Source organism: Xanthomonas arboricola pv. juglandis, assembly GCF_905367715.1.
Lineage (GTDB): Bacteria > Pseudomonadota > Gammaproteobacteria > Xanthomonadales > Xanthomonadaceae > Xanthomonas > Xanthomonas arboricola.
Genome location: NZ_HG999362.1, coordinates 2173073 through 2230743, shown reverse-complemented (window position 1 = coordinate 2230743; position 57671 = coordinate 2173073). Strand labels below are relative to the sequence as shown.

Sequence of the window (57671 nt, the reverse complement as noted above, 5' to 3'; positions counted from 1 at the left end):
GCACCGTGTCGCCACTGAGCGTGGTGGTGACCGCCACGTTGTCGTGCCACTCGTCGTGCGTGGTCGTGGTCTTGCTGGAGAACGTGCCCTTCTTCTTCTTGGTCATGTCCTGCACGGCGTCGTGCTGCTCGCTGGCGGCGAGCAGGTTGACGTCGTTGCCGGCAGCCAGGGTGATGCCGCCTTCCTTGGTAGCGGCAGATGCGGCGGTGAGGGTGATGTCATTGCCGGCCTGCATCGCCAGGTTGCCGCCAGCGTTGAACTCGGTGCCGTGGACGGTCTCGTCGCTGGTCGCGGTGGTCTGCTTGAAGCGCTTGCGCGTTTCCAGCGTGTTGCTGGTGTCCACCGTGGTCAGCGTGCTGGCATTGATGTCGTTGCCGGCGCTGATGCCCAGACCCTTTCCGGCGTCCAGCTTGGCGGCGACCAAATTGACGTCGTTCCCGGCGCTGAGGATTAGGTTGCCGCCCGCAGTGAGCGCCTGCTGGTCAATGCTCTGGGTGGTTGTGGCGGTGGTGACGCGGGTCTTGCCGTTGCGTGTCTTGTAGCTATTGGTCTCGCTCTCGTTGAGGACGGATTCGACGTTGAGGTTGTTGCCTGCTGCGGCAATCAGATCGCCGCCGGCCTTGACGTCGGCCTGGCGGATGGTCAGATCGTTGCCGGCGGTCAATTGCAGGCTGTCGCCGGTGCTGATGTTGGTGCGCGTGGCGACCTTGCCGTCGAGACCAGTGGTCGGGGTCAGTGAAAGGTTGTTGCCTGCCTGCAGTGCGGCACTGCCGCCGGCTTTGATGGTCACGCCATGCAGTTGCAGGTCGTTGCCTGCAGACATCACCAGATCCTTGCCGGTGGTCACCGACACCGCATCGCCACCGCGCAGCAGGCCGTTGTCGTCGCGCAAGGCGCTGGGCGTGAGGCTGAGGTTGTTGCCTGCGATCAACGCCGCACTGCCATCGGCCTGCACGCGGGTACCGGTCAATGTCATGTCATTGCCGGCGAATAGTTGCAGGGTGTTGCTGGCGCTGATGCCGGACAGAATGCCGACGCCGTTGATGGCCTTGGATGCTTCGCTGACCAGATTGTTGCCGGCCACCAGTGCCACGTCGCGACCCTGGATCTGGCCCTGATTGAGCAGGTCGTTGCGCGCTTCCAGGTCAACGCTGCCAGTGCCGCTGATGCGGCCCTGGTTGAGCAGGTTGCCTGCGGTGATGCTGACGTCGGCGCCGGCAATGACGCCCTGGTTGCTCATGGAATTGGTGGCGTTGAGCTCGACGTTGCTGCCTGCAATCAATGCGCCGTTGCCGCGCAACTGCAGCGAGTTGGAGGCCAGATACACAACCGGCACCAGCACCTTCTGGCCCTGGTAGTCCTGTTCGACCATCCACACGATGTCTTGCGTCAGCGCGGCCGCTTGTGCGGCGGTCAAGCCAACGCCCATGCTCAGCTGCAGCTGACCTGCCGCCGCCACGCCAGATTCCAGCAAGGCGCGGTACTGCGCCACGCCATCGGCGTAGTTTCCCAGATAGCGGCGGCCGGTGAGCTGGGTGATCTGATCAAGTACCAAACGCTGCTCGTAGAAACCATCGCCCAGGCGGGTCTGGGTCCACTCCGGGTCCACGCCCAGCTTGTCGAGCAGGAAGTCGCTGCTGATGAAGTTGTCGTAGTTGACGAAGCGCGGATCGGTCTCGATCAGGTAACGACGGCCGGGGCCGTTGCTGCGCCAGGCGTTGATGCCGCCAAGGCCATTGGCGGCGCGGCCCATCGCGGTGCGATCGGTGCCGGTGCCGCTGGACAGGCGATACAGCCCGCCAATAGGAAGATCGATCTGCGTGAGCGAGGTTTGCGCGCCGCCAACGATATTGGTCACAGGAATGGTGGCCGGATCGACACGGTTGCGGCTTTCATTCGCACCTGCAACAACGCCTGTGCCAGCGGCGGTGGTCTGCACGTTGGCCTGATCGACGGTGCTTCGTACAAGCCCACTGTCGTTGGACATCACCGGTGCAATCGACATCTTCTCGATGCCGCCCGATGTGGCCAGCGTTGCGTCCTGCGCGTTGGCGCCCACCTGGGCGCCGGTGCTACCGGCAGTACCGGTGGCCACGCTGATGCTCGACGCGCCGCCATTGGCACGGCCGACCACTGCTTGCCCGCCCACTCCACCGGCGCTTTGGGTGGCGCGACCGGTCAAGCCGCCTTGTGCGCCGACACCGTTCAGCGACGCGCCGCTGATGCCACGACCGTCGCTGCCGACGGCGCCATTGCTGATGTTGGCGCCGTTGATGCTGACGCCTTGCGCCCCGCTCATGCTGGCGCCCAGGGCGATGTAGCTGCTACTGGTCGTCGAAGAACTCAATCGTTGATCTTCTTCCTCGTAGTAGCAAACGACCTTCTGTCCAACCGGCTGCATGCAGTCGTTGGTGATCGCGGTGACGATGTGTTCCACATCGCTTTGTCGGACCACCTGATTCAGTGCGAGCGCTTGGTTGAGTAGCTGCTCACCACCATTGATCATCGCGTCCGAGAGCCCCCCAAGACCTCGCTGATTGGCAGCAAACAGACCGGCTGCAGCGATGGTCGACGCATTATTTGTGACACTGCCCGACAGCAAGATGTTTCCACCCGCTGCAATCTTCCCCTCCGCGCTTGCGGATGACAGCTGCTCCTGCTGGATCACCTGATAGTTGCGATAAATACCAGGTGCGAGTCCTTTGTAGGGATATGGCGCCCGCGCGCCCTGCAGATTCCGGATCGCCTTGCCTTCGATGAGCTCGCCGCCGGAGTAAATATTGTCGCTACCAGGATCGGTCGACACGTTGGTCGTATTGATCACCCGCCGCCGATTATTCAGCTGATTGGCCGCAATCAAGATGCTCCCATCAGCCTCGATACTGCCCGACAGGTTATTGACCACACCCGTACGCGATACCAAGGTACCGCCGCCATCCTGCGCGCCGCCGATGGCGATATTGCCCAGGCTGAAGATGCGCGCGTCACGATTGAGCAGTTGATCGCGCACGATCAGGTTCATGTTGCCGGTGGAACCAAGCAAGGCCGAGCCATAGGCTGCGTTGTCGGTCGCGCCGCCAAGGTCGGCACCATTGACGAGCGTGCCGGTATTCACCGAGACATTGCCGCCGACGATGCTGCCGGTGTTGTTGATGCTGTTTGCCACCAGCGACAGCGCGTTGTTACCGGAAATGCTGCCGGCGTTGTCGATGATGCTGCCACCGTTGAGACGCGTGTCGTTGGACAGGATATTGGCACCGGCGCGGTTGGTGATGCTGCCTGCCGTAATGTCCAGGGTGCGCGCAGCCTTGAGCGTGGACTCGTTGACCAGGCTCCCGCCTACGCGCAGGTTGAAATTCCCGTTGCTGGTGAGGTCAGCACCTGCGCGATGCGTGTAGTCGCTACGCAAGGTCAGATCCAGCAGATTCTGCGCAAGAATACTGCCGCCGCCGTCGAAACCGACGGTATCGATCACCACATCGCCAGCACCACCGATCGCGCTGCCGGCACCGATCTGGCCACCGGCATTGCTCAGGTTCTGCAGATTCAGGCGGACAGCCTGCTCGGCCTTGATCCTGCCGTTCTGGTTGTCCAGCGTGGCGCCTGCGCGCTGCAACAGAAAGCTCGCGCCGGCATAGACATTGCCGCCCTGGTTGTTCAAGCCATTGGTATTGGCAATCAGATCGCCGCCAGCAACCAACTGGCCGCCGTTGTTGGCGATGTTGGCAGCGTCGATGACCACGCTGCCGCGCCCACCGAGATTGCCGCTGGTGTTGGTCAGGGCCCCGCCCGTGGTAATGCGCGTCAGTCCGCCGCCGTTGTTGACGATGCTGCCCTGGGTATTGTCGATGAGGCCGCCCGATGCGGTCAGCGTGTTGCCGGCATCGAGCTGGCCGACGCTATTGAGCAGCGCACCGGTGACGGCAACGTTGAGATCGCGCCCCGCACTGAGCTTGCCACCTTGGTGATTGTCCAACTGGCCGCGTGCGGTGACGCTGAGGTCGCGTGCGGCTTGCAGACTGCCGCCGCTGCTGCTGATGTTTTCTGCAGTGATCACTGCATCGGTGCCGGCACCGATGGTGCCGTTGCCGTTGTCCAGGCCGCGATTGAGCTCTACGCGCAGACCACCGCCTGCTCCGCCGCTGGCGACTGCCTGCACGGTGCCGCCGGCATTACTGAGGCTGTCGACGCGCAAGGTCAACGCACCACCACTGGCCTGCAGCAGGCCGTTGCGGTTGTCGGTGGTGCCGCCCGTTTGCACGTTCAACCCACGTGCGGAGACCGAACCATTGACGTTGTTAAGGCTGGCAGCGGTCAGCACCGCATCGCCAGCTGCGGCAATCGCGCCGCCCTGGTTGTTTAACCCGCCACTGGCACCCAGCGTCAGTTGACCCTGCGTCAGGATACGCCCACCGCTATTGCCCAACGCGCCACGACTGGTGACCGACAAGGCGCCGGTGCCGGCGTGTTCGATCCGCCCCTGCGCATTCTCCAGGCTGGCCGCGGTAATGGTCAGATCCTGCGCATTGCTGGCCAGCGTGCCGCCGGTGTTGTCGATCGCGCCGCCGATGCTGACACGGGTCAGCCCGTTGCCACTTTGCACCAACCGCCCGCCGACATTACTCAAGCTGCCGCCGTCGATACTCAGCTGGTTGGCCTGCATTTGACCTGCGACGTTGTTGAGACGCCCGTTGTCGATGTTGCCGCCTGCCTGCACGGTGAGCGTTCCACCAGCGAGCAAGTCGCCACCGCGATGATCGAGGCTGCCGCCGGTGGTCAGTGCAACGTTGCCGGTTGCGCGCGTACTGGCACCCGCCAGTTGCAGCTGGCTGCCCTGCGCGGTGAGGTTGCCGCCGGCCAGCAATTTGCCGGAGGCGCTGAGCTGACGATCAGCGATCAGGCTCAGCGTGCGTCCGCTGCCCAGGCTGCCGTCTGCGTTGATACCGGCACCAACCGTGCCGGCGACACTGATCTCGCCAGCACGCAAACTCAAGTTACCCGAGGCGGTAGTCTGCCCGGCATTCTCGATACGCGCGCCTTGCAGGCCCACCGTCGTACCGCTGACGGTACCCTGCTGACGCAACACGGCATCGCTGGTCAGGGTGACCTGCTGAGCACCGACCTGGCCGGCCACACTTAGGTCGCCCTTCGAGCGCAATTCCAGCGTGCTGCCTGCACTCAAGGTACCGCTTTGTGCCAGCGTGCCATCGGCCTGCGCCGAGAAGGTACCAGCCGATGCAAGGCTACCCCCGAGCTGCAGGTTGCCGCGGCTGATCAATGCAACATCGCCGCGCTCGCTACCCAACTGGCCGCTGCTGCTGACTTGCGCCGCTTCCACGCGCAAGCCATTGCCGCCAATCAGGTCACCGCGATTGTCCACCGCTCCAGTGGCGATAACACCCAGGCGTTGCAAGCCGTAGGCCTGGCCAGTCTGGCGCAGCGACCCGACGCCCAAGGCGAGTTGATTGCCGGCGCGCACGGCGCCAGCATTGTCGAGCAAGCCGCCGATGGCGAAGGTGGCGTCGCCCTGCGCGAGCAGCACGCCGCTGGCGGCATTGCTTGCGCTGGCTGCGGTGACGTTCAAGCTCTGACCAGCGACGACTTGCGCCGCATTGGTCAACGCGCCAACTGCGCTCAGCACCACATTACGGTCGGCTTGTGCGACACCGGCAACCGCCAGGTCGCCGGTGCTGCGTAGGTTCAAGTTAGTGGCTGCATCGAGTGCGCCACGGCTGTCGATCGCGGCACCATCCAGGCTAATCGCGCCACCGCTTTGCAGTACGGCAGCCTGACCGGTACCGATCCGCGCGCCGCGCAGGGTTGCATCGCCACTCGCCACCGCCTGTCCGTTCATTGTCAGTGCGCGCTGCGCCTGCAGATCCAGTTGCGTTGCCGACTGCAGCGTGCCTGCGGCGGTGAGATCGCGACCGGCCTGTAGCGCGATCGATTGCGCCTTGAGCGAGCCGGCCTGCTGCAGATCGCCAACTGCAGTGGCCTGCAGTGTGGTCGCTGCGGCGACAACGCCTTGCAGCGTCATGTCGCCTTGGCTGATCAAGCTGACGTTGGCAGTTTCGCTACCGAGCTGGCCGCTGCTGCGTAAGCTGCCTGCCTCCACCTGCAGCGTGTCTTTGGCAATGAGGTTGCCGCGGTTGTCCAGCGTGCCAGTGACCTTCGCGGTCAGGGCCTTGCCTGCAATCGCAGTACCGCCCTGATCCATGCTGGCGGCGGTGATGCGCAGATCGCCGCCGCTCTGCAGGCTGCCGCCGTTCTGCAACGCGCCAGTGGTCAGCGTGACGCTGCCATCGGCCGCCAACACGCCGGCCGCCACGTTGTTGATGTTGCCTCCCTGCACCGACAGATCACGGCCGGCAATCACCTGGCTCGCATTACTTAAGGTGTCGGTTGCGCTCAACACGACATCGCGATTGGCTTGCGCCACGCCTGCGAGCGCAAGTGCTCCCGTGCTGCGCAGGCGCAGATCCGTGCCGGCGTCGAGCGTTCCACGGCTGTCGATTGCCGCACCATCCAGGCTGATCGCGCCGACGCTTTTCAGCACGGCGTCGCGGCCGGTGGCGATGCTGTTGCCGCGCAGGTTGGCGTCACTGCCCGCCTGCGCCTGACCGTTCAACGTCAGGCTGCGCTGCGCCTGCAGATCCAACGCAGACGCGGACTGCAGGGTTCCACCGGCAGTCAGATCGCGGCCAGCCTGCAAGGTGACGGCCTGCGCGTTGAGCGAGCCGGCCTGCAGCAGATCGGTGCCAGCGGTGGCTTGCAGCGTGGTCGCCGCAGCCACAACACCGTGCAGATCGATCGCGTTCTGGCTGGTCAGCGTCAGTGCGCCGTTGACCGAGCCGAGTTGCCCGCTGCTGACGATGCTGTCGGCAGCGATGGTCAGGTCCTTGCCGGATACCAACTGGCCCACGTTCTCGAATGCGCCTGTCGACGAGATCGATACCGCATCCCCGCTGTAGACACGGCCGCGCTGCAGCAGCGTGCCGGTGTTCAGTGCAAGGCCACGCTCGCCATGCAGGCTGCCATTGTTTTCCAACACCCCGGCGACATCGACGCGCAGGTCGCGTAGTGCGCCCAGCGTTGCCGTTGCGGCGTTGTTGGCACTGGCAGCCTGCAGGTGCAGATCGCGGGCTGCGACGACTTGAGCGCCATTGTTCAACGCGCCCGCAGCGGTCAGCGCAACATCGCGCCCGCCCTGGACCACGCCAGCCAGTGCAAGATTACCGGCGCTACGCACGTTCAAATCGGTCGCCGCATCGAGCGAACCGCGGCTATCGATGGAGCCGCCATCCAGGGTGATGCCGGCACCGCTCTGCAGCACTGCTGCAGCGCCTGTCAGAACCGTTGCGCCGGTGACGGTTGCCTCACCCGTACTCGATGCTTGTCCATTCAGGGCGAGCGTGCGCTGCGCCTGCAGGTCCAACGTGGATGCCGATTGCAGAGTGCCATTTGCAGTGAGGTCGCGCCCCGCCTGCAATGCGATCGACTGCGCCTTGAGCGAACCGGCCTGCTGCAAATCGCCGCCAGCAGTTGCACGCAATGCAGTGGCCGCTGCAACCACACCCTCGAGTTGCAGCGTGTCTCGGCTGTTCAACGTGACATCGGCCCGCTCGCTACCCAACTGCCCACTGCTACGCAGCGTGGCCGCATCGACCTGCAACGCATCCTTGGCGATCAGATTGCCGCGATTGGCCAGCGTGCCTGCGATGGCGGCGCGCAACGCCCTGCCTGCAGACGCGCTGCCGCCCTGGTCCATATTTGCTGCGCTGACCTGCAGATCGCCACCGGCCTGCACGCGGCCAGCGTTGTTCAGCAGTGCCGTAGTGGTCAGGGCGATGTTGCCCTCGCCCGCCAACACACCGCTCGTGGTGTTGTCGAGGCTACCTGCCTGCAACGACAGATCGCGGCCTGCAAACACCTGCGCTGCGTTGCTGAGCGCGCCGGTGGCATTCAAAACAACGTCGCGCCCGCCTTGTGCCACACCCGCCAGCGCCAGATCGCCCTGGCTGCGTATGTGCAGATCGCTCCCTGCATCCAGCTTGCCGCGGCTGTCGATGGCCGCGCTGTCCAGCGCAATCGCTCCCGTGCTCTGCACCATCGCATCCTGGCTGGTTGTCAGTGTGGTGGCGCGCATCGAGGCATCACCGCCAGCCTGGCCCTGGGCAGCAAATGTCAGAGCACGTTGTGCCTGCAGATCCAGCGTGGACGCTGATTGCAGGTTGCCAGCAGCGGTGAGATCACGCCCGGCACTCAATGCCAGCGACTGCGCTCTTAGCGACCCTGCCTGCTGCAGATCGCCAGCGGCGCTGGCCTGCAGCGTGGTCGCAGCGGCAACCACGCCTTGCAGCGCGATATCGCCCTGGCTGCCCAGACGAACACCTGCCGCTTCGCTGCCGAGTTGACCGCTGCTGCGCACGCTGCCGGCATCGATCTGTAGCGCGTTCCTGGCAATCACATTGCCAGCGTTGTCGAATGACCCGCTCACAGCTGCCGAAAGCGTGTTGCCCGAGCTGGCGCTGCCGCTTTGCGTGAACGCGCCTGCGGTCAGCTGCAGATCGCTCGCCGCATACAGGCTGCCGGCATTTTCCAATGTGCCAGCCGTGCGCACGCGCGCGCCGGCATCCGACGAAAACGCGCCACTTTGCGCGTTGCGCAACGAGGCTGCCTCTACATCCAGCGCGCCAGCTGCGATCACCTTCGCACGGTTCTGCAGTGCTGCGCCCGCCTGCAATGTGGCTGAGCCAGCGCTCTGCACGGTGCCGTCCAACGCGAGCTCGGCAGCACTGGTGATGCGCAGGTCGCCACCTGCATCGATGACACCGTTGTGCTCGACCGCTGCGCCACGCAATTGCACCGCGCCGTCGCCGCGGAGCTGACCACGCTGACGCAGCGCGCCGTTCGCCTGCAAATCGATCGTGCCTGTCGAACCCACCACGGCATCGCTGACGAGCTCACCGCCTGCGGCGATCACCAACCCACCGTCGGTGGTCTGCAGGGTGCCGGAGAGTGCGGTATCCCCGCCGCTACGAAGATTTACGCGACCGGCGTTGACGATGCCCGAGACTTGCGCATCCGCTGCGGCATCCAGGCCCAGGGCAGTACCTGCCACGGTGTTGCCGCTGAGCGCCAGACCGCCGCGGCTGCGCAGCAGCGTCTCCCCACGCTGGCTGCCGATATCGCCACGACTGTCCAGCTGCGCCGCGTCGATGGTCAGCGCATTGCCAGCAACGAACGTGCCGCTATTGACCAGACCACCCGCAACCGCCGCCTGCGCATCGCGTGCGGCCGCCAGACTGCCTGTCGTTGTGACAGTTGCTGCCTGGAGACGCAGATCGCGGCCGGCGTAGCCGCTACCGGCATTGTTCAACGCACCTGCACTGCGCAACTCCAGATCGCCACCCGCAGACACTGCACCGCGCTGTGCGATGTCGATACTCGCCGCATTGAGCGCCACTGCATCCGCTGCAATCAGCTGACCCTGCAGTTCCAGCCGACCGCCGGCTTGCACATCAGCACCCTGCCCGGCCTGCGCCAATCCACCCAGGCGCGCGTCGCCGCTGCTGTTCACGCGCAAGGCGGTGGCCGCGTCCAGGGTGCCCAGTGCATCAATCGCGTTTGCATTCAGCCCGATCGCGCCGCCGCTCTGCAGCGTGCCGGTCAGGCCAATCTGGCCCGCGCGCAGGTTTGCAGCGGTTGCCGCATAGGCCACACCGTTGCTGCGCAACACACCATCGGCGCCCAGATCCAGCGTACCAGTCGTATGCAGGCTGCCATCGGCATTCAATTCCGAACCGAACAGACGGATGGCACCGGCGCTGCTGCGGCCGCTGTGGCTCAACGTGCCACTGGCTTGTGCATCCAGGATACCGGCGGCGACCAGATCGCCTGCCAGGGTCATGCGCGCGCCGCGCAGACGCACATCGCCTTGCTGCGAGCCGAGCACGCCGCGCTGGTCGAGGTCACCGGCTGCACGCACACCCATTCCATCGCGCGCCACCGTGGTCCCGCTCAGGCTCACCTGGCCGGCGCTGTCGATCTGCAGATCGCCACTCTGCGCCGCCAGGGTGCCGCGACTCACCACGCCAACACCGGCTTCGGTCGCAATCAGGCGAATACGGTCGGCATACATGCCGCCCAGCTGCGCCACGTCGATGCCGATCGACGGTGCCGCGCCATCGGTGCCCGGCACCACCTCCAGCAGCATGCCGTCATAATTGACCCGCCCTGCACCCGCGGCAGCGACCAGTTCCCTGGTCCAGATCGAGCCCTCCACGCTGAGCTGACGCGAGAGCAGGTCCAGGCGATCCACATTGAACGCATCCAGACCGTTACTGCCGATACTCAGCGCACCGCCGGTGATGCTGAAGCCGTTCAACGCGCCATCGCTGCCCAGGTTGGGCGTGCCGGTGGTCAAGGTCACGCGCGAGGTATTGAGAAACCCGCAGCCATCGCAGGAAATGCCGTTGGGGTTGGCGATCACCAGCTGCGCCTTGGCACCGGCGATTTCGGTGTATCCCTGCAAGCGGCTGCTGGCCGAGGTGACCTCGTTGAGGATCAGCGAGGCGGCACCGCTGCGTTGCAGATTGTTGTTGCCGGCGACATAGCCGCCCAGCTCGGTCTTGGAGATCTGCGCGCTGTTGTTGAGGATCAACCCGTTCGGGCCGACGTTGAAATTGCTGTAGCGGTTATGCGAGATGCCGCGCGCATTGGGCGCGACGATGTCCACCACCGGCACGCCATTGGCGGCGACCTGTTGACCGGGTGTCTGCCCGCCGGGATTTGGCGTTGGCGCCACCTGTGCCCACGCCGGAAACGATGTCCAGGTAACCGTGCAGCACAGTAGCAACGCAAGCGCGCGCTTGCTTTGTTCGGCCAGGTAAGCACGTACGCTCATCGCTTCGGTGTCCATCGTTTCTCTCTCGCCACTGGTGGGCGTCATCAATCAACAGCGCGCTGCCGGCTGGCGGCGCGATCCATGTCAGAACTGGTAGATCACACGCGCGCCATACGCCGGCTGCGCACTTCCAAACCCATCCGGGCGATGGATCGCCCAGCCTGCAAACGCATCGATGCTGGCACCGAACCAGCCGCCGCGCAGACCCACCGCGCCGCCCACCAGACTGCGGCCGCGCAGGCCGCTGGCACTGGTGCCATCGATGCGACCGGCATCCAGGCCCAGGTACGGTGTCAGCCCGATCTGCTGGATCGGAAAACTCAAGGTGTTGCGCCAATACGCGCCTTTTTCCGCGCCCAAGGTCGCTTCGCCATCGAAGCCACGCACGCTGTAGCGGCCCCCGATGGTGACGAACTCCGAGCCAAGCAACAGCTCGCCTGCGGTTTGCGCACGCAGGCTGCTTTCCCACGCCATCGGCACCGGTCCCAGCTTGAACGGCATGGCGGTGCTCACGTCCAGCGTGGTCACGCCATAACGGAATGTCGGGAACCCGATCTGCGGGTCGTAACCGGTCCACTGGCTGTTGAACCACGGCGTGCCACGCCGATGCGCGATACGCACGTCCAACTGCATCGTCCCCAGATAACGGCGATGGGTGAAGTAGAACTCCGCGCTGCTGGTATGGCGACGCTGGATGCCGATCTCCACGCCATCCAGATAGCTGCGCGCACGCCGCCGGCCAACCGTGACACCGGCAGAGGTCTTGCTGGTGCCGTTGCGATGCAATACGCGCTGGATATCCAGCTGCGCGTTGCTGGATTCGCCGCTGGACTGGAAGGTCTGCAAAAATCCGTCCACGCGCTGGTGATAGCGGTATGACGAGGCCGACAACGCAAACGTCCACCAGCCCCACGGCAGGTTGTAACTGAGACTGTTGCCGCGCGTGCCGCGCTCTTCGTCGCGCGTGGCCAGGTCATGGCTGTAGCCGACACTGAGCAGATCGTTGAGGCCCAGCAGGTTGTCCAGCGAAAAATCCAGCCCGCTCTGCACGCGCCCGGTGGCTTCCACGCCAGAGTCGTCGGCATTGGCCACGCCGCGCCAGCGCCGACCATGCTGCAAGGTGATGACCAGATCCGATTCGCCCGGTGCCTCGCCCGGCGCGATGTCGATCTTGGCGTCCTGCGAAGGCAGTCGCTTGAACTGCTCCACCGCCTGCTCGATCGCACGCAGGTCCAGCAGGTCGCCGTGCCGTAGCGGCAGCGCGCTCTTCCAATGTTCGCCGCCGGTGTCGGAAACCACGCGCACCGCACGCAAGCGGCCGGGCATCAGTTCGAAACGCAGTTCGCCGCGCGAAAGATCCTGTTCGGGCACGCCGATGCGGGTGGTGACCAGGCCGCGCGCGACCAGTTGGTCCAGGGCGCGACGGCGAATGATGTCGATACCCGCGCGACCGATGCAGCGGCCCTCATAACGACGCAGCGAGGTCCACAACCACGCAAAGCGTGCACCGTCGTTCCCTGCACCGGACAGGCGCACGCGGGCGATCGGGAAACACAGTTCCTCCTTGGGCAGCACGGTGCTGCGCGCATCCACGCGCTCGGCATCCTCGCGCGGGCCGGCGAAGGGTGCTTGTCGCTCCTGTTCCTGACGCCGCTGAATCTCCTCGGCCTGGCGCAATTGCTCCTGCCGATCCAGCGTTGTCGGTGCCGTTTGTTGTGCAGCCGCCAGCCCGGCGACAGCCCATAGGCAAGCCGCCAGCGCCATTGGCGCCGAACGCGTCCACATCTGTCCTGCCCCCTGTGCGGCGGGCCGCGCCTTGGCGCGCCGTCGCTCACACCGCTATGCCTGGCCACCAAGACGGCGACCCAACCCTTCAACACAGCGAGTGCGGCGCAACTGTGATGGAACGTTAAGAACTGGTCAACGCGCCATGTAGGGGCCACCCTGTAAGAAAAACCCGACCCTTTCACTTTTGTGACGTAAATCACTTAAAAAGCGGGCGAAAATATCTCGGCCCACGCGCTCACTACCAAATTACGTTGCTCCCAAACCTGAAACATCCGGCAACGTGCGGCTATCGTAGACAACAGAGTAATTACCTTTACTGCATATCTAACTGCGACCAGCGTGGCAAATCAGCGGCGTAGTTGAGTGATGCCGGTCTGGTCAATATTCAGGCCCCGTGGCGCCGCTTGAAGGCAATTAATTGGGGCGCGAAGATTGCCTCAAGGCATTTTTCGTGACTCATGTCACATTTGAAGCAGACTGATCCGATGAAGATCGCGTTAAATTCGTGATGACGTAGGCTTTACATGGGCATACGCAGTATCGCCAGTCGTCATACGCCTGGACCGCTAATGCACTGCCTTTTCCCCCAGCTTTTGCAACCACGTGCGTCGCGGTTGTCTTGACCGCACGGGCGCACTCACTCCTCTGCTCAGCCTCGCCTTGATTGCCGCATGTGTGCCCCAGGCGCACGGTGGTGAAGTGCGGCCGAACGGGGTGACTGACGCCTCCACCGCCCTCACTCCCATGCAGCAGGCTGAGCAATTGCGCGGCCAGCAACGCCATGCGGATGCCTTGGCCATCTATGAGCGCGTACTACGTGCGAACCCGCGGGACCGTGGCGCCTATGCCATGCGTGCGATCACGCTGAGCGACCTCGGCAGCGCACAGCTCGCGGCAGAGGCCATGTGGCGGCATCCGGACTGGTTCTCGCAGCAGGAGCGCGAACGCATCGAAAACGATCGCGTCGCCCGCATGATCGGCTGGGCCAGCGCCGAGCCCATCGATGCGGCGCACCGCTATGCCGAGACCGATCAGGCCCTGGTCAATGTCGCCCGCATCGAACGCGAATCACCGCCGACGCTGACGTGGGAAGCCACGCGGCTGCGCGTCGACAGCCTGGTCGCGCTCAACCACCGTCAGCGCCATCGCGACGTCGTGGCCAACTATCAGGCGTTGAAGGCGGAAGGTATCGAGGTTCCCGCCTATGTGCTGCCGACGGTCGGCGATTCGCTGATGGGCCTGCGTCGCCCGGCCGAGGCCGAAGCCGTGCTCCGGCAGGCCCTGCAGCACAATCCCGACGACTTCAATACGCAGCTGCTGCTGGGCTATGCCTTGCTCGAGCAGGAACGCTTCGACCTGGCGATGCCGCTGTTTGAAAAACTCGCGGCCACGCAGGCGCCGTGGCCGCGCCGCAACGGTGCCAGCAGCGGCTACGAAAACTGGGATCGCTTCAGCGCAGACATCGCCCTGGCCACCGCACGTTCGGCGGCCAACCACAATCGCGACGCAGACGCCCTGTTGCGCGAACGTGTGGCCATCGGCCCCGACAATGCGGAGCTGCAGGCGGCACTGGCCTCGATCGAATTCCGTCGCGGGCACCCGAGCGCAGCGCTGCAACGCAACGCGATGGCATTGACGCTGGATCCGCACCAGAAACAGGCGCGCAGTGGCGTGGTCGAAGCGCAGCGCGATCTGGATCGCCTGGATCTGGCCGCAGCGACCTTTGCGCCTCTGCGCAAGGAATATCCGGATGACGCCGGCCTGCAGCGGCTTGGCGCCTCGCTGGAACGCCAACGCGGCTGGCAGGTACATCTCAGCCATGCGCGCGGCCGCAGCGACAACGACACCCTGACCAACAGCACCTCGCCGCTCGGCAACGACTTCGGCAGCACGCTGCTGGAAGCCGAATCGCCGCTGCTCGGCGAGCGCTGGCGCGTGGGATTGCGTGCACGCGACGATTGGGCCGATTTCCAGGACACGCGCGTGCGCTATCGCAGCTTCTGGCTGGGCACGCACTACCGCTACGACCGCCTGGATGTCAGCGCCTACGGCGGACGCGCGCTCGATGAATTCGATCGCGATGGCACCGCCTGGGCGCTGGATGCCGGCTGGCGGTTTTCCGATGCCTGGTACGGCAGCTTGGCCTGGCGCACACGCGATCCGGACGCCTCACTGCAGGCACGCCGCTTCGGCATCACCGGCGACAGCATCGGCGCCGCTCTGCGCTGGACACCCAACGACGAAAGCCGTTGGGAACTGCAGGCACGCCAGCTGCGCTACAGCGACGGCAATCGGCGCGATCAGCTGGATCTGTCCGGCAGCCAGCGCCTGTGGGCCAGACCGCACGTGCTGCTCGATGGCCTGTTCGCCGCTTCGGCCGGACGTGCCGAAGACGACCGCGCCGTCAATTACTTCAATCCGCGCCGCAACTCTGCGGTGGCCGCCGGCGTGCGCATCGATCAGATCGGCTGGCGTCGCTACGACTACGCCTTCCGGCAGCGGCTGGAGGTCACCGTCGGGCCGACCTATCAGTCCGGCTTCGGCAGCCAGTGGGTGCCCAGCGCAGCGTATCGGCACCTGTGGTCGCTGGGCGACGGCAGTGCGCTGAGCTACGGCGTGAGCTGGTCGCGCCCGGTCTACGACGGCCAGCGCGAACAACAACTTGGATTCGACCTGGATTTCCGATGGGGAGGTACGCCTTGATCCGCCTGCCGCTGTTGCTGGTCGCCTTGCTGCTGATGACGTTCGCGTCGTCGGCGCAGGCGGGCCTGCTGGTGCTCAGCTACCACGATATTCGCGACGACGTCGCCGCCAAGGGCGATCCCGATCGTTATGCGGTGTCCACCAGCAACTTCGCCGCGCATCTGGACTGGCTGCGTTCGCATGCCTACCACCCGGTGAGCGTGCAGCAGGTCCTGGATGCACGTGCCGGCAGGCGCGCCCTGCCCTCCAGGCCGGTGTTGCTGACCTTCGACGACGGCTTGCGCAGCGTCTACACGCGTGTGTTCCCGCTATTGCAGGCCTATGGTTATCCCGCGCTGGTTGCCCCCGTCACCAGCTGGGTTGAATTACCGGCCGGCCAGGTAGTGCCCTACGGCCATCGCGATTTCACCCACGATGATTTCGTCACCTGGGCGCAACTGCGCGAGATGCAGGACAGCGGCCTGATCGAAATCGGCTCGCACAGCGATGATCTACACAAAGGTATCCCCGGCAATCCATTTGGCAATCAGACCCCGGCCGCGGTCACCCGTCGTTGGGAGGCGGGCAAGGGCTATGAGAGCGAAGCGGATTATCGCCAGCGCATCCAGACCGATCTGCGCCATAGCCGCGACGCCATCGTGGCGCATCTGGGCAAACCCCCGCGCGCCATGGTGTGGCCGTATGCCGCCTACAACCGCGCCAGCAACGCCATTGCCGCGCAACTGGGCATGACGCTCAGCTTCGACCTGGAAGGCCGTTCGCACGAAGCCGATATCGGCCAGCAGGGCCGCGACCGCGTGGACGGGCAATCGCTGGCCAGCCTCGGCCGCCTATTGCTGTTCAACAATCCCGATGTGCGCGACCTGGCCGGCGAACTGCGACGCGACCTGTCGCGCGACGGCCTGCGTGCGATCCAGATCGATCTGGATTACGTCTACGACCCGGACCCAGCGCAGCTGGCACGCAACCTCGACATCCTGGTCCAGCGCATCAAGGACATCGGCCCCAGCCATGTGTTCCTGCAGGCCTTCGCCGACCCGGATGGCGATGGCGCAGCCGATGCGCTGTACTTCCCTAACCGGCATCTGCCGATGCGTGCGGATCTGTTCGGGCGTGTGGCCTGGCAGCTGCGCACCCGTGCCGGCGTGCGCGTGTTTGCCTGGTTGCCGGTGCTGGGCTTCCATCTGCCCGACGCGCAGCAGCAGGCGGCGCTGCAGATTCGCGGCAAGGACCCGAAGGATGTGCCGCGCCTGGATCCGGGCAATCCGCGCACGCATCAGCTGGTCGCCGACATCTACGAAGACCTGGCCGCCAACACCTACTTCGAAGGCCTGTTGTTCCACGACGATGCCTACCTGCGCGACGACGAAGTGCCTGCCTACGGCAATGGCGATCCTGCCACGCGCACGCAGCAGCTGATCGGCTTCACCCAGGAGCTGAAAGCAGCCGCCGAACGCTGGCGCCCCAAGCTGGTGACCGTGCGCAACCTGTTTGCGCAGCCGGTGCTGCAGCCGCATAGCGAAGCCTGGTTCGCGCAGCGCCTGGACGCGTTTGCTTCGGCCTACGACTACACCGCGCTGATGGCGATGCCGTACATGGAGCAGGCCAACGACCCGCAGCAGTGGCTGCAGCAGCTGGCGCAGCGTGTCGGCCAGCAGCCGCATGGTTTCGAGAACACCATTTTCGAACTGCAGACTGTGGATTGGCGCACCGGCAAGCCTTTGCCGGAGGGCGTGCTGCTCGAACACAGCAAGTTGCTGCTGGCTGCGGGCGTGCGCCACCTGGCGTACTACCCCGACGACTTCATCGGCGGCCACCCGTCTGTTCCCGAAGCGCGCGAGGCCATGTCGGCTCGGCAATTCCCATATATCGAGCGGTAGCCGATGACGACCAGCCTCCTGTTGGGCGCCCTGTTCAACTTCGCGTTTTTCTATCCCATCATCATGGCGTTCTTCTGGATGATCGGAGGCACGTACTACTACCTGCGACGCGAACGCGGCACGCCAGGTCCCTCGTCGCCGCCACCGTTGGCCAGCGAGCCGTTCGTGTCGTTGCTGGTGCCCTGCTACAACGAGGCCAAGCATGTCGGCGAAACCATCGCCGCGATGAGTGCGCAGAACTACCCGGACTTCGAGATCATCGCCATCAACGATGGCAGCAGCGACGACACGGCCCAGGCGCTCGACGATCTCACCCACCAGCATCCGCGCCTGCGCGTGGTGCACCTGGAGCAGAATCATGGCAAGGCCAACGCGCTGCGCGTCGGCACGCTGGCGTCGCGCTCGGACTATCTGGTGTGCGTGGATGCCGACGCCATCCTGGACCCGAACGCCACCCGCTGGATGGTCGGCCACTTGATCTCCGGCCCGCGCGTCGGCGGCGTCACCGGCAATCCGCGCGTGCGTAACCGCACCACGCTGATGGGCCGCATGCAGGTGGGCGAATTTTCCGCCATCGTCGGTCTGATCAAGCGTGCGCAGCGTGTCTACGGGCGGCTGTTCACCGTGTCGGGCGTGATCTGCGCGTTCCGGCGGTCGGCGCTGCATCACGTCGGCTTCTGGTCCGACAACATGGTCACCGAAGACATCGACATCTCCTGGCGTCTGCAGCTGGACGACTGGGATATCCGTTACGAACCCAATGCGCTGTGCTGGATCCTGATGCCGGAGACCTTCCGTGGCCTGTGGATGCAGCGCCTGCGCTGGGCGCGCGGTGGTGTGGAAGTGTTGCTCAGCCATGGCCGCCGCGTGCTGTCCTGGCGCAGCCGACGCATGTGGGGCGTGCTGCTGGAATACGCGCTCAGCCTGGCCTGGGCCTACACGATGCTCTTCATCATCGTGCTGTGGCTGCTTGGCAAGGTCATCACGCTGCCGCCTGCGCTCTACGTCGACACCATCCTGCCGCGTTGGCATGGCCTGGTGCTGGCGGTGGTGTGCCTGATGCAATTCGCCACCAGCCTGGTGATCGAACGCCGCTACGAAAAAGGCCTGGCGCGCCAGTTCTTCTGGGTGATCTGGTATCCGGTCGCCTTCTGGATGATCGGCATGCTCACTGCCGTCATCGCCTTCCCCCGTGCCCTGCTCGCGCGCCGCAGCAAACGCGCCCGCTGGAAAAGCCCCGACCGAGGAATCCAATGACACCGCCCATCATCAACCTGCCGCAACGCCTCGGCCGCTCGCGCCGCCTCGCCTACGGCGCCGCCACCGCCGGCGCCTGGATGGTCTACTTCTATCTGTGGGCACCACTGGCAACGCTGATCGCCTGGTTCTTCGGCCTGCGCAGCGCCTATATGGAGCTGTACCTCAAGCACAACGCGCTGGACCCGTTCGCACTGGGCGCCCTGCCGGTGATCGCGCTGATGAGCGCCATCACCACCGTCGGCTGGGCCGAGTACAACCGCATCCGCTTCGCCAAGGCCGACCAGCGCAAACGCCGCCGCACCGTGCTTGAGCCAGAGGTCGATCAACGTCTGGGCGTCCCCGAACAGCTCGGCAGCCTGCTGCGCCATAGCCGCATCTCCTCGGTGGCGATGGATAAGTTTGCAAGGCCGGTGGGGGTGCGGGTTGTGCGGCATGGGTGAGTGGTCAGTGAGCCTGCGACATTATTTCTGGCAGGTTGAAGTATCTACTATCGCCTCGCCTGCAAAGAAACAACTAACAAAAGTCAAGAACGCTTACCTTGGCACATATTTCTACGCAGCGATCTTCAAAGAATTTTGGAAATTCTCCATGCGATCATGCCGATCCACTAGGCAGCCTCACTCAATACTCTATCGCCGTTCATCCTCTAAACGTCTTTGCTCTTCCATTTCATGCTGTTCTTGCAATTTTAGATTGATTAAATTTTCTTGAGTTTGAAAGTCATCAATCATTGTTGCCAAGCGAAAGATTTCCGTCCCTAACGACAAGCACAACATAACGGCATAAGAGAAAAATAAACCGCCAAGCCACCAAAAAAATGGCTTAAGCATAAAACCAATCTCGACAAGCGTCGCAAAAGGCGGCTTTAATGTCTCGTAAAAGAACTTAGCAAGCAAAGCCAAAACTAAAGCGATAAGCTGCACCATGACAAAGTGCGTAAACATAGCCATGAATGCGATAAAAGGTGACTGATCACAAGAGCCCGGCACCTTGCCCGCAATTGTAGAACGCAAAGCATCACTACCAAGGCTAACGAATATCGCGACGCCGGCAATTGCAAAACCGACCAACCCTGGCACAACGGAGGTAACGAGGTCCCACCACTTCGGCTGCTGAAAATACCAATAACCCAACCCTGACACAACTGCAGCAGCATAAAAATATCTTGATGCGAATATAGAATTCCACCCTCCATATTCACCGAAGTAGCGGGGCATGCCCATTTTAATCTCTCAGTTCATCTAGTGCACGGTCGGCTGCGATTCCGAATTCGCCCTCGTCCAGGGTGTTTTCAGTCGCATCGTAAACATGAACATACTCGTATGGCGTCTCAATTGTTGAGATTTTCACCAAACGGTTACCACGTTTGACGGTCGCTTTGACCTGCCCGTTATTAGAAGCTACTCGCAAGTCGCTCTTCAATTGTTCATCGGGCTGAATGAAGTCATTCTTACGCGCAGTGATAGATTGCTGAAGCCTGAGTGCGTGCAATTTCTGCAACCGCTCTTTGTACTGCAACTCAGCTGCTTTACCAGTATCCGGATTTGGCGCGTGAACTACAAATTCGATCGCTCGGAGAGTCTTACTGTTAATAATCTCATCGATTGTTTCGCGAGCAGGCAAAACTGTACACACCACCTCACCGAATTCAAACTCTATGGGTGCCGTAGACAAAAGACGCTGAAAAAGAGTACCTGCGTTGTTTGGAGTTAAACGAGACCCTGCATTCCCTATTTCGAAAACGAGCACGTGACTTTTCAGGTAAAGCCGATAACGAAAGAACTTGGCGTTTGGTTGTAGATTGGCAGGAATGCTCAGACCCTGCTTGTCGTCTTGCTCAGCCACTTTTCCGGATCGGACGTTCATCCAATCGCCCTTGACATCGATCTGCGTGAAGGTTCCGATGAGCCCCTGGACGTACGGATCACCAGCGGGCCCGCTGGCCTCCGGAGCCAAGGTCACCAAACCAAATCTGTCCCCCCGGATCCGAGCAGCCTTGCGAGCCCGACCAACCTTCCTGATCAACAACTCATAAGTTTTTTGACTGTGTGGCTGCGTCACGATGTTTAGCGCACCAACACGAATTACTTTATCCATGCGTCCCCCATTGACGTGATCCGCGTCACTCACGCATCCACACCTTAGGCGCAGACGCCTGCAGCATAACAGTCAAGACAGTCAAGCAATAATCAGGGGGTTAGACAAGCATATCTGGCTGTGCCAACTGTGCCAGCGAGCTACCGTAATTGGCTCAAATTTGGCAAGAGACAAACAGCCGACATTCCTAAGCTGTTGATCCTGGTGACCCCGGCCCGATTCGAACGGGCGACCTTCCCCTTAGGAGGGGGACGCTCTATCCAGCTGAGCTACGGGGCCAAGGTGGGCATTGTCGCACGATCGTTGCGATTGCCAAGCCGGCGGGTGGTCGGCGGAGCCTGCTAAAATCGGCGGCTACCCGTGTCGCGGGGGCCCCGGCCGCCGCGCGACCGTCCCGACCTTTGGAGATCCCATGTCCGCTGACCTGCTCAAGGCGCTCGACCTCGCCGCGTCCAATTTCGGTACCTATCTTGGCGAGGCGACCTGGTCGCAGGCCACCGGCGCCGGGGTGCTGCAGCCGCTCAATCCGACCACCAACGCGGTGATCGCCGAGGTGCAGGCGACCACGCCGGAAGACTATGAGCTGATCGTCCAGCGTGCGCAGGCCGCCTTCAAGGTGTGGCGGACCACGCCTGCGCCGCGCCGCGGCGAAGCCGTTCGCCTGTGTGGCGAGGCGCTGCGTGCGCACAAGGATGCGCTGGGCTCGCTGGTGGCGCTGGAAATGGGCAAGAGCAAGCCCGAGGGCGACGGCGAAGTACAGGAGATGATCGACATCGCCGACTTCGCGGTCGGCCAGAGCCGCATGCTGTACGGCTACACCATGCACTCGGAGCGGCCGGGCCACCGCATGTACGAGCAGTACCAGCCGCTGGGCCTGGTCGGCATCATCAGCGCGTTCAACTTCCCGGTGGCGGTGTGGGCGTGGAATGCGTTCCTGGCGGCCATCTGCGGCGATATCTGCATCTGGAAGCCGTCCAACAAGACGCCACTGACCGCGATCGCGACGATGAAGATCTGCAATGCGGCATTGAAGGACGCCGGCTTCCCGGACATCTTCTTCCTGATCAACGATGCCGGCTCGGCGCTGTCGCAGAAGTTGGTGGAAGACACCCGCATCCCGCTGATCAGCTTCACCGGTTCGACCCAGATCGGCCGCGTGGTTGCGGAAAAGGTCGCCCACCGCCTGGGCCGTTGCCTGCTGGAGCTGGGCGGCAACAATGCCATCATCCTGGACGAGACCGCCGACCTGAAGCTGGCCATCCCGGGCATCGTGTTCGGCGCGGTGGGCACCGCCGGGCAGCGCTGCACCACCACGCGCCGCCTGATCGTGCACGCATCCATCTACGACAACGTGCTGGCCACGCTGGTCAAGGCGTACAAGCAGCTCGACAGCAAGATCGGTGACCCGACCGACCCGGCAAACCTGATGGGCCCGCTCAACAGCCAGGGCGCGGTGGAGCAGTTCCTGGCCTCGATCGCCAAGGCCAAGGCCGCTGGCGGCACGGTCGAAGTGGGTGGCACCGCGATCGACCGCCCCGGCAATTTCGTGCTGCCGGCCATCGTCACCGGGCTGCAGAACAGCGACGCGGTGGTGCAGCACGAGACCTTCGCGCCGATCCTGTACGTGATGAAGTACAGCACGCTGGACGAGGCGATCGAGCTGCAGAACGGCGTGCCGCAGGGCCTATCGTCGTCGATCTTCACCCAGAACCTGAAGGCGGCCGAGAAGTTCCTGTCGGCGGCCGGCAGCGACTGCGGCATCGCCAACGTCAACATCGGCACCTCGGGTGCGGAGATCGGCGGCGCGTTCGGCGGCGAAAAGGAGACCGGCGGTGGCCGCGAATCCGGCTCGGATGCGTGGAAGGTCTATATGCGTCGCCAGACCAATACGATCAACTACTCCGACTCGCTACCGCTGGCGCAGGGCATCAAGTTCGATCTTTGATCGACACGCAGGCGCGCCGGGCATTGAGCCGGCGCGCTGTCGCAAGCTTGCCGGAGCATGGCTGCCACGTTGCGCCTGCGCCCGGCTCAGCCAATCAGCGGCGGCCTGGTGCCTGGATCATTTGCAGTGCGCCACGCAGCTGCGCACGATCTCGGCACCCAACGTCTCATCGGCCGCTCGGCCCGATAGCGGGGCGACCAGACACGCAAGCCCTTCCATTCCCATCAAAACCGGCTACGCACCGCGTCTGGCCGCAGACGGCACGCCATTCGGGCGGCGGCTCTGGGATAATCAGGACACGCCAGCCGTCGGCTGCCGCCACTTCAGGAGTTCATGATGAACGTCGTCGTTCGACAGACCAGTGCCATGGCCATCGTCAGCCTGGTCTCGGGCATTCTCGGCTGGACGCTGATCCCGTTCCTCGGCAGCCTCTGCGCCATCATCACCGGCCACCTGGCGCGCGGCGAAATCCGCCGCAATCCACAGGGGCTGGACGGCGATGGACTGGCCATCGGCGGGCTGATTCTTGGCTGGCTGGCAGTTGCGCTCTGGGTGGCAGGGGTGGCGATCTTCATCCTGTTCTTCGGCGGCCTGGCCTGGCTTGCGGCCGCCAACAGTTGAGCATGGCCGCGCCCTCCTCCGCCCAACGCTTCAACGACCGCGTCGCGGCCTATGTGCGCTACCGGCCGAGCTATCCGCCGCAGCTGCTGCGCTGGCTGCACGAAGAGCTGGGCCTGACGCCGGCCACCGCGGTGGCCGATATCGGTGCCGGTACCGGCATCTCCAGCCGGCTGTTTCTGGAGGCCGGTTATCCGGTCACGGCGGTGGAACCCAACCCGGCCATGCGCGCAGCCGCGCAGCAGTGGCTGGCGGAGTTCCCCAAGTTCCGCGCGGTCGACGGCACCGCCGAGGCCACCGGGCTGGCCGATGCCAGCGTCGGCTTGGTGTCTGCGGCGCAGGCCTTCCACTGGTTCGACGTGCAGGCGGTGCGTGCCGAGTGGGCGCGCATCCTGCAGCCCGGCGGGCTGGCGGTGATCTACTGGAACAGCCGCGAGCTGGACACCACCGACTTCCTGCGCGGCTACGAGCAATTGCTGCTGGACTACGGTACCGACTATTCGGCCGTGGCCGAACGCTATCAGGACGATGCCACCATGCAGGCGTGGTTCGGCGAAGGCTTCCGCGCGATGGCACGCTTTCCAAATGTGCAACGGCTGGACTTCGATGCCTTGCGCGGCCGGCTGCTGTCTTCGTCGTATGCGCCGCTCGCGCATGACCCACGCCATGCCCCGATGCTCGCCGCGCTGCGCACGCTGTTCGATGCGCATGCACGCGACGGGCTGATCGACTTCCAATACCAGACCCGGGTGTTCGCCGGGGGATTGAACTGACCCGCATGTATTCGCTTGCCCGCCCCTTGCTGTTTTCCCTCGATGCCGAGCGCGCCCACGCGCTGGCATTGCGCTCCATCGATGTCGCCTACCGCACCGGCACCACGCCGCTGCTGGCCAAGCGCCCGGTGCCGCTGCCGACGCCGGCCTTCGGTCTGATGTTTCCCAACCCGGTCGGGCTCGGTGCCGGCCTGGACAAGAACGGCGAGCACATCGATGCGCTGCTCGCGCTGGGTTTCGGCTTCGTCGAGATCGGCACGGTGACGCCGCGGCCGCAGGAAGGCAATCCCAAGCCGCGCATGTTCCGCTTGCCGGAATACCAGGCGGTGATCAACCGCATGGGCTTCAACAATCTGGGCGTGGATGTGCTGGTGGCCAACGTGCAACGCGCGCGGCGGCGCGGCGGCCTGCTCGGTATCAACATCGGCAAGAACAAGGACACGCCCAACGAGGAAGCCACCAGCGACTACCGCTATTGCATGGAGCGCGTCTACCCGCTGGCCGACTACATCACTGTTAACATTTCTTCGCCCAACACTGCCGGCTTGCGCGAACTGCAGGAAGAACAGGCGCTGCGCCGGCTGATCGCCGATTTGCGCGACACCCAGGAAGCCCTGGCCGCGCAACACGGCAAGCGCGTGCCGATGCTGGTGAAGGTGGCGCCGGATCTCAACGATCGCGACATCGATGCGGCCGCGCGCGTGCTGGCCGATCTGGCGGTGGATGGCGTGATCGCCACCAACACCACGGTGACGCGCACCCTGATCGCCAACCATCCGCTGGCTGCCGAGGCCGGCGGCCTGTCGGGCGCGCCATTGCTGGGGCAATCGACGCTGGTGCTGCGCCGCCTGCGCGCACGCCTGCCGGAGTCGATTCCGTTGATTGGCGTGGGTGGCATCAACTCCGGTGCGGATGCGGTGGCCAAGATGGCGGCCGGCGCGACGCTGGTACAGTGCTACAGCGGCCTGGTCTATCGCGGGCCGCCGCTGATCGGCGAATGCGTGGACGCGATCCGTCGCCGCCGCGAAGCGCCCAGCGGCGGTGCGGTGTCGCCGCTATGAGCGATGCAACGCAAGCCGGCTGGCGTTTGAGCGAACACGCGCCCCTGCGCGCGCTCAATACCTTTCATGTCGATGCCACGGCGCGCTGGTTGCTGAGCATCCACATAGCCGATGCCTTGCCGCAGGCGCTGGCGGCGCCGGAGATCGCCGGGCAACCGCTGCTGGTGTTGGGTAGCGGCAGCAACGTGCTGCTGGCCGGCGACCCGCAGGGCTGCGTGCTGTGTTTCGAAAACCGCGACATCGCCATCATCGCGCACCATGCCGACCACGCCATCGTGCGCGCCGGTGCCGGCGTCAACTGGCACGCGCTGGTGCTGTATTCGCTGCAGCAAGGCCTGTCGGGGCTGGAGAATCTGGCCTTGATTCCCGGCACCGTCGGCGCCTGCCCGATCCAGAACATCGGCGCATACGGCGCGCAGGTGGGCGACTTCATCCATGTGGTGGACGCCTTTGATCTGCATGCCCAGCAGTTCGTGCGGCTGACCGCGGCCGAGTGCGCCTTTGCCTATCGCGACAGCGTGTTCAAGCAGCAGCCGGAGCGTTATCTGATCGTCGCGGTGGAATTCAATCTGCCGCTGCTGCACGAGTTGCGGCTGGACTACGCCGGCATCCGCGAGGAGCTGGCGAGCATGGGCGCCGACCTGGCCGGTGCCGCCGATGTGGCGCAGGCAGTGATCAACATCCGTCGGCGCAAACTGCCGGACCCGGATGTGCTCGGCAATGCCGGCAGCTTCTTCAAGAATCCCTTGCTGCCCAGCGAGCAGATCGCCGCGCTGCAGGCCACCTTTGCCGATATGCCGGTGTATCCCGGCGAACAGCCTGGCCAGGGCAAGTTGTCGGCTGCCTGGTTGATCGAGCAGTGCGGCTGGAAAGGCCGGCGCGAAGGCGATGCCGGGGTGTCGCCGGATCACGCCCTGGTGCTGGTCAACTACGGCACCGCCAGCGGTGCGCAGCTGCTGGACTTTGCGCGGCGCATCGCCGAATCGGTGCGCGAGCGTTACTCGGTGATCCTGGAGCCGGAGCCGCGCATCATCGGAGCGCATTGGTGACAGCGCAGCAGGCATCACGACGTGCTGCGCTGTGGATGCTCACCAGTACCTTCGCCTTCGGCCTGATGGCCATCTGCATCCGGCTGGCCTCGGGCACGATCGCCACCACCGAGATCGCGTTCTTTCGCAATGCGTTCGGGCTGTTGGCCCTGTTGCCGCTGATCCTGCGCGCCGGCAAGGCGCTGCCGCGCACACGGCAATTGCCGCAGTACCTGGCACGCACCCTGATCGGCCTGGCGTCGATGCTGTGCGGGTTCTGGGCGATCGGCCATCTGCCGTTGTCGCAGGCGATCTCGCTGTCGTATTCCACCCCGTTGTTCGTCACCGTGCTGGCCGTGGTGTGGCTGCACGAACAGGTGCGCCTGCGCCGCTGGCTGGCGGTGGCGGCCGGATTCATCGGCGTGTTGGTGATCCTGCGGCCAGGCTCGTCCACCTTTACGCCCGGCCTGCTGATTGCACTGCTGGCAGCGGTGATCAGCGCCGTGGTGGCGATCCAGATCAAGCAGCTCTCGCGCAGCGACGACTCGGACACCGTGGTGTTCTACACCTATGTGTTCTGGGTGCCGATGTCGCTGATTCCGGCGCTGTTTCAGTGGAGCTGGCCGCAGGGCATCGACTGGCTCTGGCTGGCGGCGACGGGCATCTTCGGTACCGCCGGGCAGCTGTTCTGGACGCGCGCACTCAAGCTGGGCGAAGTCTCCGCACTGCAGCCGATCAGCTTCATGCAGCTGCCGCTGGTGGCGCTGCTGGGCTGGTGGCTGTTCGGCGAGGCGATCGAACACCATACCCTGTTTGGTGCGGCCATCATCATCTGCGCCAATGTCTACATCGCCCATCGTGAAAGCGTGCTGGCGCGTCGCGCCGCCACGCACGCACCACTGGAAGGCGCAAAACCGGGCGAGTGATCGACCGTCTGCGAGCGGCCTGACCGGCCCGCGCGGTGGCGTGGCGACGATGCCGACGTACACTGCGCTGGTGAGCGCTCCCCGGCCATCGAAGGGGCGATGCGCACCCACTTCGTTGACTGTTCCAAGGTGAGGTCGGCATGCCGGTTCCAAGCAAGACCATCGGCCTGATCGGCGGCATGAGCTGGGAATCCACCCTGCCCTATTACCGCATCATCAACCAGCGGGTGCGCCTGGCCTGCGGCGGCCTGCACTCGGCCAGGCTATTGCTGTACAGCGTCAATTTCCATGAGATCGAGCGCCTGCAACACGCCGGCGACTGGGACGGCGCAGGCCAGGCAATGGCGGCAGCGGCGCGCGCGCTGCATGCCGGCGGTGCCGACTTCCTGGTGCTGTGCACCAACACCATGCATTGCGTTGCCGATGCGATCACCTCCGCAACGCCGCTGCCATTGCTGCATATCGCCGATGCTACCGCCGATGCGTTGATTGCCGCGGGCGTCACCCGGGTCGGGCTGCTCGGCACGCGTTTCACCATGGAACAGCCGTTCTATCGCGAGTGCCTGGCTGGGCGTGGCCTGCAGGTGCTGGTACCGCCGGCCGACGCACGCGCGCAACTGCATCGGGTGATCTACGACGAACTCTGCCAGGGCATCATCCGGCCGGAGTCGCGCGGCTATTTCCGCCAGGTCATGGCCGACCTCGGCCAGGAGGGTGCGCAAGCGATCATTTTGGGCTGCACCGAGATTTCGCTGCTGGTGGACAGCAGCGATGCGCAGCTGCCGTTGTTCGACACCACCGCACTGCATGCCGAAGCGGCGGCGCACGCAAGTGTGCGCGACTGATCGGCACCGAAGGCGCAGCCAGCGCGCCTTTCCCGAAGTGCATGCGCCTGGCCATGGCGGGCAAGCGTGCAAGCTGCGCGTTGCCGCGGCGATGCCACTGACGACGCCTACCTCACTGCTCCAGCACGCGGATGCGCGCGAGCACCTGCCACAGGATGTCCTGCCTTGAAGACCCCTTCCGCAACAGGCACCGCACCCGCAAGCCAGCTCACACGCGACGACTACAAGACCCTGGCCCTGTCCGCCCTGGGCGGCGCGCTGGAATTCTACGACTTCATCATCTTCATCTTCTTCGCGACGGTGCTGGGAGAGCTGTTCTTTCCGCCGGGCATACCGGACTGGATGCGGCAGTTGCAGACTTTCGGCATCTTTGCTGCCGGCTACCTGATCCGTCCGCTGGGCGGGATCGTGATGGCGCACTTCGGCGACCTGCTCGGTCGCAAGCGCATGTTCGCGCTGAGCATCGGGTTGATGGCCTTGCCGACCCTGGCCATCGGCGTGCTGCCGACCTACGCGCAGATCGGCCTGGCCGCCCCGCTCCTGCTGCTGACGATGCGGTTGCTGCAGGGCGCAGCCATCGGCGGCGAAGTTCCCAGTGCATGGGTCTTCGTCGCAGAGCACGTGCCTGCGCAACGCAGGGGACTGGCCTGCGGAACACTGACCGCCGGCCTGGCCGCCGGGGTGTTGCTCGGTTCGCTCAGCGCCGGGGCGATCAATCGCGCTTTCACCCCGCAGGAAATCGCCGACTATGCCTGGCGCCTGCCGTTTTTGGCCGGCGGCCTCTTCGGCCTGCTTTCCGTGTATCTGCGACGCTGGCTGCATGAAACGCCGGTGTTCGCCGAGCTGATGGCGATGCGTGCCGTCGCGCGTGAAACGCCGCTCAAACTGGTGCTGCGCGATCATCCACGCAGTGTGGCGCAGTCGTTGTGGCTGACCTGGATGGTGGCAGCCGGGGTGCTGGTGGTGTCGTTGATGACGCCGACGCTGTTGCAGAGCGCGTACCACTACCCGGCAGCGGTCGCCTTGCAGGCCAACCTGCTCGCGGTCCTGCTGCAGGCGATCGGCTCGATCGTGGCCGGCGCCTTGTCCGATCGCTACGGCAACGGACGCGTGCTGCTTGCCGGCAGCGTGTTCCTGGGCGCCAGCGCCTGGCTGTTCTATCGCCTGGCCGGTGATTCGCAGTTGCTGTTCCCGCTGTACGCCCTGCTGGGCGCGGCGCTCGGCGTCCTGGGAGCGGTTCCGCGCGTCATGGTCGAAGCGTTCCCGCCAGTGGTGCGCCTGTCCGGCGTGTCGTTCGCCTACAACCTGGGCTATGCGGTATTCGGTGGCCTGACCCCGCTGGTGGTGGTGATGTTGCTCAAGCAACACCCGATGGGCCCGGCGTATTACATGATTCTGCTGGCCGCGATCGGCAGCGTGATCGGGCTGCAGTTGTGGCGCCGGGAGCGCGCACGTCGTTACTGAGTCGAACGCCGTGCCGGTCTGCGTCAGTCCCGGTCACACACCTGCGCCGACCACGTTCGACGTCGCGCGGCCGTGCCCTCAGGCCGAGGTGAGATGGCGACGCCAATGCGGCCGCCGTGCGCCGCGAAACATCACCAGATACAGCCCGACCACCCATACCAGCGCGGCCGACCAGCCACCCAGGATGTCGGAGGGATAATGCACACCCAGGTAAATCCGCGACACGCCGACAAGCACCGCGAACAGGCTGGCGGCAATGGTCACCGGCCAGCGCCAGCGCGTGTTCCAGGCCAGCGCGATGAGCACCGCAGCGAGCGTCATCGAGCCCATCGCATGCCCGCTGGGAAAGCTGAAAGTGCTTTCCGGGGCGATCGATTCCCACAGGCTAGGACGGTCGCGCTGGAACACCTGCTTGGCGCCCATGTTCAACAAGGCCGAGCCGCCAAAGCCGAGTGCGGCAAAGGTTCCTTCGCGCCAGCGCCGCAACATCAGCAACACCAGCACGATGGCGATATCGGCCGGGATCACCCCGTATTGGTAGCCGATCTTGGAGATCACCCCGAAAAACGCATCCAGCCCCGGTGTGGCGATGCTGCGCATGCTCCACAGCAGGGGCTCGTCGAAATAGAAATTTTCCAGCTCGTGGACTTCGTCGGCCAGGTCGACGAACAAGCCCAACGGCAGCAGCACGCCGGCAAACAGCAACGCCATGCGCCACGCATTGCTGCGCAGCCATTCCCTGAAACCGGCCGGCGATTCAGCCGGCGCGGCGGACATAGGTGCGTTCGACGTACTGATCGATCAGATCGATGAACTCGTAGGCGATGTTTTCGCCACGCAAGGTCACGCTTTTTTCGCCATCGATGAACACCGGTGCCGACGGCGCCTCTCCGGTACCCGGCAACGAGATGCCGATGTTGGCGTGGCGCGATTCGCCCGGCCCGTTGACCACGCAGCCCATCACCGCCAGGGTCATGTTTTCCGCGCCGGGGTTGCTGATCTTCCACTCCGGCATCTTGGCGCGCACGTGGTTCTGCACCACCCCGGCCAGTTCCTGGAAGAACTCGGAGGTGGTGCGGCCGCAGCCCGGGCAGGCCGTGACCATCGGCGTGAAGGCGCGCTGGCCGGTGGTCTGCAGCAGTTCCTGCGCGACGATCACTTCCTGGGTGCGCGACTGGCCCGGTTCCGGCGTCAGCGAAATGCGGATGGTGTCGCCGATGCCTTCCTGCAACAGCACGCTCAGCGCCGCAGCCGAGGCCACGATGCCCTTGCTGCCGATGCCGGCCTCGGTCAGACCCAGATGCAGCGCAAAGTCGCAGCGGCTCGCCATGTCGCGATATACCGCGATCAGTTCCTGCACACCGGATACCTTGGCCGACAGGATGATGCGCTCGCGCGCCAACCCCAGCTCCACCGCGCGCTCGGCCGAATCCACTGCCGAACGGATCAAGGCCTCGCGCAGCACGCGGCCGGCATCCCAGGGCGTAGCGCGTTGCGAGTTCTCGTCCATCAGCTGCGCAGCCAGCGACTGGTCCAGCGAGCCCCAGTTGGCGCCGATGCGCACCGGCTTGTCGTACTTGATCGCGAACTCGATCAGCTGCGCGAACTGCAGGTCCTTCTTCTTGCCGAAGCCGACATTGCCTGGATTGATGCGGTACTTGGCCAGCGCTTCGGCGCAGGCCGGCTCGGCGGCGAGCAACTGGTGACCGTTGTAATGGAAATCGCCGATCAACGGCACCTCAATCCCCATCATGCGCAGCTTGTCGACGATGCGCGGAATGGCCGCGGCCGACTCGGCGTTGTTGACGGTCAGGCGCACCATTTCCGAACCGGCGCGCCACAGGTCGGCCACCTGCTTGACGCTGCCGGCGATGTCGGCGGTATCGGTATTGGTCATCGACTGGACGACCACCGGGTGGCCGCCGCCCACAGTCACGCTGCCGATCTTGACGGCCTGGGTGATGCGGCGCGGCCAGGCGGTGGCGTCGGCGGGAGGGGTTGGGCGAGTCACGGCGTCGTACATCGCGGTATTTTAGCCTGTCATCGGTCCGCTCACAGCTGAAGCGCTGCGCGGGTCGTCTTCCGGGCCGATGCGACGGTTTGTCGCAGGCCGCCACGCCCTCGAGCGCATAGCATTGCCGTGATGAATTCCTCAGACGCCTCCTTCCTGCGGACCCTGTGCAGCCTGCGCTGGCTGGCCACCGCCGGCCAGGCCGCCACCATCCTGGTCGCCACCGGCCTGATGGGCCTGGACCTGCCGCAGCAACCCTTGTGGGCCGGCGTGGCCGCACTGGCGGTGTTCAACCTGTATGCGCAACTGCGGGTGGCCCACCGCGGCGCGGTCAGCCCGGCCACCGAGTTCGGCCACATCCTGGTCGATGTCACCGTGCTGACCTGGATGGTGGGCTGGAGCGGCGGCATCGCCAACCCGTTCGGCTCGCTGTTCCTGGTGCTGATCGCGCTGGCCGCGCTGGCCCTGCCGCTGGGCTGGGCGATGGCCGTGGCGGCGTCCTGTGTGGCCGGCTATGTGATCAGTGCGGCGTTCGGCCTGCCGCTGCCCTACGGCAGCTTCGACCCGCTCAGCCTGCACATGTGGGGCATGGCCGCCAACTTCCTGCTGTCGACGGTGGTGGTGCTGGCCTTCGCTACCCGGCTGGCCTTGTCGATGCGCGAACGCGAGCGCGAGATCTCCACGCTGCGCGAGCGCTTTGCGCGTAACGAGGGCATCGTCGCGCTGGCCACGCACGCGGCCTCGGTGGCGCATGAACTCAACACGCCACTGGCGACGATGACCCTGCTGGTCGACGACATCGCCGACCAATGCGACCAGGGCGAATTGCGCGAGGATCTGGACACACTGCGCGAGCTGCTGGTGCAGTGTCACGAGCGCGTGCTGGCGCTGGCCGCACCGGCCGACAACGGCCACCTCAGCCGCGAGGTGGCGGTCAAGGACGTGCTGGAACAATGGCGGCTGGTGCGCCCGACCATCGAGCTGCGCCGCAACGACGATGCACCGATGCGCCTGCTGCTGCAGCCCGGCGTCAGCCATCTGCTGATGGTGCTGCTCAACAATGCGGCCGATGCCGGCGAACGTGCCGGCCGGCCGCAGATCGATCTGACTCTGCGCGTGGAGCAGGACCATCTCAGCGGCGAAGTCCGCGACTACGGTCCGGGCTTCGACACCTCGCAGGCCATGCTGCCGGGCACTTTATTCAACAGCGGCAAGCACGACGGCATGGGCGTCGGGCTGGCGCTCTCGCACGCCACCGTCGAGCGGCTGCAGGGCGAATTGTGGATGCTGCCCGCCGAAGGCAGCGGCGCCCGCGTCGGTTTCCGTCTGCCGCTCTCCGAACACGAGGCACTCGCATGACAAGCACTCCCCTGCGTACCGGCCTGCTGGTCGACGACGACACCTTGTACCTGCGCACGCTGCAGCGCAGCCTCGCCCGCCGCGGCGTGGAAACCCTGACCGCCACCGACGCGGCCAGTGCCCTGTCGACCGCGCGCAGCGCCCTGCCCGATTTCGCCTTGATCGATCTCAAGCTCGGCCACGATTCCGGTCTGAGCCTGATCCAGCCGCTGCGCGAAATCCGCGCCGACATGCGCATCCTGCTGGTCACCGGCTATGCGAGCATCGCCACCGCGGTGGAGGCGATCAAGCTCGGCGCCGACGACTACCTGCCCAAGCCGGCCAATATCCCCACCATCATGCGTGCGCTGGGCGAAGAGGACGACGAGCTGCCGGAGCCGGACGAAGAAGAGACCGCGCGGGAAATGATGACACCACTCAGCCGCCTGCAGTGGGAGCACATCCAGCAGGCGCTGCACGAAACCGGCGGCAATGTCTCCGCCGCCGCACGCCTGCTCGGCATGCACCGCCGCTCGCTGCAGCGCAAGCTGACCAAGCGGCCAAGCCCGGGGCCGTTACGCGAGCCCGGGCGTTGAGGCCTGACATCGAGACATTGAACCATTGCGCTTTTCAGGCGCTACCCGAGGCTTGATCCGTTCAACCATGGCGCTGTTTTTTTTGGCGCGATCCGACGCTTAAGTCAAAAGCTCGGCGAGTCGAGAGCGCGGTGCCCTCGCCGCTTGCGGGACACGCCGTGAATCCATCCATGGAGGCTCCTTGGCGGCATCCATGCCGCCAAGGGTCCCGCAACCGGCAAGGACACCGCACCAGAAAGTTGGTCGGCTGCTTTTTAAAGATTGTCACTCGGCCTGCGATAGCAGATGCGACGTTTGTAGCTTGCGTGTTGAAAGCCTGTTTGTTGCTCGGCTTGCGACGGGAAAATGATCAGAGGTTGATCGAACACTTAGTGCTCCGAACAACGTACGGCATGCTCTGCTTGCAAACATGCACACCGACCATCTCGACGGGTCCTTGTCCGCTCACCGTCGCGGGACCTTACGCGGCATGGATGCCGCGTAAGAGCCTACAGGGACGTACTTGCGGCGTGTCCTGCGATGGTGGGCGGGCAAGGGCCCTGCAGCCAAGCAGCAGATCAACTGCGCTGCAGCTCTGCAGCAAACTATCCAGGCATCCCGAAAAACCAAAGACGCTGACCGCAGGGCGTCACTCTCAACGTGGCCCGAACACGCTCGCCCTGCGCGAGGTCGCGGTGATGCCATCGGCGCCCAGGATCAAGTTGCGCCCCCAGCTGCTGAGGCGCGTGGCGTTCCAGCCGATTGCGATATCCAGCGATTGCGTGCTGCTGTCATTGCCCGACCACGACCAGCCCAGATAGCCGACGTTGTATTCGCGGGCACGGCGCATGATCGCTGCCTCGTCCACGTGCGCGCCGCGATGGTCTCCACCGAACTCGCCGATCACCAGCGCCAGCTTTTTATCGCGGAAGGCGCGCAGATAATTGTTGACCGTCGCATCGCTGCCGAACACTTCGTACATGTGCACGCTGAAGATCAGGTTGCGGCGGCTGTCGCGCGCCAGCAACGCGGCAGCGTTGTCGCGCATGTAGTACTTCCAGTCCTGGCCCCAGTTCGGCGCATCCACCATCAGTGCGTGAGTCAACCCGGCCTTGCGCAATGCGGCGATTGCGGTTGCATGGCCGTTGACCCATTCGCTGGCGCTCAACTGATTGCCGAACGGCTCGTTGCCGATGTTGATGATGACCTGGTCTTCGTTGCCGATCAGCGCCTTGCGGATGCTGGTCCAGTACGCAGTAGCGTGGGCCAGGCCAGCGGCAGCGCCGTCTTCGCCATAGCCGGTGGTGTCGTGCACTTCCAGCACCGCGATCAGGCCCAGGCTTTTGCAACGCGTGATGATGCGCGACACCTCGGCCTCCGGTGTGCGGTTCCAGCGATAACCGGAACTGAGCACCACGCGCACGCTGTTGGCGCCGGTGGCAGCGATGGCAGCCAGGGCCGCGTCGGTACGGCTTGCATACCAGGCGTGCGGCAGATTGACGCCACGCAAGACCACGGTGTTGCCATTGGACTCACGCAGTTGTGTGCCGGACACCGACAGCCCCGCGTGCGCGGCAGACGACACTGCCAGGCCTGCAACGACCAGCAGCATGCGGTGGGCAAAACGAGACAACGGTGATTTCACGATCGATTTTCCAGACAGAGGGGAGGACGACGAGCGATGGCGGCACTCACAGAGCTTGTGAACACTGTGTCAATTTGACGTGCCAACCGATGCAACCCCTGTCACATATCGAACAAGCGCCGAAACAAGTGCGCTGAACGATTACGTTGTTATGGGGCAACGAAGCAGGCGCACCCTCAGTGATCGGCAAGGGGTCGCCAATGTTTAGCGGCGTCGCGCCAGCGCCGGCCGCGACGCCGCACGTTTGCTTACATCACGCATGACGCGGGAGTCAGAGCGACCGCGGGCCTGGCGCCCGGCTGTCGCCTCATGCTGTGGCCTGATGCCATCGCGTAGCTGTCGTCCCTGCAGCGGCTCAGTCGCAGCCATCGCATGGCAAGCCCCGCTTCAACTGAACGGCGCCCAGCGCGATCGGTCAAGGGATTACGCTCCAGGCCGATAGAAGCGCATGCAATCCGCGCTCGCTCCCGCCAAGTCCCCTCCCCCGCCCGTGGTCGACGAGTCGACCCGGTTGTCCGTCCTGCGTGGCCTGTGCCTGCTGGACTCGCCGCCGGACCCGGTGTTCGAGACCATCGCCGCCATGGCCGCCCGCAACCTGGGCGCGCAAATCGCGCTGGTGTCGCTGGTGGACGAGCATCGTCAGTGGTTCAAGGCCCGCATCGGCCTGGAACCGCAGGAAACACCGCGTGACCAGGCGTTCTGTGCGCATGCGATCCGCGCCCCCGAGGTGATGGTGGTGCCCGACGCGCAACTGGATCCGCGCTTTTGCGACAACCCGCTGGTGCTGGGGCCACCCTTCATCCGCTTCTACGCCGGCGCGCCGCTGACGCTGCGCGACGGCCACCGCATCGGCACCTTGTGCGTGATCGGGACCAGCCCGCGCCCGGGCCTGGATGCCGAAGCGATCACCCAGCTGGAAGGCCTGCGCGACCTGGCGGTGCTGCGGGTGGAAAACCTGCGCAGCACCACCTACCGCGACGGTCCGACCGGGCTGCCCAATCGGTCGCGCTTTGCCGAGGACCTGGATGCCTGGTTGTCGCAACGCGACAGCGCGCCGGCCACCACCGCGGTGGCGGTCGACATCTGCGGCAGCGATTACTTCCGTGACATGGTCAAGGCGCTGGGCTGGGATTATGCCGACGGTTATGTGGCCATCGCCCAGCGTCGGCTGGCGGCGTATCTGCCCGCCGGCACCGCGCTGTATCGGCTGGACCCGACCACCTTCGGCTTTCTGGCCCAGGCCGAAACGCAGCGTCTGTCCGCGCTGTGCACCAAAGTCTCCAAGGCCTTTGCCGAGACACTGGAACATCAGGGCATTCCGCATACCGCAGTGGCCTCGATCGGCGCGGTCTCGTTGCAGACCAGCTATGGCGCGGCCGACACCATCCGCTCGCTGACCACCTCGGTGGATATCTCGCGCGAACGCGGCGTGCCGTGGAGCATGTACGAGCGCAAGCACGACGTGGCCCAGCGCAACACCTTCCGCCTGCTGGCTTCCCTGCCCGCCGCGCTGGACAGCGCCAGCCAGCTGCGCCTGCACTACCAGCCACGCGTGGACCTGCACGATCACCGCTGCGTCGGAGTGGAGGCGCTGCTGCGCTGGCAGCATCCGATGATCGGCCCGGTGATGCCCGCCGACTTCGTGCCGATGGCCGAAAAAACCGCGTTGATCAACCGCATCACCGCCTGGGTCATCGACAACGGCATCGCCCAGGCCGCGCGCTGGCAGCAACAGGGCCTGGATTTCAACCTGGCCTTGAACGTGTCGGCCGCCGATCTGGACCGGCCCGGATTCGTCGGCCTGCTGCGGCGTGGCCTGGAGCGCCACAACCTGGATCCGCGCCGGCTGGAGATCGAATTCACCGAAAGCGCAATGATCCGCCACCCCGAGCATCTGGCCGAGCAATTGGCGGCCATCGCGGCGCTGGGCGTGCATATCGCCATCGACGACTTCGGCACCGGCTACAGCAATTTCAGCTATCTCAAGCAGCTGCCGGCCAGCTCGTTGAAGATCGATCAGTCCTTCATCCGCTCATTGCCGGACAACCGCACCGACCGCACCCTGGTGCCGGCGATGATCCAGCTCGGCCACAGCCTGGGCCAGCGCGTGGTCGCCGAAGGCATCGAGTCGGCAGAGGCCTACACGCAGTTGCGTGCCTGGGGCTGCGACGAAGGCCAGGGTTACTGGATCGCCAAACCGATGCCGGCGGCTGCATTGGAAACCTGGCTGCAGACGCCGTGGTATGAGCAGTTCGAAGCGCCGGTCAACCTGCTCGCCGCAAGCCTGGCCGCGGCGCGGGTGTAAGCGGAAGCAGCACAGCAGCCAAAACGCACGCGGCGCGACACCTGAGTGTCGCGCCGCGTGCGCACAACCAATGTCAGTGGACTGGCTGGGCGATTACCAAAACACCGCGTACAGCGCGACCAGGATCACCACCACTCCGATCGCACCGACCTTGAAGCCCAGCGTGGTGCCGTAGGCCACATCGTCGGTGCGGATCAGGTCGCGTGCCTGGGTGGGCGCGGTCATCAACGACACCAGCACCGCCAGCACCAGCGCCGCCACGAACACCACGCCGATGCGGTCCATGAACGGCAGTTCCGGCCAGGCGAACTTGAGCGCGAACGACAGCACCACCGAGCCGATCGCCGCGGTCAGTGCGCCGGCTTCGTTGGCACGCTTCCAGAACAGGCCAAGCATGAAGATCACCACCACGCCGGGCGTAAAGAAGCCGGTGAACTCCTGGATGAACTGGAAGCCCTGATCGAAGTTGCCCAGCAACGGCCGCGCGGTGAGGATGCCGATCACCACCGCCACGATGGCCACGATGCGACCCACGCGCACCAGTTGCTTCTGCTCGGTCTGCGGGCGGAACTTGGCGTAGAAATCCAGGGTGAAGATCGTCGCCACCGAGTTGATCTTGGAGGCCAGCGAGGCCACGATCGCCGCCACCAGCGCCGCGAACACCAGGCCCAGGATGCCGGTCGGCAACAACTGCATCATGGTCGGATAGGCCTGGTCGGGCTTGGCCAGGTCCGGCGCCAGCACCACCGCGGCAATGCCCGGCACCACGATCACCAACGGCATCAGCAGCTTCAGGAACGCGGCGAACACCATGCCCTTCTGCGCCTCGCCGATGTTCTTGGCCGCCAGCGCGCGCTGGATGATGTACTGGTTGAAACCCCAGTAACTGATGTTCATCACCCACAGACCGCCCAGCAGCACGCTCAGGCCGGGTAGGTCCTTGTAGAACGGATTGTCCTTGCTCAGGATCATGTGGAAGTGCTCCGGGTGCGCACTCCACAGATGCTTGAAGCCGGCCAGCACGCCGGCACCGTCGCCGATCCGCGCCAGGGTCAGCCCGGCCACCAGCAGGCCGCCCAGCACCAGCAGCGTGACCTGCACGATGTCGGTCAAGGCCACCGCTTTAAGACCGCCGTACAGCTGGTAGACCAGCGCGAACACGCCGATCAACGCCAGGGCCAGGGTCTGGTCCATGCCGGTGACTTGGCTGACCGCGATCGACCCCAGCCACAGGATCGAGGTCAGGTTGACGAACACGTACAGCAGCAGCCAGAACACCGCCATCAGGGTGCGGATCCACTTGCCGTACCGCTGTTCCAGGAACTGCGGCATGGTGTAGATGCCGTTGCGCAGGAAGATCGGCAGGAAGAACTTGCCGACGATCAGCAGCGTCAGCGCCGCCATCCACTCGTAGGAGGCGATCGCCAGGCCGATCGCATAGCCGGAACCGGCCATGCCGATGATCTGTTCGGCCGAGATGTTCGCGGCGATCAGCGAGGCGCCGATCGCCCACCACGGCAACGACTTGCTGGCCAGGAAGTAATCCTCGGCGCTCTTGCTGTGACCTGCCTTCTCGCGCGAGACCCACTGCGCGAGCACGAAGATGCCGGTCAGATAGACCAGCACAATCACGATATCCAACGTCGCCAAACCCACTGCACTCTCCTGTCTGGCTCTGGGCTGAGCGTCGTGGACCGGACAGGTCTGCAGACTGCCGCCGCCCGCACTGCGTGCGTGGCAGCAGCGCGGCGAACCGCAGCTGCAGGCCGTCCCGGCCGATCGACGCGCGCGTCCCGCGGCGGCTGATGACACCACCGCTGAGGGTGGCCGCTGTAACACGTCGCCGGGGCCGGCGACGCATGTATGTGGTTCTTACCTGGGCATACCCGCAAGCGCGCCTGCGGGTGTGCTGCTTACTTGACCGGGCAGTCGAGCGTGACTTCGGCCTCGTTGAGTGCGCCCAGCGCGATCTTCGACACCGACAGGTCCAGCGCCGCAGCGCTTTCGATGCTGGCGACCTGGGTCAGCCTGGTCACATCCGCACCGGCCACCGCGAAGCACTTCAACGGCACGCCCACCACCTTCCACTGGCCTTGCGGCAGCGCGGCCAGGGTCTTCTGCGCATCGACGCGGCCGCCGCACTTGTCGCCACAGCCCACGCCCAGCCACACCGGCGCGGTCACTGCGCTGTCGCGGCGCACGGTCAGCTGCAACTGCACATCGCCATTGCTCTCACGCGAGACATCGACCGGCTTGCCGGACACCAGCAATACGCTGGAGGCCTTGGCACCGGACCAGACCAGGCGCCGCGCATCTTCCTGCGCCTTGTGGTCGACCGCGGTCATCTTCAGGCTGCCATCGGACAGACCCACCGGCAGCGTGGTGGCCGGCATGTTGGCCTGGCCGGCATTGGACAGCTGCATCGCAATGCCCAGTGCCGGCTTGCCGCGCACGAAGTAAACCCCGCCCACCGACTGCTCGCCGGACACACCCGATTCCTCCGGCAACGCAGCCAGGTCGCCCTTGTCGGCATAGGTCAGGCCGAAGCCGAACTTGAACTGCGGGTCGTAATCCTTCTGCCCGACGTTGTTGGCGAACTGCACCGCGGTCTTGGGCCAGGAGAAGCTCAGCTTGCCCTTGAAGTCGTTCTGTACCGTGCCATCGGCCTTGCGCAGCAGCACGTCGGCAATGCCCTCGCCTTCCGAACCCGGCAACCAGGCGGCGACGAAGGCATCGGCGGCGTTGATGTACTGGTTCATCCACAACGGGCGCCCGCTCAGGAACACCGCCACCACCGGGATGCCCTCGGCCTTGAGCTTCTTGATCAGCGCCAGCTCGCTCTCGTCGCCCGGCTTGTACAGCAGGGTGGCGATGTCGCCCTGGAACTCGGCGTACGGGTTCTCACCGAACACCACCACCGCCACATCGGGCTTGGTCTTGTACGCACCATCGACTGCCAGCTCGGCCTTGCCGCCGGCGGCCTTGATCTGCTTGTCCAGGCCTTCCCAGATGGTGTTGCCATTGGGGTAGTCGCTGCGCTTGGTGCCGGTACCCTGCCAGTTCAGCGTCCAGCCGCCGGACTGCTTGCCCATGTCGTTGGCGCCGTCGCCCAGCACCAGCACGCGCTTTTTCGGATCCAGCGGCAGGATGCCGGCCTGGTTCTTGAGCAGCACCAGCGACTCGCGCACCGCCTGGCGGGCGATCGCGCGGTGTTCCGGCGCGCCGAGCAATTCGTAGTTGCCGCCGAGCGGGCGCTTGGATGGCTTGCCGGCTTCGAACAGGCCCAGGCGCAGCTTGACGCGCAGGATCCGGCGCACCGCATCGTCCAGGCGCTCGGCCGAGATCTGGCCCGACTTCACTGCCGCCAGTTCGGTCTCGTAGATGCCCTTCCAGCTGTCGGAGGCCATCGCCATGTCGACGCCGGCAATGAACGAGGCCGGGCAGTTTTCGTTGGTGCAGCCCTTGACCTGGCCGTGACCATTCCAGTCGCCGACCACGAAACCGCCGAAGTTCATGCGGCCCTTGAGCACGTCGGTCAGCATGACCTTGTTGCCGTGCATCTTCTCGCCGTTGAAGCTGTTGAACGAGGCCATCACCGTCTGCGCACCGGCCGCGATCGCCGGCGGGTAACCGGCCGCGTGGATATCGCGCATGGTGACTTCGGACACCTTGGTGTCGCCCTGGTCCTTGCCGTCGGTGGTGCCGCCGTCGCCGACAAAATGCTTCACCGAGGAAATCACGTGGCTACCGTCGAGGAACTGCGGGGTGCCCGGCACGCCCTGCACGCCTTCCACCATCTTGCCGGCGAAGCTGGCCACCACATCCGGCGACTCGGAATAGCCCTCGTAGCTGCGGCCCCAGCGGTCGTCCTGCGGCACCGCCACGGTCGGCGCGAAGGTCCACTCCATGCCGGTGACGCGGGTTTCGGCGGCGGTGACTTCGCCGATCTGCTTGATCAGCTCCGGGTTGCGCGTGGCGCCCAGGCCGATGTTGTGCGGGAACAGCGTGGCGCCGACGATGTTGCTCTGGCCGTGCACCGCATCGATGCCGAAGATGATCGGAATCGCGTTGCCGCCCTTGGAGGTGTCCATCGACGCTTCATAGAAGGCGTCGGCCAGCTTCAACCATTCGGCCGGGCTGGCGTCGTACTTGCCGCCCGGATCGGAATTGCCGCCGGCCAGCACCGAGCCGATGCGGTACTTGCGCACATCGTCCGGGGTCATGCTGGCGATGTCGCCCTGGATGGTCTGCGCGACCTTCTCTTCGACGCTCATCTTGGCCATCACATCGGTGATGCGCTGCTCCAGGGCCTGGTCCTGGGCGAACGGCCACTTCGGCGACGGCCACTGGTCGGGATGGATCGTAATGGACGCCTCGGCAGGTGCGGTGGCCGGTGCGGTCTTGCTCGCCTCGGCAGCGGTGTCCTTGCCTTGGCAGGCGGCCAGCATCAGCACCGCAGCGGCGGTGGCCAGAGAGAGGGCACGACGCGCGACAGGCGCGGCGGTACGACGAAGCAGCTTGTCCAAGATCCAGGTCTCCAGGTGGTTCTCCCCACGGCGATGCGTGACGCCGCAGGCCATTAGGCGGCGTACGCTTGCGTGATTCCCCTACCCTGTCAACAACGCGCGCTTGTATGCCAAACGACGGCCAACTTATTGGCCCGGGCTATAGGCTTGGAATACCGGCAGCACCTGTCAAACCACGGCAAAGCGCCGAATCCGGCGCGGCGCTTGATCTTTCGCGGCGACGTACTTTGCTGCAATGCACCACTTCGCAGGCTCCGCACTGCGCAGCCCCTGTCGCCCGCGCGGGTATTGCCGGGTTCGCTTGCAGGCAGGTGTTCGAACGCCCGCCAACGGGTGAGCTCGCCGTCAAACAACTGTCATACCTCGGGCCTAGCGTGACCGGCTTGCCGATGCGCCACCGGCCATCGTTGATCGTCGTCTTTGCCTGGAGTTTCGATGTCTGCCTCCCCCGATCCCGCCCGCCGCCGCCTGATGCAGTTGCTGGCGTCCGTCCCGCTGTTGCCGCTGGGCAGCGCCAGCGCCGCCGCCCTGCAACACCTCGGTGGCGCGGCACTGGCCGCACACCCGTTGCGGCCGTCGGACAACCCGACCCAGCTGGTGTTAGCCACCTTCCATGGCATGCCCGCACCCAGCCTGGCCAACCCCGCGGCGATGGCCACCACCACGGTGGGGTCGGCGCTGACAGTGGCGCGCAGCGACGGCAGCACCCAGCGTTATGCGCTTGCGTACCACCCGTTCTTCGTCACCGGCGACCAGGTGCCCGACGGCAAGGGTGGCACCGTGCTGGCCGGTGGCTATTACGACATTCAGCATCGGCCAATCATCGACCGCTCCAAACCCGGTGCCGAACGCCCGTTCTTTTCCGATTGCCCGGACGGCTCCTCGCTGCTGACCCTGCCCGATGCCAAGTTGCCCGGGGTCAAGGGCAACCATGTATTTGCGGTGGTGCAGTTCGAATACACCACCCGCGACCAGGCCGGCAACGACACCAACCGCCACCTGCCCGCGCCGATCGCGGTACTGACGCTGGATCAGGACCCGGCCACCGGCAAGCTGTCGCTGGTGAAATACCACAACGTCGACACCGCGCCGGTGCACGGGCTGTGGACCACCTGCGGCGCCAGCCTGTCGCCGTGGAATACCCACCTGTCCAGCGAAGAGTACGAACCCGACGCCACCGCGCTGGCCGGCAACACCCAGTTCCGCAGCTACAGCACCCATCTGTACGGCGACCCGGAAAAAGCCAACCCGTATCACTACGGCCACCTGCCCGAAATCACCGTGCACCCGGACGGCACCGGGAGCGTGCGCAAGCACTACTGCCTGGGCCGCATCTCGCACGAGCTGGTGCAGGTGATGCCCGACCAGCGCACCGTGCTGATGGGCGACGACGCCACCAATGGCGGTCTTTTCATGTTCATCGCCGACCGCAAGGCGGACCTGTCGGCCGGCACCTTGTACGTGGGCAAGTGGCAGCAGACCTCGGGCGTGGGCCCGGGCGCGGCCACGTTGCGCTGGATCAAGCTCGGCCACGCCACCAGCGCCGAGATCCAGGCCATGGCCGACCGTCTGACCGCCGCCGACATCCTCGACGTGCATCTGAGCGACCCGGGCGATGCGTCGTTTACCAAGATCCCGTTCAACGGCACCTTCAACTGGATCCGCATCAAGCCGGGCATGGAGAAGGCGGCGACCTATCTGGAAACCCATCGCTACGCGGCGCTGGCCGGCGGCAGCCTGGGCTTCACCAAGCTCGAAGGCACCACCGTCAACGCCCGCGACAAGATCGCCTACATGGCGATGTCCTACATCGTCACCAGCATGCGCAACGGCTCGGGCGATGTGAAAGTGGAAGGCCCGGATGCGGGTGCGGTGTACGCCCTGAATCTGCGTGGCGGCCAGCGCGACAGCCACGGCGCGCCGATCCACAGCGACTGGGTGCCGATCGACATGGCCGCACCGGCCGCGCTCACCGGCCACGATCTGGCCAAGGCCGACGCGCTGGGCAACCTGGCCGACCCGGAACGGCTGGCCAACCCGGACAACCTCAAGTTCTCCGAAGCGCTGCGCACCTTGTTCATCGGCGAAGACAGCAGCCTGCACGTGAACAATTTCCTGTGGGCCTACAACGTGGACAGCGGTACGCTGACGCGGGTGCTGTCGGTGCCGGCCGGCGCCGAATCCACCGGCCTGCACGCGGTCGACCAGATCCACGGCTGGACCTACGTGATGAGCAATTTCCAGCATCCCGGCGACTGGGAAAGCCCGCTGCACGACACCGTCAAGGCCACGCTGGATCCACTGATCCGCGCCAACTACAAGAACCGTTTCGGCGCAGCGGTGGGCTATCTCACCGGCGACCCGGTGGCGGTGAAGCTGGGCAAGGCGTAAGCGCCGCCTTTGCAGTTGCAGCGCTGCGTGACGCTACAGCCGACACGTGCAGCACGGGGTTTTCGCTGCTGTCGCAAGGCCAGTAGGAGCGCACCTGGGTGCGTGGAGATTTGCCGGTATGCCTGTCGCGCCCGGGTGCGCTCCTACGGGTGAGGTCGACACATGCAGCGTGGCGTTCTCGCTGCTGTCGCAAGGACGGTAGGAGCGCACCTGGGCGCGAGGAGCTTTGCCGGCATGGCCTGTCGCGCCCGGGTGCGCTCCTACGGGTGAGGCCGACACATGCAGCATGGCGTCGCGCTGCTGTCGCAAGGCCAGTAGGAGCGCACCTGGGCGCGAGGAGCTTTGCCGGTATGGCCTGTCGCGCCCGGGTGCGCTCCTACGGGTGAGTCGATGGATGTCTGGCAGCGTCAGTGAGAAGCAGATCAGACCGCAAGTGCCTAAGCGCGGTTCAGGACTGCCGCAACTCCAGCGCCGCCATCACGATGGGCTTGGCCCAATCGGGCACCTGCGCCAGTTCTTCGGGCGTTTGCGGGTACTGTAGGCCGTTGCGGTCCAGTTCCAGCACCAGCAGCGGCGCGACCTGCCCGGTCGCGTCGGCAGGCGCGCTGTTGTCGTAGACATGCAGCACCGACAGGTGCGGCAACAGCGCGATCAGGTTGGCGCGCGAGGCATCGTAACGTTCGCGGATCTTGTGCTCGGGGATGGCATGCCCGCCCGCGGCCACGCGCGCTGCCACACGTGCGATATGCAGCTCGACGCTGGACAGGCCGCAGAACCAGACCGCCACCGTGTGCGTCGCGCAGGCTTGCCGCAGCAGGCGCGGGATGGTGGTCGCGCCCAGGGTGGTTTCGAATGCATAGTCATGACCGGCATCCATGGCCTGACGCAGCCGCCGCACGCCTTCCTGCCAGGCTTGCGCATTGGCGTCTCCGGGTGACCAGCCCTGCTCCACCAGGTCCCGGGTGAACGCATCCGGGTTGAACCAGGTGGCGCCGTCTTCCCGCAGCAGGCTGCCCAATAGCGAACTCTTGCCGGCGCCGTTGACGCCGGCCAGGACCAGAATGTTCCCCACGATTTAGAGCGACGGCCCCAGCGTGATCTTGCTGCCCCGGCGTGCCGGCTTGCCGATCACCTGGGCCAGGCCTGCGCCATCGGTCACCGCCGCAAGATGCGCATCGAACCTGGTCTGCAATACCTGCAGCGACTGCGCGCGCGTCGAGGCGGCCATCGCTGCACTCGCCTGGCTGACCAGCCGGCGGTATTCCTCCGCGTCCACCACAACCGCCTCGGGGTGATTGTGGTTGGTGATGACCACCGCGCCATGCGAGCGCACCTTGCGCATCAGGCTGGGCCAGCCCTTCACCTTGATGTCGGCGGCGGGAGATTTTTCGAGCTCGGGCAGATCCTGGAGGCGAGACATGGGACGGTCCTGCGCGCTGTGGTGGCCTCAGCCTACTCCCAACGTCCCATTTTGGGAAATTTGGCCATTTTGGCCTAACCTCCTGCCAGGCGGGATCTCCAGAAATGAAACGGGGCCCGCAGGCCCCGTCGTCTGACACCCATCGATGCGCGACAGGCTCAGCCGCGCAGCTTGGCCAGCAGCTCGCGCGTCACCGGGTCGGCCACATCGGCCGACTCGCCCTTCAGCGCCGGCAGCAACTGGCTGGCCAGCTGCTTGCCCAGCTCCACGCCGAACTGGTCGAACGCGTTGATGCCCCACATCACCGACTGCACGTAGACGCTGTGCTCGTACATCGAGATCAGCGCACCCAGCGCCTGCGGGGTCAGCGCATCGAGCAGGATCACCGTGCTCGGGCGGCCGCCCGGATAGCTGCGGTGCGGATCGCTGCTGTCCTGGCCGTTGGCCAGCGCTTCGGTCTGCGCCAAGACGTTGGCCATCAGCGCGACGTGGTTTTCCGCATACGGATCGTCGTTGTGCACGGTGCCGATGAAATCCGCCGGCACCACGCTGGTGCCCTGGTGCAGCGCCTGGAAGAAGCTGTGCTGCACATCGGTGCCCGCACCGCCCCACCATACCGACACGGTGTCGCTGTCCACTGCAGAACCGTCGAGCTTGACCCGCTTGCCCAGGCTTTCCATCACCAGCTGCTGCAGGTAGGCCGGCAGCAGGGCCAGGCGCTGGTCGTAGGTCATTACCGCATGCGTGGCGCTGCCGAGCAGGTTGCGGTTCCACACCGCGGTCAGGCCGTGCAGCACGGCGACGTTTTCTTCCAGTGGCGTGTCGAGCACATGCGCGTCGAACTGCGCAGCACCTTCCAGCAATTGTTCGAAACGTTCGAAGCCGATCGCCAGGGCGATCGGGAAACCCACCGCCGACCACAGCGAATAACGCCCACCGACCCAGTCCCACATCGGCAGCACGCGGCTCGGTGCGATGTCGAAAGCCTTGGCAGCGCGCTCGGGATTGGCACTCACCGCGTACAGACGCTCGCTGCCGCCCAGCCAGGCGTGCAGGATGCTGCCGTTGAGCAGCGTTTCCTGGGTACCGAAGGTCTTGGAAATCAGGATGCCGGCGGTATGTGCCGGGTCCAGCGTGGCCAGCGTGCGCTGCATGGCCGCGCCATCGACGTTGGAGACGAAGTGCACGCGGAAACGCGCACCCGACGGCGCCCGCAAGGCATCGGCCACCAGCCGCGGCCCCAGGTCGGAACCGCCGATGCCGACGCTGACGATATCGGTGACGTCGGTGGCTTCCAGCTGCTGGATCAGCGCGCCCATGCGTTGGCGGACTTCCGCAGCGGTGGCATACGCTTCGGAGGCCACCGGCGCATCGGTCAGGTCGCCGCGCAATGCGGTGTGCAATGCAGCGCGCTGTTCGGTGACATTGACCTGCTCGCCGCGGAACAGGCGCTGGAACGCGCCGGCCAGGTCACGCTCGCGCGCGATGGCGAACAAGGCATCCAGCGCGGCGCGGTCGTACTTCTGCCGCGCGAAATTGAAATACAACGGACCGACCTGCCTGGCGTATTGCGTCGGCCGTTGCGGCTCGGCGGCAAGCAATGCGGGGATGGCAGCGCCGCGCAGGCGCTGGGCGTGGGCGTGAAGCGCGTCGAATCCGTTGGTATGTGTCATGCGGCCTGCGTGGGGATGCTGTGGTTGGTGTGGGTGATCGTGTTGCTGCCGTCCACATATACCAGATTGGGCTTGAAGGTCTCGGCTTCGGCTTCGCTCATGCTGGCGAAGGCGGCCACGATGATCAGGTCACCGACCTGCACGTGACGCGCGGCGCCGCCGTTGAGCGAAATGATGCCGCTGCCTTCGTCGGCACGGATGGCATAGGTGCTGAAACGCGCACCGTTGGTGACGTCCCAGATATGCACCTGTTCGAACTCACGGATGCCGGTGGCTTCCAGCAGCAGGCCGTCGATGGCGATCGAGCCTTCGTAATTGAGCTCGGAATGGGTGACGGTGGCGCGGTGGATCTTGGCTTTCAGCAGGGACAGGTGCATGACGGGCAACGGCAAAGGAAAGCCGGCATTTTAGCGGAAAGCGCCGGTGTCCACCGGCCTGCCGCGCAACCGGTGGTGAGGGCTTCAGGCCGGCACTGGACAAACACGCCTGTGCGCAGGATCGCAGGCGTCGCCGGTCACGGCCTGACGCAGCGCCTGCAGCGGCATCAGACCGCTCAGAATTCCAGGTTGTCGATCAGCCGCGTGCTGCCCAGACGGGCGGCGATCAGGGCCACGCGCGCGCCGGCATGGCTGTCGCCCGGCTCGCTCAGGTCGGGCAGCCGCACCACCGCGTAATCGACGCGGAAACCGGCCTGTTCCAGCGCCTGGGTGGCGGCGTCCTCGACCTGCGCACGCGACGTGCCGGCCGCGTAGCTGTCGCGCATCTGCAGCAGCACCTTGCGGATCTGGGTCGAGCGCGGGCGCTCGTCGGCGGTCAGATACTGGTTGCGCGAGCTCATCGCCAGGCCGTCGGCCTCGCGCACGATGCTGCCGCCCAGGATCTCGATCGGAAACGCCAGGTCGGCCACCATCTGGCGGATCACCGCCAACTGCTGGTAGTCCTTCTTGCCGAAGGCGGCCACGTCCGGCTGCACCTGGTTGAACAGCCGCGCCACCACCGTGCACACGCCGTCGAAATGCCCCGGCCGGCACACCCCTTCCAGCACGTCGCTGACGCCCGGCGCATGGATCGGCGTGGCCAGTACGGTGCCGAGCGGATACATGGTGTCCACGTCGGGCAGCCACAGTGCATCGCAGCCGGCGTCTTCCAGGCCGCGCAGGTCGGCCTCGGGCGTGCGCGGGTAACGCGCGAAGTCTTCGTTGGGGCCAAACTGGGTCGGGTTGACGAACACGCTCGACACCACGCGGTCGGCGTACTGGCGCGCCAGCATCACCAGCGAATAGTGGCCGGCGTGCAGATTGCCCATGGTCGGCACCAGCGCCACGCGCAGGCCCTCGCGCTTCCAGCCGGTGACCAGTGCGCGCAGGGTGGACAGATCGGTCAGGGTCTGGATCATGCGGCGTACGCGTGCGCTGCGTCGGGGAAGCTGCCGTCGCGCACGGCCTGCGCGTAAGCGCGCACCGCGCCCGCCACCGAGCCACCTTCGGCGAGGAAATCCTTGACGAACTTGGGCCGGCGGTGGCCGCTGTCCAGGCCCAGCATGTCGTGCATCACCAGCACCTGGCCATCGCAGCCGGGGCCGGCGCCAATGCCAATGGTGGGCACACTGAGCGCGGTGCTGATCTGGGTGGCGATCGGCGTGGGCACGCATTCCAGCACGACCAGACTGGCACCGGCGTCGACCACGGCCTGCGCGTCGCGGCGCAACTGCTCGCCGGCTTCGCCGCGCCCCTGCACCGTGTAACCGCCAAAACGCAGCACCGATTGCGGGGTCAGCCCCAGGTGCGAGCAGACCGGGATCTCGCGCTCGACCAGATAACGGATCACCTCGAGCTTGTGCCCGGCGCCCTCGATCTTGACCATCTCCGCGCCGGCCTGCAGCAGTTGGGTGGCAGCGTCCAGTGCGCGCTCGGGCGTGGCATCGGCCTGGAACGACAGATCGGCCACCAGCAACGCCCGCTCCAGCACCCTGGCCACCGCGGCGGTGTGGTAGACCATGTCGGCGGTGGTCACCGGCAAGGTCGAATCGTGCCCCTGCACCACCATGCCCAGCGAATCGCCAACCAGGATCAGGTCCACGCCGTTGGCATCGAAAGTCCGCGCAAAGCCGGCGTCGTAGGCGGTCAACATGACCAGTTTTCGACCCTCGCGCTTGGCCTGCGCCAAGGCGGGCACGGTCCAGGGCTTGCTGTCGGTATGGCTGCTCATGAAGTCATTACGTGGGGTGATAAGCCGGCCATTATCTACCCAATCGGCTCCAGCCCGCAGACATCGATGGCCTGCAGGGCGTGTCGCACTGTTCCATGGCCCGGAATGATCGCCTCCGGAGCGAGCTCGGACAGCGGCAGCAGCGCAAAGGCGCGCGCCTGCAGATGCGGGTGCGGGACCTGCAGGCGTGGCAGGTCGATCACCTGATCGGCGTACAGCAGCAGATCCAGATCCAGCGTGCGCGGGCCCCAGCGCTCGCCGTCGATACGCTGCCGGCCGAAGGCCTGCTCGATGCCGAGCAAGGCCTCCAGCAGTTGCAATGGCGCCAGCGCAGTGCGCAGCTGCGCCACTGCATTGATGAAATCGGGCTGGTCTTCGCGGCCCCAGGCCGGCGTGCGGTACAGGCGCGAGGCGGCAATCAGGGTGGATTGCGGTAGCTCGCCCAGTGCGGCGATGGCCGCGCGCACGCTGGCCTCGGCCGGACCCAGGTTGGCGCCCAGGCCGACGAAGGCGGTGTGCACGCCCTACTCGCCTGCCGGTGCGCCGGTGCGACGGCGGCGACGGCGCCGCTTGCGCGGTGCACCCTCCTCGCTTTCGTGATCGGCCTGCGCGGTTTCGATCGCATCGACCAGTTCCTGGCCGGAGGACTCCTGCGCCTCGCGCCAGAACTCCACATCGGCGGCGTGATCGGCCGAGGCGAACTGGCGCAACACCAGGAAATCGAACGCGGCGCGGAAACGCGGGTGCGACAAGGTGCGGAACACGCGCTTGCGCTGACGCGAGGAGAAGCGCGTCTGCAGCAGCCAGATTTCCTGCATCGGCAGCGAGAAACGGCGCGGCAGCGCCACGCGCTCGAGCTGATGCAGGGTGACCCGGTCGGCGGCGCGACGCTGCGCGTCTTCCGGCTGCACGCCCTGCGCCTGCAGGCCCATCAGGGTGCGGCAGAACGCCGGCCAGAGCAGCAGGGCGAACAGGAACGCCGGCGACACCGGCTCGTCGTTGGCCACGCGCGCATCGGTATTGCGCAGGCCTTCCAGCACCATGGCGCGCAATGCGCCACTGCGGTTGGAGCGCAATGCGGCCGCACTCTCCGGGAACAGCGCACCGAGCAGGCCGTAACGCTCCAGCCCCTCGAAACTGGCCACACCGTGTCCGGACAGGAACAGCTTGAGAATCTCTTCGAACAAGCGCGCCGGCGCGGCCTCGGACAACAGCCCGGCCAGGCGCGGGATGGGTTCTGCGGTGCCGGCTTCGATATCGAAGTTCAGCTTGGCCGCCAGACGCACCGCGCGCAGCATGCGCACCGGATCTTCCTGGTAGCGCAGCTCCGGGTCGCCGATCAGCTTCATCAGGCGTGCCTGCACGTCCTCGAAGCCGCCGCAGTAGTCGCGTACCGAGAAATCCTCGATCGCGTAGTACAGCGCGTTGCAGGTGAAGTCGCGACGGATCGCATCGTCTTCGATGGTGCCGTAGACGTTGTCGCGCACCAGCCGGCCGTTATCCAGTTCGCGGTCGCCGCTGCCGTCGTCGATGTTGGCGCGGAACGTGGCCACTTCGATGATCTCGCGGCCGAACACCACATGCGCCAGGCGAAAGCGGCGGCCGATCAGGCGACAGTTGCGGAACAGCGCTTTGACTTCCTCCGGCGTGGCGCTGGTGGCCACGTCGAAATCCTTGGGATGGCCGCCGACCAGCAGGTCGCGGACTGCGCCGCCGACCAGGTAGGCACCAAAGCCCGATTCGCGCAGGCGGTACAGCACGCGCAGCGCGTTGGGGCTGATGTCCTTGCGCGAGATGGTGTGCTGATCGCGTGGGATGACGCGCAGCGTGAACGGAGATGTAACTGAGGGTTCGATGATGGCGCTTCCGTCTTGTGTTGCAGGATTGCCCAACGGGTTTTAGCGCACTATACTAGCGCGCTGCACAAGACGCACCAAACGCTCCCTTCGTCTAATGGTTAGGACGTGGCCCTCTCAAGGCTAAAACAGGGGTTCGAGTCCCCTAGGGAGCACCACCGTCGTCTGACTGCAGAACACGCCAAGACCCCGCATTGCGGGGTTTTTGCGTTATTGGGCCTGGGTGGTTGCCGCTGGTCGGGTGGACGCGCATTGATCCCACACCGGTCAGACAAGTGCAGCTCCCATGGCAACGCCATCGAGCCAATGTGCTGAGATGCGCCGATTGGCTGAGGCCGGTTACGGCGCCGGGCGTTGCGGGTTGCGCCTTACCGCCGATCTCGCACTTCAGTTCTGCTGCTGCACGTCATGCACCCTGGCAGCGGCGCATGGGCGTGGCCCTTACCGATCACCCCACTACAAAAATCATGTACGGCCCGATCAACACATAGGCCTGCGCGACAGCGCGTCCGCATCGCCGCAGCGTGCGATCAATCCCGCATTTGCGCGCCGCAACGGCAGATCGACGTGAATGTTTGCATTGCATGGCAACTCCTCACTCGGCGAAGGAATGAAACGCATCGGCATCGGCATTACTGTCGGTTTCGGCGGTGGCGTCATGGGCATGCAGACTTTCCAGGTGGCGCACTGCCACATGGAAGACGGCGTGGCGCTCGGCCAGCACCTTGCGCAACCGCCGCGCGGCATCCTCGACATACATCAGGTTGGCGCCATTCAAGCGGGCAAACGCCTGCTCGTCGATACGCCGTACCGCCGCCTGTACCGGCGTCGCCAGTGCCTGTTCGCACAGGCCGACCAGCTCGCGGATTTCGAAGCGCTGCACGCATGCGCTCAGCTCCACGCGCACCTGCGCCACGCTGCGCTGGCTGTGCGGCGTGGCGTACGAACCGTTGTGTTGCAGCCATTGCGCAACCTCTGCGACTGGCAACGCATCGCGCCCTTGGTGCTGCTGCAAAAACGCATCGCTCAGCAACTGGCGCGACAAGGCTGCAGAACATGGACAGGTGGAGGCATACAGCACATCGACCTGCAACTGGATCTCGGTGCGGCCTGCCCTGGATTGCGCATCGATGCGCACCGGATAGGCGCGCCAACCGCTCAGTCCTTCGCTGCGCAGCGCCGGCATCCGCAGCATCAACTCGAAGTTCAGCGCCAGCCGCGCCGCACGGCTGCCGCAATCGGCATGACTGTCGATCAGCGCCTGCAGCAGCTGCGACACCATCGCCGGCGACACCGGCTGCTCCAGATGCCGATCCAGCAGGCGGTACAAGCGCGACATGTGGATGCCCCTGAGTTCGGGGCGCGGCAGATCCACTTGCACGCTGGCACGCGCGGCCACGCTGCCGCCGGGCCCGGCATCGGCCAGCTGCAGCGGCACGGCGATGTCCTGCATGCCGACCCAGCGCAGCGGCGCGCTCAGTGTGGAAGGTTCGGTAACGGCAACATCAGGCAGCGTGGCGGACATTGAAAGCTCGTAGAAGGAGATGAGGGCAATCGCGCCTCAGGCGCGACCGGGAAACATCTGGAAGTAATCGTCGATACCGGCATGCAGCGTTTGCGCCAGTTCGTCCTGATGCGTATCGCCGCACAGCCGCCGGCAATCGTCGCGATTGCTCATGAAGCCGGTTTCCACCAGCAGCGACGGAATATCCGGCGACTTCAACACGGCAAAGCCGGCCTGCCCGACCTGGTCCTGATGCAGCCGCGTCACCTGCTGCAGCCGCCCGAGCATCACCTTGCCGAACGCCACGCTGCTGGCGATGGTGCCGCTCAGCGACAGGTCGGCCAGCACCTGCGACAGCACCGGGTTGCTTGGCACGCGCAGACGGCGCGCGCTGTCGCCCATGTCGTCGGCGGCGTTTTCGCTGTCGGCGATCCAGCGCGCCAATGCAGAGCTGGCGCCGTTCTGCGACAAGGCAAACACCGACGCGCCGCGCGCCTGGCTGCTGGGCGCAGCATCGGCATGGATGGACACGAACAGATCGGCATTGCGGCGATGGGCGATCAACACCCGCTCGTGCAACGCCACGAAGCGATCGTCGCTGCGGATCATCGTCGGCCGGTAACGCGGATCGGCCGCCAGGCGCTGGTGCAGCCGCCCCGCGATCGCCATGGCCACATGCTTCTCGTAGCGCGCATCGGCACTGACCGCGCCGGGATCCTTGCCGCCGTGACCAGCGTCGATGGCGACCACGTAGGGATGCAGGCGGGAGCGCGTGGGCGCAGCCGCCGCAACGGCCGGCTCGGTGGGATCGGCTGCGGACAACAATGCACTACCGGGCACAGCAGCAAGATCGACCACCAGTGCACCATCCTCCCAGCGCGCCGTGGCTGTCAGCGGCTGCGCCAGATCGAGCACCACGCGCAGCCCATCGCCGTGCGAGCCGCTGCGGATGGCGACGACTGCGAGATCGTCAGGCAATGGATCGATCTGCGGCGGCTGCGCCGAAATGCCCGGCAGGTCGATGACCAAGCGCGCTGGATTGGACAGGCTGAAGCTGCGGTAGGCGACCTGCGTATTCAATGCGAGTCGAAGTCGCAGCCCCGCATCCTGACGCTGCAGATTGCAACTGCGCAGCATCGGCAGCGGCTGCGCGTGGACCAGGCGCGGCGACAGCAGCAAGGCTGCGCTGACGGTGTGCAACACCTGCCGCCGCCTCATTGGGCCAACCCCGCTGGATCGACGCGGCCACCGCGCCGCTTCGAGCACGGGAGGTTCGGCATGGTGACCAGGCAAACGACACTCTGCGGCAAGGAACGCGACACGGCGTGACCGGACGAACGATGGATGAAGTGTTATAAAGTAACACTCGTTGCGCAAAATCAAGCCCGCCGTGCCTCGCCACTGCCCTCACGTTCACTTTTACCGAAGAGCGCCTCGATGTCGCCCGTCATCCCCGACAGCTATACCGCCTGGCGCCACTGCATCGAAGTCGACTGCGCCCAGCCGCTGACCGCCCCTTTCATCGCCCAACGACTCGCCAGCCTGCGCGACCTCGGCGACCGCCACACCCAGCAGTTCTTGCGTCGTTGGGGCGAATCTCATCATCGGCGAGTGATTGGATGGTTTGAACGTGCCGGTGGCGAACTCGAGCCGAGCCGCTAAATAGCGCGCGCTCCAGCACTGCACATCACGCCTGACCGGATAGGTCCAGGTAACAGCGGATGCGGTTGACTGTTCCTCGCTGATCGGCGGACGGTATGCCGCAGCGATTTTCTGCGACAAACAATCAACAAAATCTGCCATTCAACACGTAACGTATAAGCGCCTGAATCGCAGGCGGAGTTGCCCCATGCAGGGGGAAGGCAAAATCATGAAGAACGCAAAAACCTGGCCTATGGCTTTTTGTTTAATCGTTGGACTCTTCGCGTCCAGCGCAGCGATGGCTGACTGTTGCCCCAGTGGCGGCATCGGCGCGCCCGCCGTCGGGCTTGGCGATAGCAATCCCAAGGCAGCCAACCTCGCTATGGACTCCTCGCTTGCCATCTACGAGTTCCATCGTGATGGCGTGACATATTTGCAAATCAACGATGTCACTGGCGTGGTCCACGCTGTCGTCGCCCGGGTGGATGACGCTCTATGGACACTACCAATGGGCAAGGATGTAGATCGCGTTGTATTGCCCAAGAAAAATAAAATCTCCTCAGCTCCAAGCGTGAGCGGGCTGACTGCAAACGATATAGCCCAGCGCAGTCAAGCCCAGCTTGTCTATAAGACAAGAAACTTCACAGTGCTCACACGGCGCGGAGCAACTGGGGATCAGTGGATCGTGTCTCCCTGACCAGCACGGGATTGGCTTCAGCGACCAGGAATGTCAGAACCAATGCATGGCGGCGATGAAACATGCCGCCATGCGCTTTCAATCTTGCTTTCAGTTCTGCTTCTACGTCATTCGAGTCGCGCCGTACTGTGTCAACCGATGAGGAATCAGCAATAACACGTACTGCGACACCACGGGTCTCCCTCGCTATCCATGCACGCACCTGGATGAAATGCCTACCAGCCGGAGGCAGAATCTCGACGCAATTGAGCACACTGCGATAGGCGCTCAACTGTAGCTCCAAAGACAGACTCCTACAGTCGCCACGAAACACACACTGGAACTTAGAAGCACAAAAGCGCTCAAGCGCCGGCGAACATAGCGCTTGATACAACCCATGCGTCTCTATTTCCAACGGATACAATGCAGCCACATATTGCTGCAACAGCTGCGATTCGATAACACCCACTCGTGTCATCTCCATCGCAACCGAATGCTGCCCTTTTGCTCTCAAATCGGCCACCACATCTTTGCGCATCCGATTGATCTGCACATTGATGTCGGAGTATTCAAGCACGCGATTGCGCAACAGGCGCTCGGCGCTGGCGTAACTTGCGCGACCAAAGGTATAGATATCATCCTTCGACTGATTCGATATACCGCCGCGGACAGGCTCACGCAGACGGGCGTTGAAGACAAACAGAATCGTCGTCACAAACGCATAAAGCAGTTGGATATTGAAAACAGCCTGATCAAAGAACCCGAGCTGATACACCTTAGGCATCGAAAACTCAAGCGCAAAGCTTGCCAACAGCGCCCCTAAGGCATTCCCTCTCCACCCATGCCTGAAAGTCAGTACCACCATCGGTACGAGCATCGCGACCATCAAAACGTTTCGAATCGATGGATCATTCATGACACTAAGGGTGAAGAAGAAGCTGAGGACAACAACCACAGCGACGCCAACATCCCGCGGAAAACTGGAACGCATAGGGCTCTCATTCCAATTGGCCCACAACATTACCGGCAACAACAGGGTGAGCACGCCGAGATAGCTGCCCGCCCCATATCGCAACAGCAGGTCGATTACAGGGTAGATCGGCGGCCCACCGAGCAGTCCATTCAATAACAGGCTGCATAACGCATTCCAAAGCGCTAGCGCGAGAGCCGCGGGGACAAGCCACTGCTCCCGCTTGACGATGTAAGGAGCGCGGTAACGCAGTAGTCCAATCGCACAGGCAATCAAGGGCACGTGCAACAGGGGGCTCAAATACGACCAGAGCGGGCTGAACCCCTGAAGCTCGCCCAAAGGAATCCGCAGGAACAACATCGCTGCAGCGTCCCCCGCCAACAGAAACGGCCACTCCCGATAAGGTCGATAGAGCAAGGTAACAACCCGCAAGCCAACTGGCAGGTACCACTGATCAAGGGAAAAACGCCAAAGCATCAGAAATACCAAGCAGTAGCACACGCTGATCAGCATGCCCCTGACAAGCCCTTTAGCTACTGCCATACCACCACTCCTTGGTTCCACGATTCGCCCTAGTCTGGAGGGAAACTGCCTGGTGGAGTATAGCGGTGGCGCACAATTTGCAAAAAGAGCCGGTGCACTTTCAGTCGGTTATCGCCGTTGAAGACGCGCATTGCACTTTGCTGGTGCATTGGGCCACGCGGGAATCAGGCCGCCTGACACAGCACAGGTCAGAGCTGCCGGCAGTTACGAGACGACGCACGCACCCAATCCAGCCCAACGATGACAGCCAGCGCGATTGAGGCGCCCGCAGGTATGCGAGACATCGGCAAGATCCCGGCGAGACCGTCAACGAACAAGGCCGCGCAGTGCGCGGCCTTGTTCGTCTTCCATGCCGCTATCAGCATAACGGGGGAGATCAGCCCTCCATCTGCTCCAGCTCCTTGCCTTTGGTCTCGTAGACGTACTTGAGCACGAAGAACACCGAGATGAAGGCGGCGACGGTGTAGATGCCGTATGCGCCGGCCAGGCCGATACTGCCGAGCAGGATCGGGAAGCTGACGGTGATGGCGAAGTTGGAGGTCCACTGCGCGGCGCCGGCAATGGCCAGGCCCGAGCCGCGGATCTGGTTCGGGAACATCTCGCCCAGCATCACCCACATCACCGGGCCCCACGAGGCATTGAAGAACACCACGTAGACGTTGGCGGCCACCAACGCGAGCATGCCCATGACATCGGACATGGCGAGCTTGCCGTTGGGGTCCAGCGAGGCGGTGGCGAAGGCATAGGTCACCAGGGCCAGCGAGACCGCCATGCCGGCCGAGCCGATCCACAGCAACGGCTTGCGGCCGATCTTGTCGACCAGCATCACCGTGACCAGGCAGGCGCCGATGCTCAGGCCACCGGAGAGCACGTTGATCAGCAGTGCGTCCTGCTCGGAGAAGCCCACCGCCTGCCACAGCACCGCGCCGTAATAGAACACCACGTTGATGCCGACCAGTTGCTGGAACACCGCCAGGCCCACGCCGATCCAGACGATTGGACGGATCTTGCCGGTGGCCTTGTTGATGAGGTCGGAGAACTTGGGCTTGTGCTGGTCGGCCGACATCGAGGCCGAGATTTCGGCCAGCTTGGTCT

General features: G+C 64.8%; 39 protein-coding genes and 2 tRNA genes (2 of these 41 running past the window's edge). 19 read left to right on the top strand and 22 right to left on the bottom strand.

The features are described from left to right. Both KHN93_RS09820 and KHN93_RS09815 read right to left on the bottom strand, forming a co-directional pair. On the bottom strand, positions 1-10921 hold the 5' portion of the coding sequence (locus KHN93_RS09820; RefSeq protein WP_244812233.1) for a two-partner secretion domain-containing protein. The gene continues 3389 nt to the left of window position 1, outside the view; only the first 10921 of its 14310 coding nucleotides appear in the window; the start codon lies at positions 10919-10921; the stop codon falls past the left edge of the window. Between the two features lie 69 nt (positions 10922-10990). Beyond that, positions 10991-12691, bottom strand: coding sequence for a ShlB/FhaC/HecB family hemolysin secretion/activation protein (locus tag KHN93_RS09815; RefSeq protein WP_212579500.1), 1701 nt, complete (start codon positions 12689-12691; stop codon positions 10991-10993). Between the two features lie 747 nt (positions 12692-13438). Here KHN93_RS09815 and KHN93_RS09810 point away from each other — a divergent pair. Genes KHN93_RS09810 through pgaD form a run of 4 tightly spaced genes read left to right on the top strand, consistent with a single transcriptional unit; the run spans position 13439 to position 18977 of the window. Next, positions 13439-15397 (top strand): tetratricopeptide repeat protein, encoded by a 1959-nt coding sequence (locus KHN93_RS09810; protein WP_212579630.1) that lies wholly within the window; start codon positions 13439-13441, stop codon positions 15395-15397. Beyond that, complete coding sequence (gene pgaB / locus KHN93_RS09805; RefSeq protein ID WP_212579499.1) at positions 15379-17277, top strand: poly-beta-1,6-N-acetyl-D-glucosamine N-deacetylase PgaB; 1899 nt, start codon at positions 15379-15381, stop codon at positions 17275-17277. The genes KHN93_RS09810 and pgaB overlap by 19 nt, the downstream gene beginning before the upstream one ends. Before the next feature lie 3 nt (positions 17278-17280). Then, entirely contained in the window at positions 17281-18534 is a 1254-nt protein-coding gene (gene pgaC, locus KHN93_RS09800; RefSeq protein WP_016904643.1) for a poly-beta-1,6-N-acetyl-D-glucosamine synthase, read from the top strand. Further along, positions 18531-18977, top strand: a complete 447-nt coding sequence (pgaD, locus tag KHN93_RS09795; RefSeq protein ID WP_016904642.1) for a poly-beta-1,6-N-acetyl-D-glucosamine biosynthesis protein PgaD — start codon at positions 18531-18533, stop codon at positions 18975-18977. The genes pgaC and pgaD overlap by 4 nt, the downstream gene beginning before the upstream one ends. Positions 18978-19166: 189 nt before the next feature. Here pgaD and KHN93_RS09790 read toward each other — a convergent pair whose 3' ends face one another. The 3 genes from KHN93_RS09790 to KHN93_RS09780 all read right to left on the bottom strand — a co-directional run bounded on the left by KHN93_RS09790 (position 19167) and on the right by KHN93_RS09780 (position 20913). Beyond that, complete coding sequence (locus KHN93_RS09790; RefSeq protein ID WP_212579498.1) at positions 19167-19754, bottom strand: hypothetical protein; 588 nt, start codon at positions 19752-19754, stop codon at positions 19167-19169. 7 nt (positions 19755-19761) lie between these two features. Further along, positions 19762-20667, bottom strand: coding sequence for a DUF4747 family protein (locus tag KHN93_RS09785; RefSeq protein ID WP_212579497.1), 906 nt, complete (start codon positions 20665-20667; stop codon positions 19762-19764). A gap of 169 nt (positions 20668-20836) precedes the next feature. Next, positions 20837-20913 (bottom strand) — tRNA-Arg (locus KHN93_RS09780). 133 nt (positions 20914-21046) lie between these two features. On the opposite strand from KHN93_RS09780, the gene amaB reads away from it, so the two are divergent. From amaB to KHN93_RS09740, 8 genes are all read left to right on the top strand, one after another. Next, positions 21047-22579, top strand: a complete 1533-nt coding sequence (gene amaB / locus KHN93_RS09775; protein WP_212579496.1) for an L-piperidine-6-carboxylate dehydrogenase — start codon at positions 21047-21049, stop codon at positions 22577-22579. Positions 22580-22915: 336 nt separating this feature from the next. Continuing rightward, entirely contained in the window at positions 22916-23200 is a 285-nt protein-coding gene (locus KHN93_RS09770; protein ID WP_016903110.1) for a DUF4190 domain-containing protein, read from the top strand. A gap of 2 nt (positions 23201-23202) precedes the next feature. Further along, positions 23203-23970 (top strand): class I SAM-dependent methyltransferase, encoded by a 768-nt coding sequence (locus KHN93_RS09765; RefSeq protein WP_016903109.1) that lies wholly within the window; start codon positions 23203-23205, stop codon positions 23968-23970. Positions 23971-23975: 5 nt separating this feature from the next. Further along, a complete protein-coding gene (locus KHN93_RS09760; protein ID WP_039521311.1) occupies positions 23976-25031 on the top strand; it encodes a quinone-dependent dihydroorotate dehydrogenase in 1056 nt (351 codons plus the stop codon). After that, positions 25028-26080: a UDP-N-acetylmuramate dehydrogenase gene (gene murB, locus KHN93_RS09755; RefSeq protein WP_104559259.1), complete on the top strand. Its 1053-nt coding sequence runs from the start codon at positions 25028-25030 to the stop codon at positions 26078-26080. Before KHN93_RS09760 ends, murB begins: the two co-directional genes overlap by 4 nt. Continuing rightward, positions 26074-26985 carry a DMT family transporter gene (locus tag KHN93_RS09750; RefSeq protein WP_104593946.1) on the top strand — a complete coding sequence of 304 codons (912 nt, stop codon included), beginning with the start codon at positions 26074-26076 and terminating at the stop codon, positions 26983-26985. The genes murB and KHN93_RS09750 overlap by 7 nt, the downstream gene beginning before the upstream one ends. Before the next feature lie 140 nt (positions 26986-27125). Further along, positions 27126-27830 (top strand): aspartate/glutamate racemase family protein, encoded by a 705-nt coding sequence (locus KHN93_RS09745; protein ID WP_047130322.1) that lies wholly within the window; start codon positions 27126-27128, stop codon positions 27828-27830. A gap of 165 nt (positions 27831-27995) precedes the next feature. Further along, a complete protein-coding gene (locus KHN93_RS09740) occupies positions 27996-29294 on the top strand; it encodes an MFS transporter (protein WP_104593947.1) in 1299 nt (432 codons plus the stop codon). A gap of 78 nt (positions 29295-29372) precedes the next feature. Here the strand turns inward: KHN93_RS09740 and KHN93_RS09735 are convergent, their stop codons facing one another. Both KHN93_RS09735 and ispG read right to left on the bottom strand, forming a co-directional pair. Continuing rightward, positions 29373-30071: a phosphatase PAP2 family protein gene (locus KHN93_RS09735; RefSeq protein ID WP_047130320.1), complete on the bottom strand. Its 699-nt coding sequence runs from the start codon at positions 30069-30071 to the stop codon at positions 29373-29375. After that, a complete protein-coding gene (gene ispG / locus KHN93_RS09730; protein ID WP_016903102.1) occupies positions 30052-31317 on the bottom strand; it encodes a flavodoxin-dependent (E)-4-hydroxy-3-methylbut-2-enyl-diphosphate synthase in 1266 nt (421 codons plus the stop codon). The genes KHN93_RS09735 and ispG overlap by 20 nt, the downstream gene beginning before the upstream one ends. A gap of 120 nt (positions 31318-31437) precedes the next feature. Between ispG and KHN93_RS09725 the strand changes: the two genes are divergently transcribed. Together KHN93_RS09725 and KHN93_RS09720 are read left to right on the top strand one after the other, a co-directional pair. Next, a complete protein-coding gene (locus tag KHN93_RS09725; protein WP_016903101.1) occupies positions 31438-32664 on the top strand; it encodes an ATP-binding protein in 1227 nt (408 codons plus the stop codon). Further along, positions 32661-33239 (top strand): response regulator transcription factor, encoded by a 579-nt coding sequence (locus tag KHN93_RS09720; protein WP_016903100.1) that lies wholly within the window; start codon positions 32661-32663, stop codon positions 33237-33239. The genes KHN93_RS09725 and KHN93_RS09720 overlap by 4 nt, the downstream gene beginning before the upstream one ends. Positions 33240-33873: 634 nt before the next feature. Here KHN93_RS09720 and KHN93_RS09715 read toward each other — a convergent pair. After that, entirely contained in the window at positions 33874-34830 is a 957-nt protein-coding gene (locus KHN93_RS09715; protein WP_212579629.1) for a glycoside hydrolase family 5 protein, read from the bottom strand. A gap of 481 nt (positions 34831-35311) precedes the next feature. On the opposite strand from KHN93_RS09715, the gene KHN93_RS09710 reads away from it, so the two are divergent. Then, positions 35312-37168, top strand: a complete 1857-nt coding sequence (locus KHN93_RS09710) for a putative bifunctional diguanylate cyclase/phosphodiesterase (RefSeq protein WP_212579495.1) — start codon at positions 35312-35314, stop codon at positions 37166-37168. A gap of 93 nt (positions 37169-37261) precedes the next feature. Here KHN93_RS09710 and KHN93_RS09705 read toward each other — a convergent pair whose 3' ends face one another. Next, a complete protein-coding gene (locus KHN93_RS09705; RefSeq protein WP_039815756.1) occupies positions 37262-38824 on the bottom strand; it encodes a sodium/sugar symporter in 1563 nt (520 codons plus the stop codon). Between the two features lie 257 nt (positions 38825-39081). Further along, positions 39082-41694 (bottom strand): glycoside hydrolase family 3 protein, encoded by a 2613-nt coding sequence (locus KHN93_RS09700; RefSeq protein WP_212579494.1) that lies wholly within the window; start codon positions 41692-41694, stop codon positions 39082-39084. Between the two features lie 435 nt (positions 41695-42129). Here KHN93_RS09700 and KHN93_RS09695 point away from each other — a divergent pair, with 435 nt between their 5' ends. Further along, positions 42130-44085: a PhoX family protein gene (locus tag KHN93_RS09695; protein ID WP_212579493.1), complete on the top strand. Its 1956-nt coding sequence runs from the start codon at positions 42130-42132 to the stop codon at positions 44083-44085. 448 nt (positions 44086-44533) lie between these two features. On the opposite strand, the gene KHN93_RS09690 is transcribed toward KHN93_RS09695, so the two are convergent. From KHN93_RS09690 to pcnB, 8 genes are all read right to left on the bottom strand, one after another. Next, on the bottom strand, positions 44534-45157 hold the full coding sequence (locus KHN93_RS09690) for an ATPase (RefSeq protein ID WP_104559255.1): 624 nt from the start codon (positions 45155-45157) through the stop codon (positions 44534-44536). Between the two features lie 3 nt (positions 45158-45160). Next, complete coding sequence (locus tag KHN93_RS09685; RefSeq protein WP_104559254.1) at positions 45161-45505, bottom strand: type II toxin-antitoxin system prevent-host-death family antitoxin; 345 nt, start codon at positions 45503-45505, stop codon at positions 45161-45163. A 158-nt stretch (positions 45506-45663) separates the two neighbouring features. After that, positions 45664-47178 carry a glucose-6-phosphate isomerase gene (gene pgi / locus KHN93_RS09680; protein WP_065048970.1) on the bottom strand — a complete coding sequence of 505 codons (1515 nt, stop codon included), beginning with the start codon at positions 47176-47178 and terminating at the stop codon, positions 45664-45666. Beyond that, positions 47175-47555: an aspartate 1-decarboxylase gene (gene panD / locus KHN93_RS09675; protein ID WP_024939767.1), complete on the bottom strand. Its 381-nt coding sequence runs from the start codon at positions 47553-47555 to the stop codon at positions 47175-47177. The genes pgi and panD overlap by 4 nt, the downstream gene beginning before the upstream one ends. A gap of 176 nt (positions 47556-47731) precedes the next feature. Next, entirely contained in the window at positions 47732-48574 is an 843-nt protein-coding gene (gene panC / locus KHN93_RS09670; RefSeq protein ID WP_212579492.1) for a pantoate--beta-alanine ligase, read from the bottom strand. Further along, positions 48571-49386, bottom strand: coding sequence for a 3-methyl-2-oxobutanoate hydroxymethyltransferase (panB, locus tag KHN93_RS09665; protein ID WP_102254129.1), 816 nt, complete (start codon positions 49384-49386; stop codon positions 48571-48573). The genes panC and panB overlap by 4 nt, the downstream gene beginning before the upstream one ends. A gap of 35 nt (positions 49387-49421) precedes the next feature. Further along, positions 49422-49907: a 2-amino-4-hydroxy-6-hydroxymethyldihydropteridine diphosphokinase gene (gene folK / locus KHN93_RS09660; RefSeq protein WP_047125494.1), complete on the bottom strand. Its 486-nt coding sequence runs from the start codon at positions 49905-49907 to the stop codon at positions 49422-49424. Positions 49908-49910: 3 nt separating this feature from the next. Continuing rightward, positions 49911-51278 (bottom strand): polynucleotide adenylyltransferase PcnB, encoded by a 1368-nt coding sequence (gene pcnB / locus KHN93_RS09655; protein WP_212579491.1) that lies wholly within the window; start codon positions 51276-51278, stop codon positions 49911-49913. A 47-nt stretch (positions 51279-51325) separates the two neighbouring features. On the opposite strand from pcnB, the gene KHN93_RS09650 reads away from it, so the two are divergent. Next, positions 51326-51400: transfer RNA gene (locus KHN93_RS09650), tRNA-Glu, on the top strand. 437 nt (positions 51401-51837) lie between these two features. Here the strand turns inward: KHN93_RS09650 and folE2 are convergent. Further along, positions 51838-52767 (bottom strand): GTP cyclohydrolase FolE2, encoded by a 930-nt coding sequence (gene folE2 / locus KHN93_RS09645; RefSeq protein WP_047125496.1) that lies wholly within the window; start codon positions 52765-52767, stop codon positions 51838-51840. A gap of 36 nt (positions 52768-52803) precedes the next feature. Beyond that, positions 52804-53964, bottom strand: coding sequence for an N-acetylmuramoyl-L-alanine amidase (locus tag KHN93_RS09640; protein WP_212579628.1), 1161 nt, complete (start codon positions 53962-53964; stop codon positions 52804-52806). A 219-nt stretch (positions 53965-54183) separates the two neighbouring features. On the opposite strand from KHN93_RS09640, the gene KHN93_RS09635 reads away from it, so the two are divergent. After that, complete coding sequence (locus KHN93_RS09635; protein WP_212579490.1) at positions 54184-54408, top strand: hypothetical protein; 225 nt, start codon at positions 54184-54186, stop codon at positions 54406-54408. A 187-nt stretch (positions 54409-54595) separates the two neighbouring features. Further along, the gene (locus KHN93_RS09630; protein ID WP_244812231.1) at positions 54596-55084 is read left to right on the top strand and encodes a hypothetical protein; all 489 of its coding nucleotides are present in this window, start codon (positions 54596-54598) and stop codon (positions 55082-55084) included. On the opposite strand, the gene KHN93_RS09625 is transcribed toward KHN93_RS09630, so the two are convergent. Together KHN93_RS09625 and KHN93_RS09620 are read right to left on the bottom strand one after the other, a co-directional pair. Continuing rightward, complete coding sequence (locus tag KHN93_RS09625) at positions 55038-56576, bottom strand: MASE1 domain-containing protein (RefSeq protein ID WP_212579489.1); 1539 nt, start codon at positions 56574-56576, stop codon at positions 55038-55040. The genes KHN93_RS09630 and KHN93_RS09625 overlap by 47 nt on opposite strands. A gap of 376 nt (positions 56577-56952) precedes the next feature. After that, a protein-coding gene (locus KHN93_RS09620) for a sugar porter family MFS transporter (protein ID WP_212579488.1) crosses the window boundary here: on the bottom strand, positions 56953-57671 show its 3' portion. 709 nt of this gene lie beyond the right edge of the window; 719 of the gene's 1428 nt are visible here — the last part of the coding sequence; its start codon lies off the right edge, out of view — the gene reads right to left on this strand; it ends in the stop codon at positions 56953-56955.

Bases quoted from the DNA above. Each gene is read 5' to 3' on its own strand.
- KHN93_RS09735 (WP_047130320.1), bottom strand. From the start codon at position 30,071: ATGTCCGCCGCGCCGGCTGAATCGCCGGCCGGTTTCAGGGAATGGCTG.
- pgaD (WP_016904642.1), top strand. From the start codon at position 18,531: ATGACACCGCCCATCATCAACCTGCCGCAACGCCTCGGCCGCTCGCGC.
- pgaB (WP_212579499.1), top strand. From the start codon at position 15,379: ATGGGGAGGTACGCCTTGATCCGCCTGCCGCTGTTGCTGGTCGCCTTG.
- KHN93_RS09625 (WP_212579489.1), bottom strand. From the start codon at position 56,576: ATGGCAGTAGCTAAAGGGCTTGTCAGGGGCATGCTGATCAGCGTGTGC.
- KHN93_RS09810 (WP_212579630.1), top strand. From the start codon at position 13,439: ATGCAGCAGGCTGAGCAATTGCGCGGCCAGCAACGCCATGCGGATGCC.
- folE2 (WP_047125496.1), bottom strand. From the start codon at position 52,767: ATGTCCGCCACGCTGCCTGATGTTGCCGTTACCGAACCTTCCACACTG.
- KHN93_RS09760 (WP_039521311.1), top strand. From the start codon at position 23,976: ATGTATTCGCTTGCCCGCCCCTTGCTGTTTTCCCTCGATGCCGAGCGC.
- KHN93_RS09790 (WP_212579498.1), bottom strand. From the start codon at position 19,754: ATGCCCCGCTACTTCGGTGAATATGGAGGGTGGAATTCTATATTCGCA.
- KHN93_RS09635 (WP_212579490.1), top strand. From the start codon at position 54,184: ATGTCGCCCGTCATCCCCGACAGCTATACCGCCTGGCGCCACTGCATC.
- pgaC (WP_016904643.1), top strand. From the start codon at position 17,281: ATGACGACCAGCCTCCTGTTGGGCGCCCTGTTCAACTTCGCGTTTTTC.
- KHN93_RS09745 (WP_047130322.1), top strand. From the start codon at position 27,126: ATGCCGGTTCCAAGCAAGACCATCGGCCTGATCGGCGGCATGAGCTGG.
- amaB (WP_212579496.1), top strand. From the start codon at position 21,047: ATGTCCGCTGACCTGCTCAAGGCGCTCGACCTCGCCGCGTCCAATTTC.
- KHN93_RS09685 (WP_104559254.1), bottom strand. From the start codon at position 45,505: ATGTCTCGCCTCCAGGATCTGCCCGAGCTCGAAAAATCTCCCGCCGCC.
- KHN93_RS09770 (WP_016903110.1), top strand. From the start codon at position 22,916: ATGAACGTCGTCGTTCGACAGACCAGTGCCATGGCCATCGTCAGCCTG.
- murB (WP_104559259.1), top strand. From the start codon at position 25,028: ATGAGCGATGCAACGCAAGCCGGCTGGCGTTTGAGCGAACACGCGCCC.
- KHN93_RS09765 (WP_016903109.1), top strand. From the start codon at position 23,203: ATGGCCGCGCCCTCCTCCGCCCAACGCTTCAACGACCGCGTCGCGGCC.
- KHN93_RS09640 (WP_212579628.1), bottom strand. From the start codon at position 53,964: ATGAGGCGGCGGCAGGTGTTGCACACCGTCAGCGCAGCCTTGCTGCTG.
- ispG (WP_016903102.1), bottom strand. From the start codon at position 31,317: ATGTACGACGCCGTGACTCGCCCAACCCCTCCCGCCGACGCCACCGCC.
- KHN93_RS09710 (WP_212579495.1), top strand. From the start codon at position 35,312: ATGCAATCCGCGCTCGCTCCCGCCAAGTCCCCTCCCCCGCCCGTGGTC.
- KHN93_RS09720 (WP_016903100.1), top strand. From the start codon at position 32,661: ATGACAAGCACTCCCCTGCGTACCGGCCTGCTGGTCGACGACGACACC.
- pgi (WP_065048970.1), bottom strand. From the start codon at position 47,178: ATGACACATACCAACGGATTCGACGCGCTTCACGCCCACGCCCAGCGC.
- KHN93_RS09630 (WP_244812231.1), top strand. From the start codon at position 54,596: ATGCAGGGGGAAGGCAAAATCATGAAGAACGCAAAAACCTGGCCTATG.
- KHN93_RS09815 (WP_212579500.1), bottom strand. From the start codon at position 12,691: ATGTGGACGCGTTCGGCGCCAATGGCGCTGGCGGCTTGCCTATGGGCT.
- KHN93_RS09715 (WP_212579629.1), bottom strand. From the start codon at position 34,830: ATGCTGCTGGTCGTTGCAGGCCTGGCAGTGTCGTCTGCCGCGCACGCG.
- KHN93_RS09695 (WP_212579493.1), top strand. From the start codon at position 42,130: ATGTCTGCCTCCCCCGATCCCGCCCGCCGCCGCCTGATGCAGTTGCTG.
- panB (WP_102254129.1), bottom strand. From the start codon at position 49,386: ATGAGCAGCCATACCGACAGCAAGCCCTGGACCGTGCCCGCCTTGGCG.
- panD (WP_024939767.1), bottom strand. From the start codon at position 47,555: ATGCACCTGTCCCTGCTGAAAGCCAAGATCCACCGCGCCACCGTCACC.
- panC (WP_212579492.1), bottom strand. From the start codon at position 48,574: ATGATCCAGACCCTGACCGATCTGTCCACCCTGCGCGCACTGGTCACC.
- KHN93_RS09725 (WP_016903101.1), top strand. From the start codon at position 31,438: ATGAATTCCTCAGACGCCTCCTTCCTGCGGACCCTGTGCAGCCTGCGC.